This window comes from Limnothrix redekei LRLZ20PSL1 (genome assembly GCF_043235035.1).
Lineage (GTDB): Bacteria > Cyanobacteriota > Cyanobacteriia > CACIAM-69d > CACIAM-69d > CACIAM-69d.
Map to the genome: position 1 here is coordinate 27,747 of NZ_JAZAQF010000069.1, position 57,671 is coordinate 85,417.

The following is a 57,671-nucleotide window of genomic DNA, read 5'->3' on the forward strand; positions in this document are numbered from 1 at the left end:
CACCGCTGCTGGTGGCCAGGGTTTTGCCGTCGGGACTCCAACTCACGCTCAAAACCCCGCCGCTATGCCCTTGCAGGGTGGCGATCTCCTGACCGCTGGCCACGTTCCACAGTTTCACGGTCTGGTCACCGCTGCCGGTGGCCAGGGTTTTGCCGTCGGGACTCCAACTCACGCTCAAAACCCCGCCGCTATGCCCTTGCAGCGTGGCCAGGGTCTGACCGCTGGCCACGCTCCACAGTTTCACTGTATCGTCACCGCTGCTGGTGGCCAGGGTTTTGCCGTCGGGACTCCAACTCACGCCATTAACCGCGTCGCTATGCCCTTGGAGGGTGGCGATTTCCTGACGGCTGTCCACGTTCCATAATTTCACGGTCTTGTCAAAGCTGCCGGTGGCGAGGGTTTTGCCGTCGGGACTCCAACTCACGCTCAAAACCCAGCCGCTATGCCCTTGCAGGGTGGCGATCTCCTGACCGCTGGCCACGTTCCACAGTTTCACTGTATCGTCACCGCTGCTGGTGGCCAGGGTTTTGCCGTCGGGACTCCAACTCACGCTCAAAACCCCGCCGCTATGCCCTTGCAGGGTGGCGATCTCCTGACCGCTGGCCACGTTCCACAGTTTCACGGTCTGGTCATCGCTGCCGGTGGCCAGGGTTTTGCCGTCGGGACTCCAACTCACGCTCAAAACCCAGCCGCTATGCCCTTGCAGGGTGGCGATCTCCTGACCGCTGGCCACGTTCCACAGTTTCACGGTCTGGTCATCGCTGCCGGTGGCCAGGGTTTTGCCGTCGGGACTCCAACTCACGCTATTAACCGTGTTGCTATGCCCTTGCAGGGTGGCGATCTCCTGACCGCTGGCCACGTTCCACAGTTTCACGGTCTGGTCATCGCTGCCGGTGGCCAGGGTTTTGCCGTCGGGACTCCAACTCACGCTATTAACCGTGTTGCTATGCCCTTGCAGTTGATTTTTTTCTTGAATTTGGGCTAGGGCGTTGGAAACGGCATCGACCGGCCCAGTGGCGGCCAATTCACCAAAACTGCCCTTGCTGCCTTCCAGTTTTTTCAGTTTTTTCAGCGTGCGAGTTGCCTGCACCAAGCCATCCAACTGGCGAGTTTCAAACTGGTTCATCGCCGATCGGCTGTTTTGCTCAATCTGACTAATCGCATTCGCCCGCTCAATTTGCTGCACCCCAAACCAAGCCGCCCCAGCCGCCGCCGCAATCAACACCCCCGAGCCAATCCCCGCCCAGCGCAACTGCCGTTGGGCCTGCGCTGTCGTACTCGCCAACAAAAAATCCTCATCCTCCGTTGCCAACCGCTTGCCCCGCCGAAACTGCAACGCCGATCGCAACGCCTTGCCCCGCAACAGATATTTTTGGTCTTCGCCCGATTTGAGCCAAGCCTGAAGCTGCTCCTCATAGGGCCGCAACTCCGCCAACCGCGCCGCCACCCAAGCCGAGTCAAACACCGCCCCATAAATCCGGTTGTAGACCCGCAGCCGCCCCCCCTGTGATCGCACCAGCCCCACCAACCGCAACTCCAACTGCTCCTCGCTGGAGTCCAGTTCAAGGCCATCCGCACTCGCCAACACCCGCTGATAGCACCCCAACCGCCGCCCTAGGTTGGCTTGGTTCGCCTCCAGCAGTCGATCGCGCCGCGCCTTGAAGTGCTCTTGGGGGTCATCAAACTGCCACCGCTCCACAATCTCGCGCTGCACCAACGTCGCCACCGGCCCGCCCTTGTCGCGCACCAAGGCACAAAGCCGCTGCGTCAAAAACGGCTGCCCACCCGTCCAATCCAAAATTTCCGTGAGGGTTTGCTCCCGTTCCGCCGCCGTTCCCGGCAACCGATCGCCCAACGGCCCCAACGCCGCCGCCAACGCCAACCCCGACAGCTCGATCGCCTCACCAATATTGAAAGGGGTTTGGGTGTGATCGCGAATCAACTGGGACGGAGCCGCCACCCCCACCAAACAAAACGTCAATCGCTGAAATGCCGGTTGCTCCGATCGCTGGTTATAAAAACTGCGAATCCGCGCAAAAAACGGATCGATCGAAAAATTCAACCGCAACGTGCTGTCAATTTCATCAATGAAAATGGCGATCGGCTGGGAAATTTGCCCTAACACCACCTGCGCCACAAAATTGCCAAACTGCTGCACAGGCGACAAATCATCCTGCGCTGCCAACCAAGCTTTGCGCTGAAAGTCGAGGTCTAAGGCTTCCGTTAATTCAGCCATCAAACCGTTATAAAACTGTGATTCGGAAATGCCATCAGAAATCACATTGGTCAGATCGATCGAAGCACAGGCCCAACCGCGATCCAGTAATTTTGCTTGAGTTCGTACCCGCAAACTCGACTTGCCCATTTGCCGGGAATTAAACACATAACAAAATTTCCCGCTCTCCAAGGTGGCTAACAGTTCCGAGTCTGCCGATCGCTCCACATACACAGGCGAATCTGCCGCGATCGTCCCCCCAACCTGATAGCCATAATCAAACGCCTGGAGATCACTCATCGGGCGATCGCCCCCTGCAAGCGGCGCAAAATCTGCACGACCTTCCCCAAGTGATCATCCGGCGGCAACAGAGAAAATAGCCCCGAAACACCATAGCAAGATTGCAAGCGATCGAGCTTCAAAATCGGAATTCGCTGCCGTTGGTCAACAAACCAAAAATCACCGGACTTTCACCTGCCAACAGATAAGCCAAGGCTTGTGGCAAGACTTTTTGCAGCGAAAAATTGCTGCTTTTCGATTCAATCACCAATAACCATAGGGATTGATGCAACACCAAAATATCGAGCCGGCCGCGATAGATCCGATCGCCCTCTTGAGCCACCAACTCCACCGATCGCTCATCCTCGATCGCAAACTCCGGCTCATAAAATCCCGCCAAATCCAACAACGGCGACACCACCGCCATTTTCACCAAATTCTCAGACACCGACCCGCGATCGACCAAGGCCTCGTAATAGCGAACCACCCGGGCGATCGCCACGCGATCTAACTCACTCAACTCCGGCAATTCGCCCTGCCATTCCCCAAAGAAATTCGGATCGGGCGATCGTTGCAAGCCAAAGTCCGCCGCCAACGCTGCCAAGGTGGTTTCGTCCGCAATTTGTACCACTGCCATCGTTGCTAGCTCCCTTGTCAGCGAACTGGATGCGCCGCAAAAAAGTCCCGATACATCGCACAACGCCAAGCAATCCCCTGGCCAACAAATTGCCCCAAACCCAACCGCTCCAGCGATCGCATGGTGTTTAGGTCAAGGCTCACCGCTTCATCACTGGCCACCATTTGGGCGATCGCCGCTCCTAGCTGGGCTTGTTTGGCGAGGTCATACAGTTTGTTCAGGTCGCTGCGATAAATGCCTGCGAGCGTCGGTGCTTGGGCCACCAAGTTGGCAATGGCATCGGGCGCTTGCCCCTGAAGTTCCCGCCAAGCCAATTCTAAAAGATGGGGATAGCCACCGGTCACTCCCACTAAATCGGCCACTTGCGACGATGTTAGCGCTAGTTCTAATTGCTCTGCCCATTGGCTAGCTTGCTCTAGCGTAAAGTTGGGCAGCCGGGCCTCATGCCCCACATTAAACGGCGATTGGTGAATTTCTAGCTCAATATAAACTTCTGTGGAATAGGACAAAATAAACCTGACTTTTTTCCACTGGCTCAGGGTTTTTGCCTTGTCAAACCATCCGCGAATTAACCCAAAAAAGTCTTTGGCCCAAGATTGAGTAAACAATAAATCAACATTATCTAAAGCCACAACCAACGGGCGATCGCTGGGTTTTAAAAAAGCATTAAGCCACAACTCGCTACAGTTATTTTTGGGTGTGCTATCCAAATCCCAAGCCTCAGCCACAATGGTGGGGTCAAGCTGGAGCGATCGCGCCGTTTCGCGACAAAACCACTGTAACCAGGTGGTGAGATCTGCCCGATCGCGATCATCGGCCGTTTGCATGTCCAAAAACACCGGGCGATCGCCCCGCTGTCGAGCCTGTTCCAACAGCCAACACAACAAGCGCGTTTTGCCCAACTGTCGCGGCCCACGCACCCGCACCAGTGCTCCCGGTTGCTGAAGTGCATGATCGCACTGACTCTCCAAGGGTGGCCGCTGAATATAAATCGCCTCTGGCTCAGGGCTGCTCTCATCGGGCGATCGAATCTCCTCGGGATCTAGCCCTAACGCATGACAGCACCACCGAAATTTTTGGAGCGATATATTTCCCTCGTTCTCGATGAATCGCCGCCAAGACGTTTGGCTAAAATTTTCTAAATCAGGGTCAATCTCCGGGTGCTCGACTTCTGGTGTGTTGAGTTTGATCACCAATGCGGGCCATTTAGTGCTGTTTCTAGCCCAGCCGCGATCTGCGATCGCCGCCTGGATTCGCTGGAACCCCTCCTCACTTGCCCGAATCCCCATCGCCCCTCGCCCCAGTGAACTGCTCTGAACAGTTTAGAAAGATTTTGAACAGGTCTGAACAAATCTGACCCAATTTGCCGCCTTGCGTCAAAACCCATCACCCCAAAATTCACTCGCTACTGAAGAGACTTGAACAAGTCACCTCAGCGATTCTGAACTCATCAACCCACCAGGAGTTCAGCTCATGAATCGCCCAAGCCAACTGCTCCCCGCCGCCCCCCAAACCACCCAAACCGCACAGGTGGAGCTAGCCCCGATCGCCCTGGATCTGCAACCCCTCGTGACCGGCAGCAACTGGCTCGGGAGCTTGCTGGCCCTGCTGGTGTTGGCCCATGGCATCACCACCAGCACCGAGCGATCGCTCCGGTTAGTGATGCCCGTTGTGCAGTGCCTGGTTAAATGGCTGATCACCCAACGCCAGAAACCACGCCGATAGACTGCGATCGACTGGGGGCAAGGGGTTGAAACGCCTTGTCTCCTCGATCGGCTGTGACTTGCTACGATCGAGCCATTTCCTACCAGACTCACCATGCTCGCCACCGATCCGCTGTATATCAGCCCCGCTGATTACCTTGCCGCCGAAGAAATCAGCCCGATCCGTCACGAATACCGCGATGGTGAAGTCTTTGCCATGACTGGTGGCACACGCAACCATCACTTGATTGCACTGAACTGTGCCACGGTGCTCAAGATGTATCTTCGGGGTTCTGGCTGTCGTGTTTTTGTGGAAGGAATGAAGCTGCGAATTGAGGCAAGTAACGCTTTCTACTATCCCGATGTTGTGGTGACTTGCGACGATCGAGATCGCCCTAATAACGAGCAATATATTAGCTATCCGCGCCTGATTATCGAAGTGCTGTCGCCCAGCACGGCCCGGTTCGATCGCACTGAAAAATTCGCCGATTACCGAACCATTCCCAGCCTGACCGAATACGTGCTCGTTTCGACGGATTGCCAAGCGATCGAGCTGTTTCAAAAGAGTGATCGCGGCGAATGGCAACGAGCGAATCCGAGCGATCCGGTGCAATTGATGAGCGTTAATGCTTCGATCGCGATCGCGGATATCTATGAGGATACGGATCTTGCGGGCTAATTTCGCTGGCGGATTGCCAATGCAGTCCAGCGAGCGGCAATCTGCAAAAGATAACCCCTTACCGAAACGATGAAATGGTTGGTTGTTGGGGGGTTCACAAGGGGCCGTTGCCCCCTGTGAAAACGAGAGATCCGGACGAGAGGAACCGATCTAGACCAGCAGGAATCGACTGGCGATCGCGCTGGCTTCCGCCGTTGAGCGACCGCGCAGCACCCCAATCAGTTCATCACCGCCGCTGAGGCCCGCCGTGCCGTCATTGTCGATGAACAGACCCAGGGCCGTGGCATCCACGGTGGTGGTTCCCAGGACGTAGGTGGCTCCGCTGGCCAATTGCAGGCGATCGTCCGTGGGGCTGAAGTCCGTGATCAGGGCGTAGTCACCTAAGCCAGGGTTGCTGTTGTTGGTGTTGCTATAAAACGCGCCGCTGCTGTTGCCCAACACAAACAAATCGCTACCGGCTCCGCCGACGAGGGTGTCGATTTCGCCAGCGCCCCGGAGACTGTCGAGGCCCGCGCCCGTCAGGGTGTCGTTGCCCAGGTCGCCCGACAGGGAATCTCGGCCCAGGTCGCCAAACAGTTGGTCATCGCCCTGGCCACCAAACAAGATATCTGCATCTTGACCACCGCGCAGGAAATCGTTGCCTTGGTTGCCGTAGAGGGTGTCATTGCCCTGGTTGCCCGCGAGGCTGTCGTTGCCCTGGTTGCCGAAAACCTGGTTATCACCACCCCGTGCATCGAGTCGATCGGCGGCGTTGGTGCCGCGAAACGCCCGCGCCACGGGTAGGGCCTCATCAAACCGGATCAGACCCAATCGCACGGGGGTGACTTCCGTTTCAAAGGGCACGGTGCCGTTACCGGGCAGGGTGTCGGCCGCCAAGCCGAAGTCGTTGTCGTTGACGATCGCGAGGGTGTTGGCATCAACCCGCGCCAGGCCTTCGGGTTTGTCCACGTTCACATAGCCCGCTTCTGCGGCGTTCACGAGCAGCCGCTTGGCAACGGGTTCAATGCCGGCCGCTTTTAGTTCTGCGTAGGTTAGCTGCTCGATCGTTTTGCCGGGGGGCAGTTGACGCAAATTGGCGGGGGAGTTGATGTTGGTCGCGCCAGCCAGGTCGATCTGATAGATCAATTTGTTGGAGCTGGTGTCGGTCAGGTCGTCGCGTTCAATGACGGCAAATTGACCGCCCCCGATCGCCACGGCATCCCCAATTTTGTCGGTGCGTCCATCGCCACTGCGGGTGATGTCATCGAGGATGTAGAGATATTCAGCGGTCACTTCGCGGGTGCTGATGTCCAACTGCACAATCCGCAGGTTGCGCGATCCTCGGGAGGTGGTGTCGGCTGTGCTGTCGGGATTGTCGATCGCGCTTTGGATGAAGGCATAGAGTTTGTTGCCATCCAAGGCCACGGCTTCAAACCCTCGATTGGCCCGGCGCGACCCATAGACGGCGGGTAAGATTTCCGTGCCAAATGTGCCGGCTGGCTGTTGAGCGGCGGCGGCGGTTCCTTGGGGAATGAAGCGGTTTAGGAGTTTACCGGTGCGATCGAACTGATAGATGGCGGGGCGATATTCATCCACCATCCAGAACGACCCATCGGGGGCCACCACCACCCCTTCCGAGTCAATGCCTACGGGGTCGTTCGTGAGCCGGTTGCCAAACAAGTCCACGGGCACTTCATCCGTGTAGGCTGTGCCTGAGGCGGCCGCTTGCAAATTGGGCAGGCCGGTGATCGGGCGATTGTCGGCGGCCTTCAGTCCGATCGTCTCGGTGAGGGTGAAAGCGCGAGTGGCCGGATCCAAAGAAAAGCGAATTAACTGCGGCTGAAAATCGGGCAGCGCAAAGGGGCGCTCGTTGCCGGGCACGTCGCGCAACAGGTTGGTGGGTTCACCATTGGGGCCGCGATCGGTATGGGTCAGGAATTGCAACCGCCCGTTGGCATCTCTTCCCTCGAAGGCTAACCCGGAAAACCCGCCCAGAAAAATCTGTTGACCGGGAGTGGTTTGGGAAGGGTTGCGGGGGTTGGTCGTGGCTGTTGTGCCCAACAGCGGACGGTTATTCCAATCGAAGGTTGAAATTGTGGTGGCCATACAGCACAGGAAACAACAGTGGGCAGAAGCTCCCGAACGATCGAATCGTGCCTTGGAGCTTGGCCACTCTATCGGCCTGGGCTTAAGCAACCATTAACACTAGATTGCTGTTTGCTTAATCTCCGCAGTCCGGCTCAAGGCCGCTGATCCCAGGGCAACCGATCGCCCCTGCTCAAACCTGCACCAAGGCATCCCAACGGCGAAGCGTTTTTGCCGATTGCAGCAAGCGCCGAGGGAGCGATCGCCCGGTCAGGAAGTTCATGAACCAAGGAGACTGGTTCCAGCGATTGATCCGACGAGACAGGACAAACTCCTGATCAAACAGTCGTTGCAAATCGCGATCGTAAGCGGAGAGGGCTGCGCGATCGAACTGGCCAACCCGGATAGCCGTTGCGGCCACGGCCGCCGCCAGCCGCCCCGAGTCGATCGCCTTGGCTGTACCAAACCCCGTTAGCGGATTGCACAGGCCGGCCGCGTCACCCACCAGCAACACCCGATCGCCCGATCGGCGGATCTGGGCCGAGCCACCAAAGGTCATGGGCCAGGTTTCCGGCTCACTGATGGGTTCTGCGGTTGCCAAGCGTTCCCGCAACCAGGGTTTGGCGGCAATCACCTCCGACAGCAACCCGGACAGGCGGGCCGGATCGTTGCCAATTCGATCGGCCCTGGTGCCCAAGCCAACTTTGAACCGCCCATGGGCCAAGGGAGCGATGAACAAAAAGCCCGGCAAGAGGGGCTGAATATAGTGTGCTTCGATGTGGGGCTGCTCGAAGCCGGCCACGTTGCGGTAGTAGCGGTGGAGCGTCAGGGCCCGATCGGTGGGGTCTTCGGTTTGGTTCAGCAACAGGCTGGCCACGCGCGATCGGGCCCCATCGGCTCCAATGACGAGCTTGGTGTGCAGGGTTTCCGTTTGCTCACCGATTTTTACCACTGCCGCCAACCGATCGCCCGCCGGTTCCAGGGTCACCAATTCACAGCCCAGCCGCAGATCCGCAGTCGATCGATCCACAAACCCCAACAGCAGGGCATCCATGGCCTGGCGATCCATGGTGTAAATCGGGGCTTGGTCGGCCGGGTGGGGCAAGGGGGGTTGGTAGCGATCGCCCCGATCGCTGAAAATCCAAGCGCCGGCCGGACAGGGCAACAGGTCGGGGCTGGCGAGGAGGGCTGCTGCCAAATCAGGGCGATTGAGGCGATTGAGCGCTGCCAACAGATCCTGGCCAAAGGCGTTGCCGTCCACTTTGTCGCGGGGAAAAACGGCGCGATCGATCAGCACATGGTCAATTCCCCGCTGGCTGAGGGCGATTGAGCTGGCCACGCCTGCCGGCCCAGCTCCGACAACTAAAACATTGGTTTCCATAGCAGTGGATTGAAGGGCAAATCTTTTTTGAAGCTTGAATACTGTCTATTGATCTTCTTAGATTGCCCGATCGTCAACTTGCCAAAATTGGAGGCACTGGGGTCTAAAAACTCAAAAAAATGGGCGATCGGCTATTCCACGATTTCGCCCAAATATAGCCGCACGAAATCCCGCGCTGCTTCTGGATTTAGCTTTTTTAAGGCTGTGACGATCGCCACGATCGTGTCACCGCTAGGGTCGCGAACGTCATTGCACCAGCGATATACGGTGGTTCGCTCGATATCCAATTTGGCAGCGAGAGCGTACTGACTGACCTCGTGCGAGGTCAAAACTTGCTTTAAAACTTGTCCGGCTTTCCCCATAGGCTCAATCCTCTCAAAAGCCTATAGGTTTCGTAAATTGGCTACCATTTGGACTAGTACATTGATCGGTTGACGTATACAGATTGGACTATTAAACTTAAGGCAAGTCCAAGTAAGTGAGATTTGACAAAGCTGTTGTACATCCCACATTCAACGGGAGATAGAGACTGATGCCTCATTGATCTTGCTTTGCTTGTGCCAACGGCCAATTCATTTCAGGAGGAACGGCCATGACGACTGTAACTGACTTTGTGGAAACGCCGATCGCCCCGGAATCCTTGACTGAGGGGCAATTCGCGCTCGATTCCCTGCCCGCGCGATTGGATGGGCGCGAAACGGTGAAAGTGATGGTGATTGGGTCGCCGCGTGCGGTGGAAAACACGATTCGGGTGTTGTATCTGCGCGGCTTTGCGGAGTTGTACGAGTGGTCGCCGATGCAGCCAACCCAAAATCCCGGTGAGGTGATGAGTTTGTTGCGGCGGTTGTTGTCGCTGAGTTGAGCAGTCTAGAGTAAGGCTCGAATTTGACTGATCGCGTTGCTGAGGAGTTGAGCAGCGCGATCGATTTCATCATCGGTCGTGAATTTACCAAGGCCGATCCGAATTGCGCCTTCTAGGTGGTCGCTGGGCAACTGCATTGCCTGCAAAACATGGGAAGGCGCTTCAACGCCGCTGGTACAAGCAGAGCCTGTGGCAATAGCAAGCTGCTGACGAACTCGCGCAACAATTGCCCCGTTGGGAAGACCAGGTACGCAAATATGTAAATTTCCGGCAAGGCGATTTTTGAGATCACCGTTAACTGCCAAGCCGGGAATTTGCGCTTCTAGCAATGTTTGTAGGCGATCGCGCTGTTGAGCAATGCGCCATTCATCCTCTTGCACTTCGCTAGCTCGTAGTCGGCAGGTTTCACCAAAACCAACAATTCCTGGCACGTTGAATGTGCCTGGCCGAAGACCATTTTGCTGACCACCACCATAAAAAAGAGGCGCAATCCTATGTCCACGCTGGACAATCAAGGCTCCGATGCCTTTGGGTCCATAGCATTTATGTCCTGAGATCGCTAACATCGTGACTCCCCAGCCATCAAAATCGAGGGGGATTTTTCCAAGAGCCTGTGTAGCATCACAGAGGTAGGGAGTTTGATGGCTTTGGGCGATCGCCGCAATTTGAGCTACAGGATAGATTGTGCCAACTTCATTGTTGGCTGCCATGATGCAAAGTAAATCCAGTTGCTCTGCACAAAGTTTATCCAAGTCGTCAAGATTAAGGCGTGCCTGTTTGTCTACAGGGATCAAGATATGTTCGATTCTTTTTTGTCGAGCTAGGGCATAGCAGGTATCTAGAACTGCTTTGTGCTCAACGGTTAATGTTGCAACACGGGGCAGTTGATTTCTGGGAGAAAGTGCAGCAATTGTGCCTTGAATCGCAAGATTCAGGCTTTCGGTAGCGCCGGAAGTAAAGATGATTTGGCGTGGGTTGCTATTAATCAGTTGTCCAATCTGCTGACTAGCCAATTTGACCGCAGTTTCTGCATAATCTCCCCACAAATGATCATTACTGCTAGGGTTTCCATAGTGGTGAGTATGGAAAGGGGCGATCACATCCAAAACACGCGGATCGATCGGTGTTGTTGCGTGATAGTCAAAATATATTGGATCACTCACTTTTAAAGTATTAAGTTACATGTCTTGAAGGTAATTGATTTAAGAGTAGCATTAGTGAATCATTAGACCAGGAAGTTTTTCAAGTGGAAGAACATAAATGATATGATTGGAAAAGTTTAAGATTTTTATCCATGAATCAAAATCAGAAATTTCAAATTGTATTATTTTGCGCCTTACTTTTGAGTGTGGAATTTCAAAACATCCATTACTAGAATAGCCTCCTAGAGTCCAGCATATGATAAACTCAACTTGCATAACAGGGTGATCATGCTTGAAAAAGTTATCCAGACGATATTCAAACTCTGTAACTGCCATATCTAGAGTAGGAGACTCAAGAGATTTTCGGATTTTAATTAGGCTGTCAATACCTGAGTTGCTTGTGTGATCAAGTATCTTAAAATCACCTAAAATTCTCTGAATATAAGGTTCAGCTCTAGCAGCTAAAATAATCGTCTCTTGCTCATTGGTGGGAACCAAGCCAAGGTCAAAATTACCTATTTCAGTAGTTATAGAAATTCTTGGTTTTTGTTGTAATTTTTGTTTTCTACTTTCGATCTTTTGAATTGATTTCTCTCTTTGCTCATTGATTTTCTTCATAACCAGTTTTTTTAAGACTAACGATATAGGGTTCGAGCTATCAGAGATAAGTTGCAGAAAATCTTGTTTGAGATCTATGCTGTTGAATTTCTGGCAAAATGCATCTACTACCAGTTCAATAGATCCCGAAATTCCGTGATAATTGGACGCGATAGACAGACTTTGCAATAGTTCACCAAAAGCAACCTCTTCTGTTCTAGTGCCTTGGTTTCTTTGATAAATGTTTATTATTAGGCATAGGTTCGATGATTTCAAGTCATTCTCATATCTATAGATTGTGTATAGAGAGTTCTTTGTTTCGCAATAGGATAGTACAGACCTCTGCTTGGGAACAATACTTCTTTGATTTGCTCCGAGCTTAATAGTTATTTTTCTGTGCAAGAGACTAGATGGCAGTGCGCAAGAGCCTAGCCATGTACAGTTTCTAAGATCCATTTCAATTTTATCGAGATCAACAACATTTAAATCTTTGGGTCTAGATATAAAAATATATGGAGATCTTGATTTTTCTTGATCATGCGAATGATTAGAAATCAATTGAAGAATGAATGATGGAACAACATACTTAGAAGAGTCATTAATAAACACATCTTTACTAACTGATTCTAGTCCAAGATCTCTATCCAAACACAAAACAGTATCTGAATCAGATCCACCGATCACTCCGCCCTCTTCCATAAGCTTCAAAAGAGAAGTAATCAATTTTTGCGTAGCATACTCTACTTGTGAAGCTTTCTGATCATCAAAATATAAGACCAACCATTGAACATGGTTGTCTTGTATCAAAGGAATCTCGACTTGCTCTAACTCAAGTCCGCTTTTAACTTCATTGAGAAGAACAGATACTAGAAGCTTGCTAATCGACATGACAACTTAGAGCTATTGGGCAACTAATTTCCTTGAATAATTTGATCGCATTCTGCTTCAAGATATAGGTAAATTGCTTCTACTCCCGCTTTTCCAGTACTTTTTAGGTCTGAATTCAGCTTCAACACCTCAGCATTGAACTTTGGCTTTGTTAGGACTAGTTTCACTCGATCTCGCTTTGCCAGGGACTCTAGATCACTTGTAATTGAATCAAAAGATGGCGCTTTGGAACTTGCCATCCATCTGGCGCTAAAAAGCTTCGCTGCAAGTTTAGAAAAAGCTCTAATGCCAGTTTCTTCCAAAAGACGGTATTGAAAGCCACTGGTTCCAGGTTTGTCAGGGCTTTTCTTCGCATCAATAGCTGGCATTTTGTCTATGTCTGACCAGTACTCATGCATGGAGCTTTTAACAGCTTTCCAGTAGCTCAGAACAAAACTGATTGCAGATGCTTGCAGCTTGAGATCATCTTTGGGATTAAAGTCCTTCGTTACTGTAAAGTTTTTACTAAACATTAGATCAACGCATTCTTTCGCTGCCCCAAATAGAATGAGCTGCCAGTCATGACGCTTCTCTAGACCAATCCTGCCGCGAAAGACAGATTCTTCGTCTTCGCGCAGTGCATCAGCGACTTTGCTGGCAAAATCACCTTCACGATCTAAATAGACAAGTAGGGATTTTTTAACACCCTTTTGATTTCCATTGATATCAACAAACTCTTGTTTCTCTTCGTCCTCTTGCATGTCATCAATAGCCATGAAGGGAATTGGGCGAGATTTAACCGTTTCATCAACTTCTTGGTCGATCGCTAGCTTCCATAGACCACCTAGTCGGTGCTGACCGTCAATGATAGCTGCTAAGTCCGATGCTTGAATAGTTCCAAAATTCTTCGTACTATTACTCTGTGGTGTAAAGCTCCACTTTCCCCGAGCACAAAGCAGAACAGGTGGAATAAGACAACTAGGTCTATCAAGAATAAACCTTTTTATGTCTCGCATCCGTTTAGAGTCACCTGCACGCTGATAGCCTCCAGCCTTAGAGTTTAAAGACTCAGATGAATCTTCAGTAGGCTCTTCCGTACCCGAAACAACAGGAACAAAGGTTAATTGCTTGATTTCTAGAGGTTTGAGAGTCCCTAGATAGTAAACTCGGCCCGAAGGATCTTCAACTTTGAGAATATTTTTAAGTTCAACCATGGACATTTCTTCAATCTCCTGTCAGTTTCTTCAGGTTTTATAGGTGACATGCCAGGCAGGGAATCTCATTATTTTCCTCTAAGGCTTCTTCGAGCATATCTGCCAAGGCTTTATTACCTGGAAATGAAGATCCACCATTAGTTGTTGCAAGCTTAGATTTCAGGTGCTGATTTATAATTTCATCACGTCGATTTAAGAGATCTAATAACGTTTCGCCCTCTGTCCAAGAGTAATTCCTACCATCGCTATGCTCTTGCTCATAGCGGACAGCTTCAGCAAACAGGTCAGGATGCTCCTCAGCAAGCTTAACCCACTCGTACTTTCGCTGAAAGAAACAGAAAAAACATCCCGATCTGCTGCGCCAACGGTAATAGTCAGGAATACCGATACCGCTTTCTTCAAGCATCTGAAAAACATCAGCTTTTTTTAAGCCATGCTCTCTGAATGGAAAAACAGGGGTGATATTGGGCTTGGTTGAAACATAGCCCTCACGATTCTCATCAGCACGAATTGCAATATAGCTAACTGCCTCGTCTTCACCCACAAATTTCTCTAGGGGCAGAATTTTCATCTGCTTTGTACACCAGCGAGCCTTTGGCGAGGGCAACATTCCACCATAGATATCGAGCCAGTGATCAAACCCCCTTTCAGACTCCAACCTCTGGATCGTAATCCCTAGCCGTGCTTCGATCCGATCCAAGTACTCGTAGGTTTCAGGTAGTTCCTTATGGGTATCACAGAAAAAGTACTCAATCTCCAGCTCTGGGTGATGCTGGCTCATGAATACCGCTAGGGCTGTACTGTCTTTGCCCCCCGACAAACCGAGGATATGTCTAACTGGTTTCTGATTGCTCATGAGGAAGATTGTGACGCTTTTTTCGAGCTTTGGCAACCTGATCATTCTCCTCAGGGGATAGCACTCTCTCGCCTAAGCGAGCCAACAACGCCTGTTGTAGACGAGAATTGTCGGATAAGCCAGAATTTTGCAGAATTTCTGCAATCAAACGATCAAGTACCTCGCTTTCTCTACGGTCAACCCACACTACTTGGTTGACTTCTCGCCCATCCGTGCGCGTTATCGTTAGGCGAACCGCCTCAAAGCCTTCTCGCTGAGCTTCGGTGCTCGACTGAACCGCCTCCAGATTTTTGAATCGTCGCGCGAGATCACTAAGTTTTACCTCGAACTGCACAGCATCGTCATCCGTCCAAGAACGCGGCGGCTTATCAGCCACAACCATCGTCAAGGCCTCTAACCAAGCTCGATCATCAAGAGACTCATCAACCGCCGCTTTTAAGAATCGCTTCAGCGTCGGCTCCAAGCATCCCGGCAGCAGGTGACGCGATCGCACGCGGATATCCTCCCGCAAATACCTCGCCTCGCCTCGAACTCCCAAGGCCTCCAGTAGGCAGGTCTGGCAGCGCTCCAATAGTCGATCGTAAGCAACATTCAGCTCTCGAAGGCAAGCTACCAAGGCCCGCTTAAACTCTCGGGCCATGTCTTCATCTGCGGCAACGCCTGCCGCAATGGGCTGTAGTCCACAGGCCTTGGGTAGTGCCGTGAAGAGGACTTCATCAGGTTCTTGAGCCTGTTGCAGAACTTGCAAAACTTGCTGTGCTTCGGGGCTAATGTGCCTTGTTTGCAAAACATACTTGTTCAATTGCTTCACAAAGCTAAACAGAGGCTTAGCAATCGCTAGCAAGCTGAAGTTGCGCACGCCCGGCAACGGTTCTGCACGTTTTGAGCGCAAAGCCACTTCGAGTTCACGAAAGACAACAGATCGTAAGCCCAGTAACTCAAAGTATTTGACGGAGAATCGGGCAGGGTCTTTTACTAATAGTTCAAAGTGCTCTGGCCCCAGAACTGCAACAAAGCCATCATCTTTGTAAACAGCAAAATCTTCGGCCCGGTGCAGAAGTATAGCTGCTAAGACGACAGGGATCGCCCCCCGCTTCAAGCCATAGGGAGGCTGCTCTAGCTGGATATAGAGATCTGCTAGGGAGCGTCGTTCTGTAACCGCTGCACAGCAAAACTGCTCGATCGCTTTCCAAACAGTCACTAAGCCTGAATTTTCAAGGGGTGGAAAAAATCCCCATAAGCCTTGTTCCTGGCGATGGATGCCAGTAGAATCCAGCACCGAGTAATACATGGCTACTTCCGGCCCGTAGCCGGTTAGCCCCAAGCGTGGCGCACTCGCATGGCTCAACATTGCCTCGATAAGTAACCGTCGTGCCTTTGCGCCTTGAGTGGTTAACTCCCGCCGATTGATTAACTCGTTGTCCAGTTGCCAAGCTTGGTCATAGGTGCGATCGCACACATCCGAGACTGCCGCGCGGAAAGCCTGAATGTGTTGTACCTGCTTACGTTCACCCAAAATCCAACAGGCTAATTGCTCGCCTGCCCAGCCTAATGCCAGCAACATCGTGTCATCTAATAACCGCTCAGCTTCCTGCAAGCGATAACGAACCTCGTGACGGGCAACACTATCACTTGTTAGCTCCGGCGCTTTATTGACTTGCTGCAAAGCCTTTACTTCTCTAGCGCGTGTGCGCAGCAAATCAACTTTCGCAACTTCCACCACAATGAGTGGTTTCCCATCGGCTGTTTTGGCTGGTACATTCTGTGGCAGTGTTTCATCAATCCAATAGAGCACTAAGCCATCACTCGTAGAAAATGAGCATCCTAGTCGCTGCCAATTCGTTGTGGTATCGCCATAGCACTGCTCAAAATAACGTAGGTTTCCAGTGTCGTGTAAATGTCGTTGAGCAACAACGGGTTTCAAAGGACGTACTGTTGCTAGACTCTTGGCCAGTGGGAGGCGATCTTGCTCAACTTGTTTATAGATTGCACCTTCAACATCAAAATCTGATCCCTGCCAAATTCTCAGCTCATCTAACTGTCGGCGATAGGTAATGATGCCCTGTTCTTGTAGGCGATTAATGCGTTCTAGCCATATGGCTTGCTCGCTTGAGTCATCAGGTCGATCGCACAATGCCAGCGCGACCAGTTCTGGGCGGGCGCGTAGTGTCCCGGTCGTAGTAGCTAGGTTTAAGACCCCGATGGTTTTTAACAATTTCAGCAAATCTGGATCTCGATCACGGGCATCCTGAATTAGGCTTTGAACTTCCACCCAGCGTTGTAAGTTAACCCGTGAAGCTAAACCAGACACAGACTCCACAAAATAATCGTAAAGTCGGTCTAGGGTGAATGTTGGAAGGGAGTAGTTGAAAACAACTGTTTGTCGCAAAAATTCGCAGAATCCGTGCGGTTCGTCGCCAGTCAAAAATGTGAATAAAGATCGATCATTTTGGGCATATCTTGTACATAACAATGGTAGAACAATCGCCGTAATTGGGTGTAAAGGATAAGCCTCAGCAATCATGGATTCACTGAGGTCATACTCTCCTAAAGCAGTTTTTAAAGTTGACTGCCAAGTACTCGCCTGTTCACGAACAGCACATAAAATTGGATCTGCTTTTGATCGATCAATTGCTTGACCAATTAATCGCGTCATTTGGTTTGGTGATTCAGTGAAGGAAATATCTTCAAAGCGCCCTTGAACTTTTGCCCATTCACTTTGCTCAATTGTTGCAAGTCGATCACTGTAACCTGCAAAAGATTGGTGTAATAGACCTAATAAAAAAATCCTGGAACTCTTGTTCTTTGACGATTTAGGCTTGGCTTTAAACTCGGCAATCTGCTGAAGAAGATATAAATCCCTGGTTCCTTGATGTTGAGCTGTAAATTCTAAATTTTTTCCTAGTTCATCTATTACTAAAAATAAATCTTTTTGACTTTCTTCTAAGACTCGACGTAATAGATCAAGAACTTGCTTATCTGAAATTTCAACCTTCTGTTGAATTGATCGGCTAGTGTCTATTTCCACAGCCCAATCAGTCAACTCAAGCGCAACAGATGGCCGATTACTATTTGCCCAACAGAGATCTGCTCCTTGAGAAAGTGCACGGATAATCGTATGACTGAGTGGCTCACGCCGACCTGTAGCAATCCCTAGCCACAAGCCATCAAGTGGCAAGTTTTGTTCTAGATTTTTCAATTCATTAGTATTCGTCCCCAGACATTGGCGAGCAATTGCCAGAGCTATTTCACGTTCAGGACTATTCTGGGGGCGACTTAAAGCTGCTAGGTACTGTGCAAATGCTGACTTTCCAGTACCATAGTTACCTGTCAATGTCCAAGCTCGGCTATCAGAGCTTTGCCCCCAAGCCATTACGATTCTTTGTAGAGTACTCTCAGCTCGTTCAGTTAAAACATAACCTTCTAAAGTCTCTAGGTGATCAAAATCTCGCTCTAAATTAATAGACCTTGAATAACGACGATGTAAATGAAAGTAGTGACCCAAAACTTTGGAATTCATGCTTCACTCCGAGATTAATAAATGGTAATTCAAGCGCACAGTTAGCCAAGAATTTCAATATTTAGGGTGCTCCCTAAATTATTGGTTTTGTTTAAACTCGCCGAATGGAATCAAGCAAAGCTTGTTTGATAGTAGCTCTCTAGAATTTCTGAAGCCAGTTGCTCTGGGCTGCCATCAAAAACAAACTGTAGTTTACCAGCCGTATCAGTCAGATGTAAGGATTCTTTCTTCTTAATTACCTGCTCAATGGCTTCGCAAACCGACGACTCATCTAATTTGAATATTACACCGGGGCTACATGGATCATAAAGTAATTTTGAGACAGGAATTGTGCGTACATTCTTTGAAATACTCACTGCATAAATCAAGCTAGCATAAATTATAATCTCAGCAGGTAAATTATGTTTTTTCCCAACTCGAAAATGATAATTTCCATCAGATCTTTGATGAATTAAGCCCAATTCTGAAAAGGGACAATCCAAAGAATCCTCCGCTGTATTTTTTAAAGAGCTAAGACGTGCGTACATGCGCAGCAAGCAAGAAATATCCTTTTGCAAGGAAGAGTCTGCTGCACGTCCAGAAAGACGACCCACATAATCCTTAAGTTCGCTAAATAAATCATCTGGCTTGAATTCCAAGCGATGGAAGCAGTTAAATGTGAAATGCCATGCTGTCGCTAAGCAGTTTGGTTGGAGTAACTGCCAGTGCAGTAGCCACAAGGATGCGGGATCTTCTAGGTAAGGATCCCACCCTCCACTTCTCAGGAGATTTTGCCCAAACTCAGTAGGTAAATCGTTATCGAGTAACTTGAATGCTTCACACCAATAGCGGATTGATCTCACCATATTCTTTCCCACGCCTAGGCGCACAGTTGCATCTTCACGCAAAAAGACGGATGAGTCTTGGCTGGCTCGGTCAAATCCTTTTTTCAACCAACCAAAGCGTGGATGAAAGGTTTCATGCCGTGCAAAGACTGGTGTTGCTTCAGAAACAATCTCAAAAGCTAAGTGCGTTTGCCGTACCATCGATTTGTCCTTGAGTGCCAGAGCAACACATTATGACACTGCCTGCCACACCACTCATACATTCTTAAGGCTCCCTATGGGAGCTTCCCGTAAGACTTACGCACCTAGCTGTTACTCTCTACATCGTTTGTCCGAAGTAGCCATGTTTATGTCTAATACTGCTGCCAGTCCGACAATTGCTCGCCATCGAGCTGCAATCACCCGAGCTGATCTCTCGAAGCCCGTCCGCTTAGCGCTTGAAGCTGGATTGCTCACACCAGTCACTAGTTTTTTTGACTACGGGTGTGGACGTGGAGGCGATCTGAGGCGGCTACGCGATCGTGGGTTCAAGCACTGTGCTGGCTACGACCCTCATTACCGACCAGATACCTCCCAAACATCCGCCTCAGTGGTGAACCTAGGTTATGTTATTAACGTCATTGAATGTCCTGAAGAGCGCCGCCAAGTACTCGTATCTGCCTGGAATCTGACAGAGCAGGTCTTAATCGTAGCGGCTCAAGTAGCAATTTTGGAAGGCAACGGCTACACAATTTATGGTGACGGCATTGTTACTAGCCACAATACATTTCAGAAATATTATGAGCAGGAAGAACTGAAGAGTTATATCGATCAAGTACTTGGAGTTGACTCAATTCCAGTTGCCCTGGGTATCTACTTTGTTTTTCGTGATGAAGCTCATGCTCAAAGTTTTAGAGCGAAGCGTTGGCGATCTCGTATTACGACTCCACGAATTTGCACAGCGATTCGCCAGTTTGATGAACACCAGAATCTATTGACACCATTCATGTCTTTCATCAGTGATCGCGGCCGCTTGCCGAGTCCTGGAGAGTTGGGATGTTATGCAGGAGATATGGCTATAGAAGTTAGCTTGTTAGAGATATTTGGCAGCTTTAAATCCGCATTTCGAGTTGTATTAAAAGCTACGAACTCTACGGAATGGGACGCTATAACTGATCGCCGTCGCCAAGATGCTCTACTCTACCTTGCCTTAACTAAGTTTACTGGCCGTCCACGGTTTAGTGAACTTTCTCTTGACTTACAACAAGACTTTAAAGTTTTCTTTGGCTCATATCAACAAGCTTGTATTGCAGCCGATCTACTACTAATCAATTTAGGTGATCTTGATCGTCTGTGGAAAGTAGCTCAAGCAAGCTTAATTGGTAAAAAGCTCCCAAAAGCTCTTTATGTCCATTTATCTGCTCTTGATCAACTTGATCCACAACTTCGCCTTTATGAAGGATGTGCTTCCCGCACTGTAGGGCGACTAGATGAAGCAAACTTAATTAAATTTTCTTTTGACAAGCCTAAAATTTCCTACCTACATTATCCCAAATTTGAAGCTGATCCTCATCCAGCTCTTAAAACTTCTATGACAATTGACTTACGCAACTTACAGGTTATTTATCGAGACTACGACAATCGCGATAATCCTCCGATTTTGCATCGAAAGGAAACGTTTCTGGCTACTGATCACCCTCAGTATGAAAAATTCGCGAAATTAACGCGCCAAGAGGAAATCTGGGGATTATTAGATAGCCCACAATCTATTGGAACATTGCAGGGTTGGGAGCGTCGCTTGCAAGATTGTGGAGCGATGGTATCAGGACATCGACTCATTGAACGTAAAAATCTTGACCCATATCGCCTCAAGATACTGCGGGCTGATCGCCGTCGCCGTCAACTAGCTGCTAAATCAACATCAGGTTCAGCTCCTCGTTCGGCCCCCTGATTGACAACTCAATCTAGCCACTTGATTGCAGGCAATGCCCCCAGCCGATCGCCCTGAGAGCAGCGTGGCCGGGCGATCGATGGCCAAGCCAGACAGTCGCCCTAAACTAGGAAGAGTTCGCCCATTCCCCAGCCCGTTCCCATGGCCAATCTTGCGGATTCTCGATTAGGACGGTGGGCCCAGCGCGTGCAAGCGGCCGCCCTCATTGGTGGTCAAACCCTGGTTCACCTCAGCCGTGGCAAAATTCACCGCCGCAACACGATCGAACAAATGCACCTGGTGGGGCCCGACTCGTTGGGCATTGTGCTGCTGGCCGGCGTGTCGATCGGGGCGGTGTTTACGATCCAAGTGGCTCGCGAATTTATCAAATATGGAGCCACCTCCGCGATCGGGGGTGTGATGGCAGTGGCCATGGCGCGGGAACTGTCGCCGGTCTTTGCCGCCGTGATTTTGGCCGGGCGGGTGGGGTCGGCCTTTGCGGCGGAAATTGGCACGATGCGTGTGACGGAGCAAATCGATGCGCTTTATGTGTTGCGCACCGACCCGATCGACTATTTAGTCGTGCCTCGGGTTTTGGCCTGTTGCACCATGCTGCCCCTGCTCACGGAATTGGGGTTGCTGGCGGCCATGCTGGCGGGACTGACCATTTCGGAACTGGGCTTTGGCATCACCCGCTACGAGTTTCTTGATTCCGTGAAAACCTTTTTAGAAGTGCGGGATCTGTTTTGCGCTGCCATCAAAGGCGCTTGCTTTGGGGGGCTAATCGCCGCGATCGGCTGTGGTTGGGGTCTCACCACCAGCGGCGGGGCCAAGGGCGTGGGCCAAGCCACCACCTCCGCCGTGGTCACCTCTTTGCTGGCGATTTTGATTGCCAATTTCTTTTTGTCCTGGCTGATGTTCCGCAGCGCTCCCACGCTCTAGGCGTAATTGATCGGCGCGGTCGATCGGTGCAGTTGAATGGCCACCAGGTGCTGAGTCAAAAATCCCAATTTTCCTGGAATTTCAGGCGCGGTATTTGGCTTCTTCGATCGGGTCAGCTCGTTCCGAGAAATCTGTCACAATAGAGGGGATTTTGGCGCAAAACAGCCGCCGTTTTTACCCCCCCCATTCCGTTCTCGATCATGGCTTTTAAGATTCAAAAAACCGATGCCGAATGGCAATCGCAACTGACTCCGGAACAGTTTCGAGTGACGCGCAAACATGGTACGGAACGCGCGTTCACGGGAGAACATTGGGATAACAAAGCTCCCGGAACCTACAACTGCGTTTGCTGTGGAACGCCCCTTTTTATTTCAGATACCAAGTACGATTCGGGAACTGGTTGGCCCAGTTTTTGGCAGCCGATCACCCCGGAAAATATTGAAACTCAGGTCGATCGCACCCTGTGGATGACCCGCACCGAGGTGCATTGCGCCAACTGTGGGGCCCACTTGGGCCATGTGTTTGAAGATGGCCCGCCGCCCACCGGCCTGCGCTATTGCATGAACTCCGCTTCCTTGAAATTTGAGCCAACTTAGAGCCAAATCAAGGGCCAAATTGAGCTTGAATGGCGATCGGTTGTCATCCGTTGTGGTTGAGTGATCGCTGAGGTTTCGATCAAACCTTTTGATCGGGTTTTTGGGTCTCGTTTCTCGATCGCATTTTGAGCTAAGAAAAAATCCCCCGCAATCGATCGACTGTGGGGGATTTTGCTTGAAGATGAAAGCTTTGCTGAATTCAGGCCATGAAGTTTAACACTGATTCTGAACTTTGGGGGTGATTTCCAGGTCAATTTCCTGTGATCACCCCCCTTGAATTGCAGCGCTTCAGGGCAGGTTGCAATCTAGGCGATCGCGGCCATTTTCACATCGCTTTCGTTCAGCAGGTCTTGCAATTCCTGGGCATCAACGGTCTCTTTTTCCACCAGCATTTGGGCCAGGCGATCGAGCACGGAGCGGTTTTCTTGCAGCACTTGCTTAGCGCGGCGGTAGGCTTGATCCACCAGGTTGCGGACTTCCTCATCGATCGCGGCGGCCGTCTCTTCCGAGAAGTCGCGCTCGGAGGCAATGTCGCGACCCAGGAACATATTGCCTTGTTGGCGACCCAGGGCCACCGGGCCCAGGCGATCGCTCATGCCAAAGCGGGTCACCATTTGGCGTGCCACACGGGTCACCTGTTGCAAGTCGTTGGAAGCGCCCGTGGTCACTTCCTCTTCGCCGAAGATGATTTCTTCCGCCAGGCGACCGCCCAGGGCCACCGCCATTTGGTTTTCCAGATAGGAACGGGAATAGAGACCCGAATCCATTCGATCTTCGCTAGGCGCAAACCAGGTCAAACCGCCGGCCTGACCGCGCGGGATGATGCTGATTTTTTGCACGGGGTCGTAGTCGGGCATCAGCGCACCCACCAGGGCGTGGCCGGCTTCGTGGTAGGCCACCAGGGTCTTGCGCTTTTCGCTCATCACGCGATCTTTCTTTTCGGGGCCGGCCAAAATCCGGTCGATCGCGTCGTTGATTTCGTCCATCGAAATTTCCGTCAAGTTGCGACGGGCGGCCAAAATTGCCGCTTCGTTCAGCAAGTTCGACAGATCTGCACCGGTAAAGCCGGGGGTACGACGCGCAATCCGCTCCAGATCCATATCCTTCGAGAGGGACTTGCCGCGCGCGTGGACACCCAGAATTTCCAGGCGGCCGTTGAAGTCGGGGCGATCGACCACCACTTGGCGATCGAACCGGCCGGGACGCATCAGCGCCGCATCCAACACGTCGGGGCGGTTGGTGGCCGCAATCACAATAATCCCCGTGTTGCCCTCAAAGCCGTCCATTTCGGTCAGCAATTGGTTCAGGGTTTGTTCGCGCTCGTCGTTGCCGCCGCCGAGACCTGCGCCCCGCTGACGACCCACTGCGTCGATTTCATCGATGAACACAATGCAAGGGGCGTTTTGTTTGGCCTGCTCAAACAGGTCGCGCACGCGGGACGCACCCACACCCACGAACATTTCCACAAATTCCGAACCGGAGATGCTGAAGAAGGGCACACCCGCTTCGCCAGCCACCGCCCGCGCCAGCAGGGTTTTACCGGTTCCCGGAGGGCCCACCAGCAGCACGCCCTTGGGAATCTTTGCACCCACGGCGGTGAAGCGATCGGCATTTTTCAGGAAGTCCACCACTTCCGTCAGCTCCAACTTGGCTTGCTCAATGCCGGCCACGTCGTTGAAGGTGATTTGAGTTTGGGGTTCCATTTGCACCCGGGCCCGCGATTTGCCAAAGTTCATGGCCGGGTTACCCGCGCCGCCTTGGGCCCGCCGCAACAGGAAGAACAAACCCACCAACAGCAGAATCGGCAGGAACAGGCTGCTCAGGGCCCGGAACCAGAAGCCTTCGTCGCTGGGCGGTTGCACGGAAATATCAACGTTGTTGCTGGTCAGAATGTTGATGATTTCCGGGTCGTTGGGCAGGTTCACCAACACGGTGCTGCCGTCTTCGGTGGTGGCCAAGGCCCGAGAGCGATCGGCGCTAATTCGCACCCGATCGACCTTTTTAGATTGCACTTCCTGCACGAATTGGCTGTAGCGCCAGGTTTCGCGGGTTTGGGGCTGTCGATCGAAGAACGCTGTACCCAGGGCGATGATTACGATCGCCAACAGGGCATAGAGTCCGGCATTTCTCCACCGTTTATTCACTGGTGCATCCTCCTAAAAGGCGTTCTGCCAGGGCGTTTGTTATGCCAGGGCTGTACTTGCCGTAGCTCAAAAATTAACTGGTTGTTAACTAATGTTAACGCAATGGCTTCCAGTCCGTCGCCATGGCTGCTATTAACGATTATGCGGATTTCCGACTCAGGATGGGTGTGGACGAAATCGCTCGGTGGGTGTAGCGGCCCGATCGCCCCGCAGACTCAGGGTTATGCGGTCGTCGCCGCCAGCCGGTCTAGCCGGTCTAGCCGTCAGCAAGTTGAAGCACTTGGGGAGAAATTAGGAGAATGCAGGCATTTGGCGGCCCGAGGGCCACGCAATTTCCGATGCCGCTGGAGCCGGGCGATCGGGTGTGGGTGATTGCCCCCAGCGGGCCGGTTTTGGATCCGGCGGCGATCGCCCGGGGAGTGGAAATTTGGCAAGACCGGGGCTTTCGGGTGCAGTTTGCCGCCGGTTGGGATGCGCAAACGGGCTTTTTGGCGGGCACTGATGCCCAACGTCGATCGCAACTGGCGGCGGCCTTGGCGGATCCCGGTTGCCGAGCGATCGTCTGTGCGCGGGGGGGCTATGGTTCGGCCCGACTGCTGGAGGATTGGGATTGGCCGCTGTTTGCCGGACGGGGGGCGGGGTTAATGGTGGATCCAGCGCGATCGCCCCTGTGGTTGATTGGGTTTTCAGACATTACGGCTCTGCTGTGGAGTTTGGCCCGGCAAGGGGTGGCGGGTGTGCATGGGCCCCTGCTCACCACCTTGGGCCAGGAACCGGCCTGGACGGTCGATCGCCTGTTTAATCTGTTGGCCGGTCAGTCCCTGGAACCGCTTCAGGGTCAGGGTTGGGGCGGCGGAGCTGTGGTGGGTCGCCTGTTTCCGGGGAACCTGACGGTGATTGCTAATTTGCTCAATACGCCCTTGCAGCCCGCTTTGGAAGGGGCGATTTTGGCGATCGAGGACGTGACGGAATATCCCTACCGGATCGATCGGCTGTTGACCCAGTGGCGCTTGAGCGGTCTGTTGCGGGCGATCGGGGGCATTGCGATCGGCCATTTCACCGCCTGCGATCCGCCGCCCAACCGGCCCAGTTGCTCCATGGCGGAAGTGTTGCGCGATCGGCTGGGAGATTTGGGCCTGCCGATCGTTTCCGGGTTGCCCTTTGGCCATGAATCCCCGAATGCGGCCTTGCCCGTGGGCACGCTGGCCCGGTTGGATGGGGAGGCGGGCACGTTGGAACTCTTGAGCTAGGCAATTGTGCCCAGCATGTCAGTCAAGGGGCCAAGGGGGTGGGCAAAGTTCACCTTGAACCCACTGCTCAACGAATCGGATCTCCATCTTGGATCTCCATCTTGGATCCCCCATCTTGGATCCCCATTGAGGAGCAGGGCCCGGTTGAGTTTTGGGGGCTAGTTTTGGGGGCTAGCGATCGTCGCCCCGCAAGGCCAAGGGCGATCGGGGTAACTCAAAGGTTTTCAGCAGCAATTGCCCCGTCGCTTCCCCATCGATCGGGCGGGAAAACCAATAGCCCTGACCATAGGAACAGTCCATCGATTGCAACTGTCGCAACTGCTCGATCGTCTCAATCCCTTCCGCTACCGTATCCATCCCCAGGGATTCCGCAAGGGCAATAATTGCCCGGACAATGGCCCAATTGCTTTCCTGGTCTGGACTGCGGGTGACAAAGGAGCGATCGATCTTGATTGTGTCGATCGGGAAGCGTTGCAAATAGCTGAGGGATGAATAGCCCGTGCCAAAGTCATCAATACTCAGTTGAATGCCCCGATCGCGCAGTTTCCGCAACAGGGCCTCCGCCGTCTTGGCATCCGCCATCACCACACTTTCGGTAATTTCCAACTTCAGGTGCTGCGGAGGCAGTCCCGTTTCCGCCACAATGCCCTCAATGGACTGGGCCAAATTGGGCTGGGTAAACTGCCGCGCCGACAGGTTCACACTCACACTTAGCCCGGCCCACCCATGGGCCGATCGCAGGCTGGGAATGGCCTGTAACCAAACCATCATTTGCTGGCAAGCTTCCCGCAAAATCCATTCGCCCAGGGGAATAATCGTGCCGGTTTCTTCCGCCATGGGGATAAATTCCGCCGGACTCACCAACCCCCGATCGGGATGATGCCAACGCACTAGGGCTTCCAGGCTGGTAACCCGGCCCGTAGCCAGATCCACGATCGGTTGATAGGTCAGGAAAAATTCTTGCCGCTCCATGGCTCGGCGCAAATCGCGCTCCAGGTGCAGTTGCGCAATCACCCGCTCGCGGAAGGAGCGATCGAACGCCGCGTAGCAATTGCGGCCCAACTCCTTCGCCCGATACATGGCCAAATCCGCATCCCGCAGCACATCCCCCGGCCGGGCATATTCCGGCGTGCCGAAAGCAATGCCAATGCTGGTGGTGATGGTGAATTCGTGGCCATCCACATCAAAGGGAGCCTTCAGGGCCAACTGCACCCGCTCGGCGGCGCGGGTGGCAATTTCCGGCTGATCCAAATCCGTCAGCAAAATGGCAAATTCATCGCCCCCCAGCCGCGCCACCGTATCCTGGGGCCGCACACAGGTGCGCAACCGGTTCGCCAGTTCCACCAAGAGCCGATCGCCACAGAGGTGACCCAAACTATCGTTCACCACCTTGAAGCGATCGAGATCTAAAAACAGCACCGCAAAATGGTGATTGCGCTGGCGACGGGCGATCGCCATGGTTTGGCCCAACCGATCGATAAACAGGGCCCGATTGGGCAGCCCCGTCAGCGCATCATGGAGCGCGTCATGCAGCAACCGCGACTCCACCAACTTACGCTCATGGATATCCGCCAAGGATCCCGCCATCCGCAACACATGGCCCCGCCCATCCCGAATCGCCAACCCCCGACAGAGCACCCAACGCACGGAACCATCCGCATGGCGAATGCGATGCTCACTTTCAAAGTGGTCACTGCGGCCCTGCAAATGGGCATCTAGCTCTGCTCGCAATTGGGCTTGATCATCCACATAAACGCGATCGAGCCATTCCTGGGGCTGGTCACCCACCTCCGAATCGCGGTAACCCAACAACGCCTTCCAGCGGGGCGAAAAATAAACCCGATTGGTCAAAAAATCCCAATCCCACAGCCCGTCATTGGCCCCCCGCACAGCCAAGGCATACCGCGCCTCACTTTCCCGCAAAGCCGACACCAATTGAGATTGACCCAAGGCCACCCCCGCCTGCACCGCAATTTGTTGCAACAAGTCCTGCTCAAAGGGTTGCCACTGGCGCGGTCCCTGGCAGTGGTGAGCCAACAGCAGTCCCCACAATCGGTTTTGAGAGCGATCTGGCTCAATCACCGGCTGCAAAATTGGTACGACCAAATTAGCCTGCACGCCGAACTGGCGCAGCAGTTGGCGATGGCAAACCGAAATCCGAGCGGTTTCCACATCGTCAATGGCCGAGGTGCGCCCTTCAAGATATTTCTGGTGATAGTGGGTCGTGAAGCAGGGGTCGGAAACGGTTTTGCCCAACAGAGAATAGGGGCCATTGCCAGTGGCCTCCACCACAAAGGAGCCTTGCCGCTGTGCATCGAATTGGTAAACCAGGACTCGATCACACTGCAACATCCGCTGCACTTCCGTGACCATGGTTTGCAGGATCGTATCCACCCGCGATGACTGGTGAATTTTGAGGGCGATTTCTGCGAACAGTTTTGATCGCCAGTATTGACGCTGTAGCTCGACTTCCGCCTCCATTCGATCGGTCACATCCTACCCAGTCTTCATTGAGTTAAACGTTTGATTAAACTGCTCAAATTGGTTCTGTTTTGAGCATTAGCGGGCGATCGCCTGACAAAATCATGACAGTAGCCACCACCCAACCTTGATGAGTGTTCGATGGTGATCCTAACGAAAGGGTGTTGTTGAAACCTCAGCTCAGTGTCTTCGGGCGCAGGATAGCGAATGATTTTTGAGCCATGGTAATGATGGATCAAAGGCTGTCTAGGGTTTGTGACGGCTAGCTGGGAGCCAGTCTCCTCTCCAGAGTTGAGAGGGAGAGTCCGGGCCCGGCTAACGCAACCGATGTCTTAGGGGGCACTGGGGCTGGGTGAGGGTAATGGTGGTTTGAGAGTAACGATTTTGATGCGATCGTAATCGACAAACCTAATTCAGGAAAAGGCGGCCGCGCGATCGTCCCTTTCGTTAACCCATTGATTCACGCCACGCTCCTCCAAACGTTCCCGCAAAGAGCCTCCAGCCCATCCCAAGTCGCTTCCCCCATACCGAAAGCGACCACTTGATCATTTGATCGGGTCAGTCGATTACAATCAGGTCACACCTAAGCCACTTTTCAACATGAAAGTATCTTAGGGTGTCGTCCTGTTTGCTAAAGCCTAGTCTAAAACCCTGTGAATCTTTTAATGATCATGGTTAATAGGCTGAAATAGATCTTCTGTTTATTCAGTCTCCAATCAGGATTGTCTTTTTGGTAGCGGAGCGTTACGCTCCTAATTCAAGGGGCATGGTTGATCAATTGGGATTATGACTTTGGATGGCTCATGAGTAGAGGGATCCTAAGTAAGATCAACAAAAAATCTTGACTACTTCAGAAAAAAATACTGAGATCAACAAAAATCTCGAAATAGTCTATCCGATTTTGATGTCCCAGATTAATCTTTTATGGTAACGCAATTATGATATTTTTTTGTTTTTATTGAGTTTTTATTGAATTCTTATTGAACTTTTTTCAGATCTTTACTTGAAATTTATGATATTTATGCCAGTATTCTATCAAGACTTGATTAATTTTGCAATCAGATTTCGTGAATCACAATTGCTTTAAGGTTGATTGAACATTGACCAAAGATCAATTAAACGTCTATTCCAGATTAACTAGAAATCGATTCAACATGCATTGAATTGAATATGGATCAAGCCTTGATTTGGTATTCGATCAAACTTTGATCCGAAATTACCTCAATTCAGAGGTTCCCTCGGTTTGAATCGGGTCTTGGATATTGATGAGGCTCAGGCGGTGGGCCTGTTGCTGCTTCGGAGGGGCAGTCCAATTTTGAGGCAAACTAACTATCTTGGGGACAAAAGTTAATCAGTCCCGAGAATGGTAGTTCCAGCCTGCTGCTAACGGTCAAACTTTAGCCATGTCGAATCAGTTGATTTCCCCCTTTTCGTTGGCAACGTTAGATAATCAGCCCTTTCAAGTGGTTGCCACATCCGATCGCTCGCGGGCGGTGCTCTGTTTGCATGGCTTGGGGGGTGGGCCCTATGAAATGCGGCCGTTAGCACCATTGTTGTTGAATTTGGGATGGACGGTGGAGGCGATCGCCTATCCGGGCCATGACCAACCAGGCCCGAAAATGCCCAATTCTCGCTGGGAAGATTGGTATCAGACGGCGGAGACCGCGTTCGATCGCCTGGCTCAGTCCCATGCTCAGGTGGTGGTGATCGGATTTTCTACGGGCTGTCCCTTGGCGTTGTGGTTAGCTCTCCAGCGATCGATTGGGGGGTTGGTGCTGCTGAGTCCGTTTATGGAAATTGTTCGCCCTGCGGCCTGGTTGCCCTCGGCGGAACAGTTGTTGCCTTGGGTTTATCCGCTGTTGAAGGAAGTGCCCCGATCGGCCTTGGCCATTGCGGATCCAGAAGGACGGGCAGCGGCCGATCGGGTAGCGCCCTATCGCTCCTTCCACCTGGGCGCTGTGCAGAGTGCGTTGGCACTGATTCAACAAGTGCGGCCCCGGTTAGGGGAAATTACGGTTCCGACGCTGATTGTGCAACCGAAGCGCGATCGGGTGGTGAATCCTCAAGGCGCGCTGTATCTTTTCCAATCCCTGGGTTCCTCGTCCAAGCGTCTCTGCTGGCTGGAAAAATCAGACCATATCCTGACACTGGACTATGATCGCGATCAGGCATTTCAGGAAATCGCCACCTTCTTTGAGCAGCTTCCTGCCTAATTGCTCATGCTTCAAGGGCGATCGAGTTTGGAATTTGCTGAGCTTGTGCTGCATGGGGCTGAATTTGTGCCGTATCTTATGGCCCCGTTTGGAGCAGTTGTGAGCGAGGCTGTGGCGGCCCGTTGGCTCCCCGTTGAAAGCTGAAAGTTGAAAACGCAAATCTGTCCCCTGACTGGGGCTAGGTTATTAAGGCATGGCTCGCCCTTGACTGTGCCAAAGCGAGCTACCTGAGTCGCTTTTTTGGGATTTTGCGAGATTTTATAATATTGCTTTTGATGATGTGATTAATTGATTTTTCTGATATCAAGTCCAAGACGAAATTCCATGATTGCAATCGAAAAAACTCGATCTCAGGATTTTGTTCAAAATTTTGGCCATCGGAGAACGAGCACTGAATCAAGCCTGAAGCGAGTGACAATTCAAGAATTTCTGAAATAAAATCCAAATTCAAGGCAAAACTCAAAGCAAATGAGATAATCAAGGGTTAACAAAATAATTGTTAACTGGAATACCAAATATTGAAATAATTGCAAAAATCTTGAGCCGTAAGAACGGTCAGCGCCAGTATTTTTGATTGGGCAATTTAAGGGATGTGTTGTTTTTCGTCATGTTCTGTCATAATAATTTTAAAAGATTCTTAACAAAGACCGCTGAATCCAAGTAATCAACCCCAGGTGGTCTGCGAATCGGGCAGGAAACTGAAAAATGCCATGGGTGATGCGTGGTTGATGGCAGTCTCCCGGTGCAAGATCCCAACGACTGATCGCTGGCTGAAATGATGTTTGGATCGATAACTAGGTTTTCGAGTATGCCAAGTGCCGACTGGGGCGAACAGTTGCTGAGTGTTGTGGCTACTCAGGTCATCCGCCACCTGTTCACTGCGAGCGATCGGGTGGAGGTGCGGGTGGAATGTACACCTCAGATCAAGCTGCTGCAAGGCCAGGTTGATCGCTTCCAGATGTCCGGCTCGGGTCTGGTGATTCGCCATGCCTTCCGCACAGAGGCCATGGAATTCGAGACTGATGCGGTGTCGATCGACTTTGCGGGCCTGTTGCAGGGGCGATTATTGCTGCGTCAACCCACCCAGGCGATCGCGAAGGTGGTGTTGCTAGAGGAAGATATTAACCGGGCTTTCACGGCTCCCTTGGTGGTTCAACATTTGGAAAATTTGCCGCTCCAGGATTGGCAGGACTTGCCCGGGGGCGGGCTGGCCAAGGCTGAAAGCGTTTCGTTTCAATCGATTCAGGTGCGCTTGTTGGCCAGCAATCGAATTGCCCTCAGCGCCCAGGCTTGTTTTGGGGCCGATCAACTGGTGCCGATCGCCCTGCAAGCGACCTTGGGCATTGAGCGCCGTCGTCGGTTGCGGTTTTTGAATTGCCAATTTGATCCCGATGGCCTGCCCGATCGCGCGGCTCTGAGCGAAGAAGCGATCGCCCTGGCGGCCTCGGCCAGTGAGCGACTAGGCAAAGTTTTGGATCAGTTGGTGGATCTCGAGCGCTTCAATCTAGATGGGGTGACCCTGCGCATTAACACGATCGAAACCCGCGGCCAACAATTGGTATTTAGCGGTTGGGCCCAGGTGAACCATGTGCCGGAAACGACAACTCCGGGGTTGGTGGCCTAGGGGTTTTAGCCTAGAGAGTTGGCCTAAGGGGCTTGGGAGTTCACCGGATAATCCGAATAATCCTCTGCATAATCGTCCCTGTAGTCTTCACAGTCTTCGCAGTTTTCGCAGTTTTCTGAATAATCTTGCCGGTAGTCGCCATAGTTCGGGTAATCTGGAGCCGCGCCAAGGCGAGAGATGGGGGGCGCGGCGATTCCTTCAACGAGGTTGAATCGATGATTCAGCAAGCTGGCCACTCCGGAACCGCTGACCGGCGGCGAAAACCAATAGCCCTGGCCATATTGGCAACCCAAGGCGCGTAGCTCACGGGCTTGGGCGGAAGTTTCGATGCCCTCGGCTACCACGTTCATGTTCAGGCTCTCTGCCAGGGCCAAAATGGTGCGGGCGATCGCCACGTTGCGCCCATCGGACTCGATCGGGGCCACAAAAGCGCGATCAATCTTCAGCGTATCGATCGGCAGTTGATGCAAACGACTCAGGGATGAATAGCCCGTGCCAAAGTCATCAATGCTGAGTCGAAAGCCCAATTCCCGAAACTCGGCCAAGGTGGCGGCGATCGTATCTTCGCGATCGAGCATCATACTTTCGGTAATCTCAAACCCAATCCAACTGGGATCAATTTCCTCTCGGACACAGATCGATCGCATGTGCTGGGCCAGGTTGGGTTGGGCCAACTGTTGCACCGACAGGTTCACTGCCACGGTAATTGGTCGCCCGGCCCGCAAGCCCGAATTCCAGTAGCGCAGGTGGCGACAGGTCATTTCCAGCACCCATTCCCCAATTTGGCTGATCACCCCGCTTTCTTCCGCGATCGGCACAAACTCCGCTGGAGAAATCAGGCCCCGTTGCGGGTGATGCCACCGGATCAGCGCCTCAAAGGCCTTCACTTCCCCGGTTGCCAAGCAAATGATCGGTTGATAGTAGGGTTCCAGTTCCCCCCGCTCGATCGCCCGCCAAAGTTGATTTTCCAGTTGCAGGCGTGCCACCGCCCGATCGCGCATACTGGGATCAAACACCACCGAGTGGCTCTGGCGTAAGGTCTTTGCCCGATACATCGCAATATCCGCATCGCGCAGCAGTTCCTCCGCGTGGCGATAGGCCGGCTTGCCCGGCCCCGTGCGGCTAAACACCACCCCCACACTGGCGCTGGCAAAGATCTCCATCTCATCGATCGTGAACGGATCACTGAGCGCCGCATGAACCCGCTGGGTCACGGCCTCCGCCGTTTCCAACTGCCGTACCTGCTCCGCCAACACCACAAACTCATCCCCGCCCAACCGGGCCACCATCCCCTGCTGAGGCAAGGCCGAAACCAGCCGCCGAGCAATCATTTGCAACAGGCGATCGCCCGTGCCGTGGCCATGGCTGCTGTTCACCAGCTTGAAGCGATCCACATCCAGCAACAACAGTGCAAAGTCCAATTGCTCTCGATCGAGCAATGACTGCACCCGCTCCGCCAAAGCCCGCCGATTGGGCAGCGCCGTCAATGGGTCATAGAGCGCGTGATATCGCAACCAGCTTTCCGCCTGCTCATGGGCTGTGATGTCGTGACAGTTCACCACCACCCCCCGGACCGACGGATCATCTAACAAATTGGTTGTGACCGCCTCCAGCAAATTCCAGTCCCCATTGCGGTGGCGCACACGGTAACGAACGGGGGGCTGACTCAACCCCGGTTCCGCCAGGGAGCGCAACAGGGTTTGCAACACCACTTGCACATCATCCTCATGAACGAAGGTGCTGAGGTGATGGTTAACTGCCTCCTGGGGGGAATATCCTAAAATTCGCTCGGCCGAAGGGCTAACGTAGCAAAACGTCCCTTGCTGATCAAGGATGACGATGATGTCACTGGCATTGGCCAGCAAAGACTCAAACCGATGGTTATTTCCTGGAGACACGGAACCATAGGAAGGTTGAAGGGAGTCAGCCACGCGAGAGCGCCCTCAGAATTTGCCACTTCAGTCGTTGTACCAAGAGCAGATGGGGATTAGAGATTAATCGCATTAATAGCAATCCACCCAGTGAATCCTCTGGATAATTTAGAGGTTACCGGTCGCCTATGGGTCACCGGTCGTTGCTGGTGTCGTGACCATCCGGTTGCACTCATTTCCCCACAACCGCCCCCTAGGCCCGGGTAAACCACCACAGACAATTCCCGGGGCAATCACCCAAGGTATGCATTGTTAACAGCGAATGAATAAGAGTTCCATGAATTGGAGGCCAGGGGATGGAACTGACGCTGATTGAGCGGGAGCGATAACAGCTCCACGGCAGCACCCGATTCTGGAAACTCAGGCTAGCAGGTATGCGGGTTGTCAAGCTCACTAAGTGAATTATTCATCAGCATTTCTTAGCCAGCCCATGACAATCGGCATACCTGCTCAGCCGCTGAGATACCAAACATTGCACGAACATCAAAAGACTGACACCCTGACAGTCAAACTCTAACGCAGATTCGCGCTGATTGGAAGCAGCCTCCGAGGGCTTCCGATAAGTGACCAGGGGGCAGCAGGAGCGCGATCGAGTGCCGGTAATGCGGATAGTTGGGACGATTTAGAGTGCTTTGGATCACCACGGGGTCACGATGAGGTCACTCAAAAATGGTACTGGGATCATTGCTAAATGCCCACTAGACCAGAGCAAAATAGCCCTGGGATCAGCCTGTAATGAATTTGTGATCAGCTAACGATCGGGTATGGGATCACTGCACGATGCTGACCTGGGCCCGATGAAGCAATCGGCCCTGATGACGAAAACCGGGCATGGTTACTTTTACGCGATCGCCCGGTTGAGCATGACCCCAGGCCAATTGATGCCATTGGGGGTCGTAGACCACTTCTTCCCCGATCGGGGCAATTTGTTCAACGGCCCAATGCTCCAGTAACTGATCCAGCGGCCGCAACAGGGGCAAGAGGTTGGTGGCGGGGATGTGGGGATTGTGCTGGGCGGCGGCAACGGCCTTGTACCAATTCAGTAGCCAAGGCTCCAGGATTTGCAAGCTCGATCGCTGGAACTCCGCCAACAGTTGCTCTCGTTCGCTTTCCAGGCGGGTTTTCAGTCGGTGATATTCCTGCTGAAGCTGCACCAACTCGGCCGCATGAACATCAGGAGCCAACCGCTGGGCCGGGGATTGGTCGGAGGCGGGCTTGCTGTTGTCGGCATTGTTCGCCATGCCCAATAGGTCGATCGGGGTGACATTTAAGGCCTTGGCAATCCGCCCGATCGCATCGAGGCGCAAGCGATCTAAATTGCCTTGCCGCAACAGTCGCACCTGATACATAGAAACTTGTGCGGCATCTGCCAAGGCTCGCCAACTGCGCACCTTGGCTGTCACCATCCAACGTTTCAGCAACCGCTCCCGATCGCTCATTAACTTCTCGTACCTTTGCTTGAGTCCTTTACTTGGGCCCCGATGGGCCGCCAATTGCTCCAAACAAGGGCCCTGTCCCTTTCGCTCTCCCCTTGCTCTGGCCCAAGCCAATGGGTTAACTGCAAGCTCAGGAGCGGGTTTCACCCATATCCTACCAGACTGAGCGAAAGCACCCTCGCAAGCCGTTGAACCACCCAACGCAAAGCGCCATCCTTTACGCTGCAACTTGCAACATCGCAACTTGCAACATTGCAGCTTTTAATATTTCAGCGTTCAAAATATCTCAACTTGATATTTCAACTTGCAATATTTCAGTTTTCAACCGGCTAGCGGCCTGAGCCGGAGATCCTCGATCGCTGGCTGCCCATCCTCAGCCCGTCCTCGTGCCAAGGCCGGGGATAAGCGGCTGCTCATCCTAAACCGATTCAATCTGATTCAATCTGACTCAGGCCGATTCAAACGGATTCAGCCAACGCAGCAATTCTTGGCTGAGACGATTCAGATCGCGATAAAAAATTTCCTGCTTGGCCCATTGCCCGATCGCGTCGAGGGGGCTGAACGCGCCGCCGGTTTGCCACTGAATATCCTGGCCCAAAGGGGTGAGGTGATTTCCCGGTAGCTCCTGCAAAGCTAACCAACCGGGAAAGCGTCGTTGCAAAATGGGAGCTAACCGGCTCGACTGATCCAGATCATCGGTGGCAAAACGAATGAGCAAATTTCGGCGAATCCCGTATTGGGCGGCGATCAGTTGCTCCGTTTCCGTGGGCGAGGGGGTGAATTCCGCATTCAGTCGCTTATCAAACACATCAGCCGGAACAGCCCCAGGCACAGCGCGGTTAATCGACTCCAGAACGGGGCCGAAGCGATCGAACAGGGGAATCGCCCGTTGCGCCGAATAGTTATTGAAGGCCATCAGCGCATTGCCGGCCCGCTCCACCTCAAAGATGCTGCCGATTAATAGATGCAGCTTGCAGCCCATGCTGTGGCCCAGACCATAGACCGGGATCGATCGCCGTCGCAGTTGACCATGCCGATAAAGCCAATCGATGGCGCGATCGAACCGAATCAGCGCATCCTCCGCGATCGCCTCATGGTCAAACCCAGAATTGACAAAGGGCGTGGCGATCGTTCCGTAGCCGCGATTGGCCAGCCGCTCCAGCAACCAGCGGTAGGTGAACTGGGGAGCCGCGCCCACAAAGGCCCCGCCCAAGAAATGAATCACCCCTAGCGGATTCGCCGGGATCAGCACCCAAGCTCCGTTTAATTCACGCCACTGTGCTGCCTGTCCCGCCATCGATCGCCCACGTTCGTTCTGTTGATCAAACCCTTGGCATTGTAGCGCTTTGCTTATGGAGCGGGGTTTCGGCGGGATTTTCTGCCCCCGATCGCCAGAAGATCCCGCCAGGGCCGTAGGCTGGTTAGACACTACAACTCCGGGAATATTTCACCCCGTCTAACCGGTAACTGGCGATCGCGGTGGGGCAAGGGGCTTAAGCCCCTTGTCTGGTCGGTTGATCGGGCTAGGGAACCGGCGAGTGAGTGGTGAAGGTTCCCGATCGCAACCCCCAGGGGCAAACCATGGCCAGAATTAACGACAACTACCTGAAGCTAAAAGCCGGTTATCTGTTTCCCGAAATCGCCCGCCGGGTTAATGCCTTCGCCGCCGAGCATCCCGATGCGCCGATTATTCGCTTGGGCATTGGCGACGTGACCGAGCCGCTGCCGGAAGCCTGCCGCACCGCCATGATCAACGCGGTGAACGACATGGGCGATCGGGGCAGCTTCAAGGGCTACGGCCCCGAGCAGGGCTACGCATGGTTGCGCGAGGCGATCGCCCAGCACGACTTCCAAGCCCGTGGTTGCGATATTGATGCCTCGGAAATCTTCATTTCCGACGGTTCCAAGTGCGACTGCGGCAACATTCTGGACATCTTCGGCAACGACAACACGATCGCCGTCACCGATCCGGTCTATCCCGTCTATGTGGACACCAACGTGATGGCGGGTCACACGGGCGACGCAAACGATCGGGGCGAATACGGCGGCTTGGTTTACCTGCCGATTTCCGCTGAAAACGACTTCACCGCCCAAATCCCCAGCGAAAAAGTCGATCTGATTTATCTCTGCTTCCCCAACAACCCCACCGGATCCGTCGCCACCCGCGAGCATCTGCAAGCCTGGGTGGATTACGCCCGCAGCCACGGCTCGATCATCTTCTTCGATGCCGCCTACGAAGCCTTCATCACCGATCCGGCGATTCCCCACTCGATTTTTGAGATTGAAGGGGCCCGCGACTGCGCGATCGAGTTCCGTTCCTTCTCCAAAAATGCCGGCTTCACCGGAACCCGTTGCGCCTTGACCGTTGTGCCCAAAACCCTGAAGGGCCAAACCGCCGACGGCACGGGCGTGGATCTCTGGAGCCTGTGGAACCGTCGCCAATCCACCAAGTTCAACGGTGTGTCCTACATTGTCCAGCGCGGGGCCGAGGCGGTCTACTCACCCGAGGGGCAAGCCCAAACCAAGGCCCTGGTGAGCTTCTATCTGGAAAATGCCCAAATCATCCGCGAGAAGCTGACCGAGGCAGGTTTGGCGGTCTATGGCGGCATCAACGCGCCCTACGTGTGGGTGCAAACGCCGAACGGTCTGTCGAGCTGGGATTTCTTTGATAAGTTGCTGCACACCTGCAATGTGGTGGGCACGCCGGGTTCGGGCTTCGGCGCGGCGGGCGAAGGCTATTTCCGCATTTCGGCATTCAACAGCCGGGCGAATGTGGAAGAAGCAACCCGCCGGATCGTGGAAACCTTCAAGGCATAACCGCTAAACCTGATCAGGGGCGCGGGGGCAAATCAGTCTCCCGCGTACCCTGCAAGGGATTACGAATTAAGCCGCGTGAGACGTGGCGGGGGTGATGGGCAACGGTGAACCGTCGGGCAGTAGAACGGGTTGTTCAAGAGCTACTTGAAGCGATCGCGCCAAGGCTTGAAGTTCATCCAGGCTATTGGCTTTGGGTTGAATCACCGCAGTGGTATCGATCTGAAGGTTGCCCATGCCATCGTCAAAAACCGGGCAGATTTGATAGTAATTGTCGTGGAAGACAACGCGATAGCTGTTGGTGGCGGTTGGTGGTGTTGCGCTTATTTTTTGACCGATTTGGTACAGGAATTCCGGGGCAAAATCTGCACCATTGGGCCAGGCGATCGTGTGGGTTTCTGGGTCGATCGTCACTTGCTGAAAAACAGCTAGGGATTTGAGGGGTTCAAAAATTTCCCCGTGGAGTTCAGCGTCTAGGTCAACCCGTACCATTTCTTGGTTATTGAAAATCAGCTCTAATTCATAACCTTGCAAGTAGCTGACTTTTGTAATTACTAGAGATTGAGATGCTATCAACATGGCTAGAGTACTTAATGCTAGAGAAATCTTTAGGACTCGATAAACAAAAGTGGCTTGCGATCGCGGGCCCGCTGCCAATTGTCTCGAAGTTCCGCATCATGCTGATCTGCCCACTCCAGTACCATCCGCAGAGCTTGTTTATTCATTTTCCCTTGGACTAAACCGCTGTCTAGCTCAATTAAAACCTCTTGGTCTTGATAGCGGGCGTGGAAGTGGGGTGGTTGATGGTCGTTGTAGTTGATATACATAATAATGCCTTGAAAACGGGCAATCGTAGGCATAGTTTTTTAGATCGAGATAAGACGGGATAAACCCAATTTAGTTGTGTAGGTTGGGTTGAGTCTTACGAAACTCAACATGATCAATCCAGCACTGACTATTATTGGGTTGCTATCCCACGAGTTCTCCGCCGCATTCACAGCGGGAGTTGCCGTTGTCGTGAACTCCGAAGGGGCGAGTGCAGCGATAACAGGTCAAGCACTTGCATTGGGTGCAAACGCTGAGGTTTTCAAGGCGATAGGTTTCAGAGCATTCCAAGCAACGTTCTCGTTGTCTGAGCATTAAATCCCATCCCTCTGCTCCGCCACCGTTATCCCTGCTGGCTTGCAGGTAGGCTGCCAAGTCCGCATTGTTATTGGTACTTTCTGTTCCGCCAATGCTTCCTGACCAGCAGAGAACCCGAAACAACTCAAGACCTTGGGGCAGCAGGTTGGGGTCTTGTCCTGCTTCTCTCCAGGCCTGTGCTTTTGCTTCGAGTTGTAGTTGCATCGATTGATGATTCGTCATGACAGCTTTCTCATAGATTAGGACGCGATCGCAAAGCCAGTGTGGGGACGAACTTTGGGGTGGCGGAATCCAAGCACGATCGCCTGTTGAACAATGCCGCGATCGAGTAAATCTCGGGCCACACCAGATTCGGTTTCATCGTTTTGAATCCAAATCAAACCGTCAATGATTTCGATATGGATCGGGGTGCTGTGAAAGTAGCGATCGCCCTCCCATCCGCTGTCGATGAGGGCGTAGTTGTCGCGGGTTTCATCCACAAGGATGCGCGATCGATAGGGGCTATTGGCGCTGTTGCGATAGTCGGCGTGTTCTTGCAAGATGGCTTGAATAATGGTGCGGTAGTTTAGTGGGGTATCCATTGCAAAATCACCTCAGAGTCAGGATCGAAAACCAATAACTGAAGAGCTTGGCTATCTAGCAAAATCTGACCAATTTCAATTGTAAACAATCCCAAGTAAGCAGCTTGGGGCAAGGCTAAATAGAGTCGTCGATCAATTTTCTGAGCTTCTATGATTCGTTGATACAGTGTGTATTGCCCAAGGGCTTTTTCAAGGTCATCAATATCGGAAACACCTGTGAAGCTCTTGATTTCTACAATAATTTTATCTAATCCTCGCTGGGCCGCGATCGCCCGTTCAGCTCCCAGGTCGGCGGCGAGTCGCTTTTTGCCAACTTTCAGCAGAAAGGGATCATCGGTCACAAGCCAGCCATCTTTTTCAAGGGCGGTGCGAACAGCGAAGTGATACAGGTCTCGACGGGGCACGGATTCTCTGGGGGATGATCGTCTCTTTACCTCATCGATCTCAATTAGTCATCTTGTAGGGTGGTCAGTTTGACTGCTAACGTGCTAGCTGCCAGAAATGGGGGCGAAGACTTTGACTTCGGTTTCTAGGCGATCGCGGAGGGTTTGTTTCAGGGTTTCGAGATCGTAGTGAATTTGTAGGTTCAGCCAAAATCGTTCGGAGAGACCAAAGTAGCGGGACAGACGCAGGGCAACTTCAGGCGAAATTGATCGCTTCCCACGGGCGATCGCCCCAATGATTCGTACCGAAATCCCAGTTTCAGCAGCCAGTTTGGTGTAGGAAATTTTCAGCGGCCGCAAAAATTCCTCTAGCAAAACTTCACCAGGATGAATGAGGTTTTGTTGATCGATTGTCATTATGCTCCGTGCGATTGCGAATCAATTTCAGCGAGTTGTTCGGTTGCCCATTTGCGTAAGAGATCGTCGGGGTCATTGGCAGCGCGATCGCGTAACAAATCAATCACCAGCGGATTCTCGGGCGCAATTTCTACCAATCCCTCAAGGGCTGTTTGACGCGGGTTGCTTTCAAATTCGCGATATTCGCTATCTGAGCGCTGAAACGGATCTTGGGTGGTAACTTCGCACAGCAAATTGACCGTATCGGTGTCGTCTTTCCAGCCCCGAGCCAACTCCTGCACCGCTGCTTGCCGCACAGGCCAGTCCTCATCGGATCGCGCGCGGTCTTTGAGCCAGGGCAAGGTGTCGGGGTCGTCTTTCCAGCCCCGAGCCAACTCCTGCACCGCTGCTTGCCGCACAGGCCAGTCCTCATCGGATCGCGCGCGGTCTTTGAGCCAGGGCAAGATGTTGGGGTCGTCTTTCCAGCCCCGAGCCAACTCCTGCACCGCTGCTTGCCGCACAGCCCAGTGCTCATCGGATCGCGCGCGGTCTTTGAGCCAGGGCAAGATGTCGGTGTCGTCTTTCCAGCCCCGCGCCAACTCCTGCACCGCTGCTTGCTGCACACGCCAATGCCCATCGGATCGCGCGCGGTCTTTGAGCCAGGGCAAGGTGTCGGGGTCGTCTTTCCAGCCCCGAGCCAACTCCTGTACCGCTGCTTGCCGCACATACCAGTCCTCATCGGATCGCGCGCGGTCTTTGAGCCAGGGCAAGGTGTCGGGGTCGTCTTTCCAGCCCCGAGCCAACTCCTGCACCGCTGCATACCGCACAACCGGGTGCTCATCGGATCGCGCGCGGTCTTTGAGCCAGGGCAAGGTGTCGGGGTCGTCTTGCCAATGTTGAGCAACGCAGCGCAAGGCTCGCTCTCGTACCTTCTCAATGCGCTGATTGAACTCCAAATCTTCCAGGGAACGAATCTCACGCAGTGCTCCCCAGGCAGTCAGCGATCGCAACCGTTGCAACAGATCCCGATCCAACTCAGCGATCGCCGATCGCTCCGGTAACTCCGCCAAACAATCCGCCGCCAAAAAGAGATTAGTGAAGTAAGCTTCTTCACTAGTCGCGTGATCCAGTTGAACTAATGAGGCGATCGCCTGTTTCGCAAACCCAATGGGCAACTGACTCGCCAACAAAATCAACACTTCTCGCCAGGCATCATCATTCCAGTGCTGCCCAAAGATGGTGTGAATCAAATCATCCGTTGAAATGGCGTTTTGGCTGCCCGAATCCCGTTGATTAAACCGCTCCCAAATCTCTGTCGCACAGAAATATTCCAAAAAGGTGCGATGCACAAAAGCGTAATAGCCCGTCCCCGCTGAACAGAGCGTGAAATTTCGCACCCGCAAGGCATCAATCAACGCTTCGGCCCAACCCTCGGGATTGGGCAGCGACAAGGTGCGTAAATAATCCGCCACGATCGCTTGCAAATCCGCTTGAGCAATTAAATTACCCTTCAAGCCGCCATCGGTATTCTGCAAAAAGAACGCCACCTGCCGCACAATTTTTTGCTTTTGATTCAGGGTGAGCTGAATATCCTGACAGCGATCGGGTAGCTTTTTGTGCTCCACATCCCAGTCCCGCAGCAACAGATCAGTGGCTTGGCGATAGAACTCCAGTCGCTCATCCGGGAGCCGCGATTTGCGATTCAAAATACACATCATCGTCAGCATCAACGGATTGCCCGCCAACTCCCGAATCGTGCGCCCTCGGGCGATCGCAGCGCTCATCCGGTCTCGACAGCGATCGCGATCGGCTTGTTGGCCGTCTCCAAAGGTTTCCTGATGCCAGCGATCGCAAAAATCCTTGATTTGCTGATCATCGAATTCTTCAAGTAACCAATGCCGAAACCCGTGATTCGTGAGCGATCGCGCATAGTTTTGGTAGCCATAAACCCGCGATGTCACAATGATTTTGGCCGCAGGATAGTCATGCGCCAATCGACAAATTTCCCGAATCACTTCCTCCCGCTTGGCCGGTTCAAACACCTCATCCAACCCATCAAAGAGCAGCAGCACCCGCCCAGCGCTCAACCAGTCATGCAACTGGGATTTATTCAACCGATCCAAGACATTGCCTGCATGGAAATAGTCCAAAACATCCAAGGGCACTTGGCGCGATAATTTCCGTAACTCCACAAACAAGGGCAACGGCCGCAACAGCAACTGATCCGAAGGCTGGGTGTGATTGGTTTTAAATAGCTCGTTTTCATAGGTCGCCCAATCCAGCGCCAAATATTTGAGCAACGTGGATTTTCCTGACCCCGGATCGCCCAAAATCACAAATAAGTTAATGTCCGAATTCTTGACCAATTCCACCACAGATTGCGGCGCTTGGTTGCGATAGAGATCCCGCAATTTCTCCTGCTGGTTTTCGTCGGGTTCTTCCTTCAGCAAGCCATATTGCCGCAGCAATTCCTTGGGCGCTTTGTCCAGTTGCGGCAAATATTCTCCACATTCCCGCGCCCGTTGCGGCAAAAACACTTGCCACAGCTTCACCGAATAGGCTCCTCCATCGGTGGCCAACTGATCGAGCGGCAAAACCTCATGGTCGGTTTGGAGCGATCGCGCATAGGCCAACAGGTCAAAATCCACGATCGGCCCCAGCGAGCCGCGAACCAAATCACGGGTTTCCGCCACCCGCTCGAACTGGGCGATCGCCCGCAACTCCGCATCCGCCCCAATCAAATCATGGGTGTATTTCTGATAGCGTTTGGCGATTTTTTGCCAATTGAATTCTGGGGGCAAGGGCTTGAGCCTCAGGGCTAACCAGCGATCGGCCCAAACCACCGGATCGACTTGCCCCCCATCCGTGAACACGCTCCCCAACGCCCCCGCTACCGCCGGATCAGCAATCAACCGTTTTAACGATTCGGTATAAGCCTGAACCCGCTCCAACTCATCATCAAAGCAATCTTCAAGCTCTCGCTGCACCAAGTCCAAAAAGCCCTTAATCGCTTTGCCCGTCGCCGTCTCCAGCGAGTCGGGCCCAAAGCGATCGACTAGTCCTTGCAACCGCCCCTTAAAAAAATCCTTGACGTAATCTTTGAGCGTGTCCTTGGCCAGGTCTTTCATCACCGCGCCAAAGACAAACCCCACCGTCTGCGTCACGCCCCAGATTACTAACCAGTCCACCATCGGAGTCTCACAAAGGATGATTGGCTACATCAATTATGCGCGATCGCCCTGCGAGGAAACAGATGCGCGCCGCAGCCGATCGACCGTCAGGCCAAAAGGTTGGGGGATGGGTGGGTTTTGCAAGATTTTTGGACAGGGCAACATCAGCCCGATCGTTCCCAGCGGAACTTGCGATCGGCCTCGGCGATCGGCACATCGTTAATGCTGGCTTCCCGGCGCTGCATCAAGCCGTTGGGTGCAAATTCCCATTGCTCGTTGCCATAGGCGCGATACCACTGCCCCGAGTCCGTGTGGTATTCATACTCGAACTTCACGGAGATTCGGTTATCGGTGAAGCTCCAAAGTTCCTTCTTGAGGCGATAGTCCAGCTCATGACTCCACTTGCGGGTCAGGAACTCGCGGATTTTGTCCCGTCCCGCCAAGAATTCCGATCGATTGCGCCAAACCGAATCTTCCGTGTAAGCCAGCGATACGCGCTCCGGGTCGCGGGTGTTCCAAGCATCTTCGGCGGCTTGCACCTTGGCGATCGCGGTTTCGTAGGTAAACGGCGGCAGGGGCGGACGACTTTCCATGGCTGGAACCCTTATGCGGTCACTTCGTAACGACAGTGGGAGCAGGTGGCGGCTCAAAAAATTCCCAAAAAAAATGCAGAGATCCGGCAGACGAATCTGCCAGGTCTCCGCAGCGGTGACACATCTCTCCACTACTCTTGCCTATATTGTTGCCTTGAAAGGGGAAAAAGTTCCAGCTTTTCTAAAAAAAATTTTTGCCCTGTCGAATTACTCTGTCGAATTGCTCTGCCCGATCGCGCTGTGCATCACGCTTGATAGCTGCTGAAGACGATTGAAGTTGGTATGATTTGCTTCATTGAGCAATCAGGCGATTTTGATTGCTGATGCGAGAAAATGCTGTTTTAGCTTGAATTTTCCGTATTTTAGCGATTCTTTGCTGCTTCAAGGGATATGTATCTCTTGTTACTTGTGCCAGGAAAACACATTGATTGTTGCCGGATTTTTAACCGTCACATTTCCGGAATCAGAATTGAAAAATCACGCTAAGGCTCCATTTCTCAGTGGAGGTTTCAGCACAATTCTTCATGGGGTTGTTGCTAACTGGGTGGGGCAAGATGGAAATGGGGATGAGAATTGGCCAGAATTTGATCAAGATTGGCTCTAGTTGATTTCCGGCCCTACGCTACGATTTGGGATCCCGGAATGGATTGCGACAGATGGGGGGGAGCAACCATCAGGGAGCGATCGGGTGGCTTCGTTTGCAGGTGGGGTCATTATTTGGGCAACTTTTTTGGGCAACTTTAAGCGGATCGAATCCCGGATTGCTTGCAGTCTTGATTGCTTGCGGTGAAGTTTGCGGTGAAGTTTGTGGACAAGGGAAACTCTGGATTGCTATGGACAACTCAACTCGTCGATCGGATGCGTTAGGGACTAATGGGGCGGGAACGGCTCCCCTGTCGTTGCTGGAAGCCCAAAAGGTTTTGGCGGTGTTTAACTGTTTGGAAGAAGCGCCCAGTCTCTCGGAGAGTCAGCAGGCGATTATTCGATCGGCTTTGCGGACGGTGGTTCGCGAGGCGGACTGCGTGATTTTTGGAGTTTGTGCGGATTCGATTGCCCAAGGGTTGGCGGCTGTGCGGGCCTATGGGGCTGGTTTGGATCGTGAAGTGCCACCGGAGCCGGAACAGCGGGGGGTGGCCCATCCGGAACAGCCGATTTATATCAAGTGCAACACCAACTCCCTGTTGTTTTATGCGGAACCCTACCAGGGTGAAAATCGAGGGGTTTTGGTGTCCTGTCAGTCCTCCGTGGATGAGGAACTGAATGCGATGTATGGCCATTTACCCTTGGATTTGTTTGCTTAGGGCAATGAGACAGCTCGGGAGACGGTGGTTGAACGATCGCGCCCGGGAGCTTGGCCGGTGGCAATGGATCCGGCAATTCCCGAGAATGGTGCGGGGCGGTGGCGTTTGGGGGCTGCTGTTGGTGTTGCTGGCGATCGGGGGGATGTTGGCGCTGAAAATGCCGACCGCTTCGGGATCCGCAGCCCTGCAACCGCTTTCCCAGTGGTCGGCCCAGTTATCCGAGGGGGATGCTATGGAGCTTTTGACGGATCCGTTTTTGCAGTTGCCGGGGCCGGACTCGGTGCATGTGGTTTGGTTCACGGAATGGCCGGGCGATCGCCATTGGGTGGATTGGGGCGATCGGCTCGATCGGCAGGCCTTGGCCCAAACCCGCCGCTTGACTCGTACCCGTGAAGATGGCCAATCGCGACTGCCGGAGCGGGTGGCGGCCCAACGGCCCGAGGGGGTGAAGGTTTGGGAACGGCCCATTTGGCGACATGAGGCGATCGTTTCGGGGTTGCTGCCGGGCCAGTCGGTTCCCTATCGGGTGACGAGTCAAGGGGGCGATCACGCCGTCAGTAGCGGAGTGTTTCGCCTGTCGCCCCGGCCGCTGCCGGGTCAACCGCTGCAACTGCTGTTGACTTCGGATCATCAACTGAAACCGATGGTGGCGGCCAACTTGCAACAGGTGGTGGCCACGGTGGGCCGGGTGGATGGGGTGTTGTTTGCGGGGGACTTGGTGAATGTGCCCGATCGCGCTTCGGAATGGTTTGACGATGTGGGTGGTGGGGCGTTTTTTCCCTGTTTGCAAGGACGAGCCAATCGATCGCTCCAAGGTCACACCTACCAAGGCGGGGCTATTTTGCAGGAGGCTCCCCTGTTCGCGGCCCTAGGCAACCATGAGGTGATGGGTCGGGTGGGACGGGCCCGAGATCTCAACCGGGAATTTTATGACACTGTGCCTCGCTGGGTCGCGAAGCAGTGGGCCGCGCAACAGGGGACTGCGCAACAGGGGGCGGGCGATCGGGTCTTAGATCCCGCTTCCGGCGAGGTTCCAGGGGCAACGCCAGGGGAAACACCAGGGGCAGCAATCAGCCCGGCCGCCTTGGCGGATCAATCGTTCAACACGCGCACCTATGAGGAAATTTGGACCTTGCCGACTAACGATCGGGGCGAGGGCAATTACTACGCCGTCAGCTTTGGAGATCTGCGGTTGGTGGTGTTGAACGTGACCCAAGCTTGGCGATCGCCCATTTTGACGGCGAAGTTTGGTGGCCGCTTCCACGAAGGCCAGCCCCAAAGTCCGATCGATTGGGGTTGGGGCCAGCATATTTTTGAGTCGATCGCCCCGGGGAGTCCGCAATTTCAATGGCTCCAGGCGGAATTAGCCAGCGAGCCGTTTCGCCAAGCCAAATATCGTGTGGTTATGTTTCACCACCCGCCCCACACCTTGGGGGATAACAGTGTGCCGCCCTTCACGGATCCAATCCAGACGATCGAGCGGGATGACCTGGGCCAGGTGATGGCGGTGAAATATGCCTATCCGCGCGACCAAGATGTCATTGCCCAATATTTGTCCCCCCTGCTGGAATCGGCGGAGGTGGACTTGGTGTTGTATGGCCACTCGCACCTGTGGAATCGGTTCCGCCGCGGCCGCACCCACTACCTGGAAACGTCTAACGTGGGCAATAGCTATGGGGCGGCCTGGGGCGATCGGGGTCGATCGGGCATTCCGCTGGAGGGTAGCGGGTTTGAGCGATCGGACTATGTGGCGATCGGGGATCCCAATGGATTGCCCCCAATTGTGCCCTCGATTGCTCCTTTGATTGATCCCTTGGATCAAACCCCTCAGCCCTACTTGGCCAGCAACGAAATCACCGCCTTCAGCATTTTGGACACGGCCGCCGGAACTGTCACCAGCTATGTGTTTGACCCAAGAAAGCCGGAGCAACCCGCTCAACCGTTCGATCGGTTCACGCTTGGGGCCCCGGCTAACGAGGGAGGAAGTTGAGGAGCGAGTGGCTGCTCACGGGATCAACCTGGCTGGCTTAGTCTAACTGGCTCAGTCTGGCTGGCTTAGTCTAACTGGCTCAGTCTGGCTGGCTTAGTCTAACTGGCTCAGTCTGGCTGGCTTAGTCTAACTGGCTCAGTCTGGCTGGCTTAGTCTAACTGGCTCAGTCTGGCTGGCTCAGTCTGGTTAGCGAGTACCAAACACCCGCTGCACACAGGTACGCGCAATTTGCATCATTTCCGGCGGCAGCTCATTGCTGTTCGATTGCTGCATCCGTTGGTAAAGATTCATGGTTTGCTGCAAGGTATAGCGCGATTGGAATTCCGCCAAGGAGCATTGGCAATATTGCGTAGCCTGCTGTTGGTTAAACTGGCCCGATTGTTGAGCCGATCGGGTGCAGCTTTGCAAAAAGGCGCGCGAAAATTCTGGCGGGTAAGCATTGCGCTGGGTCAGGCTCCCGATCGACGGGCGATCGGTCTCGATCGGTTCTGCGGCTTGGGCACTCAAACCGGACGCAAGGCCCAGAGCCACAAAGCTTCCTACGATGGTCAACGATTGCAGCGCCTGGGTCGGAAAGTTACGTTTCATAGTGTCGTGGTTGTTTGAAATCAGCAGCCCACAGCCCACACCGCTAGCCCATCTCGCAAGACGGTACTAACGGGCCTGAGCAAAGCTACCCTCAGTCGATTTCAACCTTTGCATAGGTCAAGCCGAACGATCGGGAAAGTTGCGGGATCGTGATTGATCGCTCAAGCTCTCCAAACCAGTTCGGCTCATGATGGGAACGGCGATCGCCCCCATATGTTGATTGGTCCATGCACTGATTGAATTAAAAGACTCATCCCCGCACCCTTGGGTTGCAAGCCTTGAATGATTCAAGCCTTGAATGATTGCGAAGGCTCATCCGGAGCGCAGGTTGCAGTTGACACAACAAGCCCGCACAGCCAACCCACACTCCGAACCTGCTTTTCAATCCCGATCGGGGATGATGGTCTGTTTAATTCCTAGCTCAGTTCCTTAACGCTGGCCACCAGCTCAGACACTTTTTCTTTTGCACTGCCAAACAGCATCATCGTCTTGTCTTCATAGAAGAGCGCATTATCCAAACCGGCAAATCCGGGGTTCATGCTGCGTTTAATCACGATCGTGTGTTTGGCGCGATCGACCTCCAGAATCGGCATTCCGTAGATCGGGCTTTGGGGATTGTCCCGGGCATCCGGGTTCACCACATCATTGGCCCCAATCACCAGCGCCACATCCACCCGTTCAAAGTCCGGGTTAATGTCGTCCAGGTCGCACAGTTGGGAATAGGGCACGTTGGCTTCCGCCAGCAACACGTTCATGTGGCCCGGCATCCGACCCGCCACTGGGTGAATGGCATAGCGCACATCAACACCCAACCGTTCGAGCTGATCGGCCAATTCCCGCACGGCGTGCTGGGCTTGGGCCACCGCCATGCCATAGCCGGGCACAATCGCCACCGATCGGGCATAGCCCAACATCATGGCGCATTCTTCCGGGTCGATCGAGCGCACCGTGTGGGAACCCGCATCGCCGCTACCGCCGCCGCCCGTGGCCGTGCTGACGCTGCCAAAGGCCCCAAAGAGCACATTGGTTAGCGATCGGTTCATGGCCTTGCACATGATTTGGGTCAAGATCAGCCCCGAAGCGCCTACCAGCGCCCCGGCAATCACCAGCATTTCATTGCCCAACACAAAACCCGCCGCACTGGCCGCCAGCCCGGACAGGGAGTTCAGCAGCGAAATCACGACCGGCGTATCAGCACCCCCGATCGGCAACACCACCAACACCCCCTGCACCAGGGAAATGCCCGTCAGCAGCCACAAAACCGTCAAATCGCCCGGGTGAATCAGCAAATAAGCACCGCTGGCCAAAAAGCCCACCAGCAAGCCGAAATTCACCGGTTGTTGCAGGGGGAAAGTGATGGGTGCGCCGGTCACCAGTCCTTGCAGCTTGGCAAAGGCCATGAAACTGCCCGTGAGGGTCACGCCCCCAATCAGCAGCCCGGCAATGACGGTCACGGCTGTGTCGGTGGGAACCGGTGCGCCCGTGTTCACAATCCGCCAATATTCCGCCGCTGCCACCAGGGCCGAGGCCGCGCCGCCCAACCCGTTCAACAAGCCCACCATCTGGGGCATGTCGGTCATGGCAACGCGCTTGGCGGCAATCAGACCAACCACCGATCCCGCCACCAGGGTGGCCAAGAGTGCGCCGTAGTTCACGGCGGAGCGATCGAGCAGGGTCACCCCGATCGCCATGGCCATGCCCACGGCCGCCAGCCAGTTGCCCCGGCGAGCGGTGGCGGGCGATCCCAACATTTTGATCCCCACAATGAACAGGGCCGCCGCGGCCAAGTTGCTTAGCCGGGCGATCGTTGTCCACCATTCAGCGGGCAAAACACCCGATACAAGTCCATCGATCATTCCTTATGTCCTCGCCCTTTGGTCTCAGGATGCTTCAAAATTCCAGCCTTTCATTGAGCCAAGCGTTGAACGAAGCGTTGAGTTAAGTCTTGAATTGAACCCCGGAATTCAACCCTTGCTGATCCCCTGCATCAAACCCTCAATTGCATCCTGACTTTGTATCGACTGACTTCGATTGACCTCTGCTCCCATCGCTTGCCCATTTTGAAGATGAAACATAGCCATTGGGCGATGGAACGGTTGGGCAATCGAGTCAGGCGATCGGTTTAGGAAAGGGTCATTGCTGGGGAGCTTGGAGATTGCTTCTCAGGTTGTCTTCAAGCCTTTTCAAGTTCAAGCCTTTTTCAGGCCTTTTCAAGTGGCTGCTTCAAGTGGCTGTCAGGCTATTTCTTAAACATTTGCAGCATTCGATCGGTTACCCAAAAGCCACCAACCACGTTCACCATGGCCAGCACAATGGCCACCAAGCCCAGAATGGTGGGGCCGCTGAGCTGTGCTGCGCCGCCGGCCAAAATTGCCCCCACCACGGCAATTCCAGAAATGGCATTCGCACCGGACATCAAAGGGGTATGGAGCGTGGGAGGCACTTTGTTGATGATTTCAAACCCCACAAAGGAGGCCAAAACAAACACCACCAAACCCGTTACCAAGGTTTCACTCATGAGGCCAACACCATTGATTCAGCCGAAGGGGTTTCTGAGAGGGTGGCGACCAAACTTCGCACCCGATCGTTGCGAATTTCACCGCCGTGAGTAATGCAAACCGCATCCAAAATGTCATCAGCAAAGTTGAACACCGGTTGCCCATCTTTGATCAACCAGTCCAACAGGGACGAACAGTTTTTGGCGTATTGCATACTGGCGTGGGTGGTGACCGTGCCGGCCAAATGCATCGGGGCCAAAATTTGCACCCCATTCACCACATGGTCATGGCCCGGTTGACTGCATTCACAGTTACCACCCTGTTCTGCGGCCAAGTCCACAATCACGGAACCGGGCTTCATTTGGGCCACGGCATCGGCGGTGATCATGATGGGAGCGCGGCGGCCGGGAATTTTGGCGGTGGTGATCACCACGTCAGCCCCGATCGCCCGTTCAGCCACGGTGGCTTGAATCCGAGCTTGCAAATTATCGGAAACCGCTTTGGCATAACCGTTTTGCCCGCTGGTTTCTTCCTCGATCATCATTTCCACAAACCGGGCCCCGAGGCTTTGCACCTCGTCGCGGGTTTCCGGGCGGATGTCAAAGGCTTCCACCACGGCCCCCAATCGGCGGGCGGTGGCGATCGCCTGCAACCCGGCCACACCCACACCCAACACCAGCACCTTGGCCGGCGGAATGGTTCCCGCCGCTGTGGTCAACATGGGGAAATATTTGGGCAGGGCCGCCGCCGCCAACAGCACAGCCTTGTAGCCGGCTGCGTTGGCCTGAGACGAAAGGGCATCCGCCACCTGAGCACGGGTGCTGCGGGGCACGAATTCTAGGGAAATCGCTGTGATGCCCCGTTCTGCCAGGGTTTTGATGGACTGAGGGCGATCGAGCGGCTCCAAAAAGCCCATCAACATCGATCCCGACTTCAGCCAACCCAGTTCCTCATCGGTGGGGGGCAAAACCTTCGTTACCAAATCCGACGTTTGCCACAGTTGAGCGCGATCGCTCGTCACTGTTGCGCCCGCCGCTTCATAGGCCGAATCCGTAAATCCTGCGCGTTCTCCCGCGCCGGTTTCCACGGCAATCGCTAGCCCTTTTTTGACCCAACGAGCTACCACGTCGGGAACCAGGGCCACGCGCCGTTCATCCAGCGCCACTTCTTTCACAACCGCAACTTTCATACGCGTTCGCTTCCGCGCAACTGCTTGCATCCTAGGCCGATCCCCCGGTTGCGATCGGAATTTTCAACTTGTCTTATCGATCGCGCGATCGAGTGATGACATTTATAACAACTTGGCTAAAGGAACTTGTTGCAATTTCACAGGCTTTCTGGAGAGCGCTCATCGCCTTTAAAGACAAGCTTTTTTCTTTCTTTGAAGGAAAACAATCATGGTCAAAACCACTTCATCAGAGGAAAGGATTTTGCACTGACTTTATTCCAGCAATTCTTAAGAACATCTTTAGGGAATCACTAGGCAAAAATAGGGATCAAATGCCCAAGGTGTTTGATTGTGCTGGAACTTGATTTTGAAAAGCTCAAAATGGAGATGGAACCTCTTTTTAATCTCACAGAAAACTTGATGAAGTTTTTGAATTTCTTCATGAAGTTCTGCAACTGATTTGTAACGAGCTATGGGAAGTGATTCCGCAATCAGGGGGATGATGGGTTTCCGACTGCCCCCCAATGGCCTCTAATTCACCCCGATTCACCCCGATTCACTCTGCACTGACGCGACTGAAAGGGAAATCCCCCCGATCACCCCGGGATTTGCCTTTGCGCGGTGGGAACGACCCGATCGGCTGTAAATTAAGGGGAGTCAGCGTTTAGCGCCGCCTTGCCATGACCTCCAAACCCAACCCCACAACCAGCAAAACCACCCCCAAACCTCCCGCCAAGAAAATGCCCTCACCCCTGGATTGCCTGGGGGGTTCCGGAATTTCGGCGGCGATCGCGGTGGGAGCCGGCGCACTGACCTATAAAATTGCCCAAACCTTTGCCGCCCACCCCATCACCAGCACCAACCGCCTCACCCTCAGCATTGGCGGTGCGGTGCGTACCTTGGTGGTCGGGGTGGGAACCCTGGGAACCTGTGTCTTTAGCTTTGTGGCCCTGGGGTTGTTGGCGCTGATGGTGCAGCTTTGGGTGCAGGGGAACCGGGGCGATCGGCCCACCGATGCTTAGGAGCACCTGCTTAGGCGCACAAGCAGTAGAAATCAGTCAAGCAATAGAAATCGGTCGAGAATCCGTCAGAAATCGGTAGGGCGTAATGGGTGCGGAACTCCAGCAATTGAGCATCCCCATGAAAACGGGGGTGTGGATTTTGGGCGATCAACTGTGGCACGAGCAGGCGGCGTTGGTGGCCTGTGCGGGCGATCGGGCACGGGTTCCGGTAATCGCGATCGAGTCCCTGGCCCACGTGCGCCAACGGCCCTACCATGCCCAAAAGTTGGTGCTGGTTTGGTCGGCCATGCGCCACTTTGTGCGGGAGTTGCAGGATATGGGCTGGCCAGCCACCTGGGCCGAGGCAGAAGATTTCGCCACGCCTCTGCGTGCCTGGGTGATCAAACACCAAATTGATCGGCTGTTGGTGATGGCTCCGGTCGATCGGCCCTTTCAGCAAAGCCTGAATCAGCTCGATTTACCCTGCAAACTGGAGCAAATTCCCAATAATCAATTCCTCTGGAGCGAGACAGAGCTAGCGAACTGGTTTGGCAGCCGAAAACGTTTCCTGATGGAAGATTTCTATCGGGAAGGGCGCAAACGGTTCCAAATCTTGATGGAGGGTTCCAAACCCGTCGGCGGCCAGTGGAATTTCGACAAGGACAACCGCCAACCACCCAAGGGGCCGCTACATCCGCCCGCGCCGCCGGAGTTCGCGCCCAATGAAATTGTGCTGACGGTGATTGAAAAGGTGCGATCGCTTGATTTGCCCACCTATGGATCGATCGACTCGTTCCGCTGGGCCACCACCCGATCGCGTGCCCTCGACGTACTCGACCACTTCATCGCCCACCGGCTCCGCACTTTTGGCCCCTACCAAGACGCGATGGTGACGGGCCAGGACACCCTGTGGCACGCCCTGCTCTCGCCCTATCTCAACCTCGGCTTGCTGCACCCCCGTGAGGTAATCTTTGCCGCCGAAAAGGCCTGGCACGATCGGGGCCTGCCGATCGCCAGCGTCGAAGGCTTCATTCGCCAAGTGCTGGGCTGGCGGGAATATATGCGCGGCATTTACCTGCAAGTGCTGAAGGCTGACGAGGAACCGCCCTACCCCGATCGCAACTGGTTTAACCACCAACATGCCCTGCCCCAGTGGTTTTGGGACGGCAACACCGATCTGAACTGCCTGCGCCAGGTGCTGCAACAGGTCGATCGCACCGGCTATGCCCACCACATTCAACGGCTCATGGTGCTGTCGAATTTCGCCCTGATTGCTGGTCTGAATCCCCAGGAAGTTGAAAACTGGTTCCACGCGGTTTTTATTGATGCCTACGATTGGGTGATGCAAACCAATGTGATTGGCATGGGGCTATTTGCCGATGGTGGGGTGCTGGCTTCCAAGCCCTACGCCGCCTCAGCGAACTACATCAATCGGATGAGCGACTATTGCAAAGGTTGCCGCTATAACCCACGCGATCGCACCGGCCCGAAAGCTTGTCCGTTTAACTTTTTCTATTGGGATTTCCTGGCACGGCACGAGAGCAAACTGCGATCGCAGGGGCGCATGAGCCTGATTTTGAAACATCTGGAAAAAATCCCCGCCGAAGAAATGGCTGCAATCCGCGCCCTCTCCGTGGCCTGGCATCGCCAACAGCAATTATTGAATGAGTAGAATATCGATGCTCTCGATCTCCAGAGCCGGAAACTTGAGTTGAATAAAAGGTTAACCAGTCAACAATGACCGAACCAATATCAACCTTACCTAACAGCCCTCCCGATCGCGATCGCATCCTCGCTACCCTTCGGCAACTCGCTCCCAATCTTCACCAAAAATATGGTGTAACCCGGCTTGGTATTTTTGGTTCGGTTGCTCGTAACGAGGCTACTCCCAATAGCGATATCGATATCGTTTTGGAATTGACTGTGCCTGACCTATTCACGATGGTGGATATCAAAGCGGATTTAGGGCAGATTTTTCAACGCTCGATCAACCTCATTCGCTATCGCCCGCGCATGAATCCCTATCTGAAACGCCGGATCGATCGCGACGCAATTTATATCTGAGGCTTAGGATATCAAGGCTCCAAGATCTTGACCAAAATTCGGAGCAAGCTCTCCAAATCATCAGGCACACGATAAAGAATTAGGCTTTGCTCCACTTGCTTCTGCGATCGATTCAAGCGGCCAAATTGCCAAACATCACCCGTAGACACCGCACCCAACAAATAATCTTGATCACTATCCGTCCATTGATCCAGCGCAATTAACTCCACCGCCAACTGCGTAAACCCACGCGCTAAATCAGCATTCTTCGCCTCAATCACCAGCAGCTTTTGCGCCGCATAAAGATAATAATCAAGAGAGCCTTTCAGTTGCTCATTAACCATTAAGGGATATTCAATTCGCAGTTGCGCCCGCGTGTAATGCACCACATCCAACAACAATGGTGCAATTAACAATTCCCGCCGAGCCGCTTCACTGCTGAGGCTAATGTAAGGCAAGCTCTCTTGAATGCGCGTTTTCAGATCCTCCAGGCGATCGAGCGGTGCATTGCTGTGGGGCAAAACCAGGCGCGATCGCTGCAATGTATAACCAAACTCCGCCAAAATATCGTCCGGCTCATAGGCCATCTCAAAATATTGCCGAAAGCTATAGGATTGCCCCGGACGCAGAATGCTTGGTCTAGTCATTGCAATTCATCTCCAACCACAGCACTAAAAATGAAAAAGCATTGCTCCTTCATGCAAACAAGCTGTTACCTGGGGCGAAACGCCTAAATTACGCATTCGCTCCAATGAACGGTAATTGTCATGTTGGCCGGAAGCAAAGTCCAGTGAAAATGACAACTCAGTGACACGACCGTTAGGGTTAATCAAAAATTGGCGAGCGTTAGACATCTCACCAGACAAAAAAGATATATCACCCCAACCTCGATAAATTGTTGGGTCAGACATGTGCTCCAAACTATCAGCAGTTGCGCCAAGATAGCGTCGAACCGCTTCTTTCATAGATGCTGTTTGAGCCGCTGAACCCACATAAGCTCGGGGATTTTGGGGACAAGCTCGCCGCAATTGTTCCCAATTAACTGTTTGCGCTGACATGGGAGTTGCAACCAAGGCTAATCCAGCTAGAACGATCGCCGATTGACGAAGGATGAATGATCTCAGCATAAACCACCGACTTAAAGACAATTCCCAGTGTATTCCAAGGTTGATACAGCCTTTACCTCGCTCAGTAAGCACAGTGGTAGCACCTAGCAAATCAGTCTTACCCTTCATTGCATCTGTGATACAGCGTGCCAATCGTTTGAAATCAAGGCTGTATACACTCTCAAAATCGCTATAGTAGATAGCATTCAATAGCCATTAACAGAAATCGTGCGAGGCGATCGCTGGTGAGCAAGAAAAGTTGGGAATACGACCCAGAAACCGAAAATGTTCATGGGGCTGCTACTCCTGCCGATTGTCGAAAAATGGCCCAGCGAAATAAATGGAAACTCAAAGATATTGTGAAGGCTGCTGGAGGCATGGCCTTGGGTGTAGATTGCGTTTTTGAAGGGCCACAAACCAGTTTTATGGATGAAACTTGGCAGGAGGAAAAAGGCGATGACTGAACTAATTCCAAATCGGCGGATTTTGTATGTAGCTGCGGCCGATGCACCTGGCTGGGAAGAACGGCGATTGATGCCTCGGGGCAGCTTAACGGATTTGTTGGCGCAGGAGCTGGACTACGGCGCTAACCGATTGCCGAAGCCGGGCGATCGCCTACGGGACTACAGCAACTTGACCGATCCGGGTAATGGCGTAACCCATGGTCGGGACGGCGATTGGGTTGTGATTGAAGTGGAACAGTTTATAAGCAATAGCGGGCGCGAAGTGATTACTTGCTATTGTGCATTCGAGCCGATCGCCGCCAATTGGCAAGCCCTAAACCGCCAAGGGAGTGAAACAGCAGAGCGATCGTTGGCTAAGACCCACATTTAGCTGTATCTAGATTTAAACAGAATTCAAACAGATAAAAAATCGGGCTAGTGGGACACACTAACCCGATCGCCTGGCTGCTCAAGTAGAGCAAGCAACTCTTAGGAAGGAAACTTAGCGGTAATCGCGATTTTGGATGTCGCGCAGACGAGCCTCGGGGCGCTTGAAGCGATCCATTTGTGCCTCAAAGAATTTGCGGTTTGCCATCAGGTGTTCTGGGTTTTCGTCATCCAATGGGTAGAGCAACGCTGCCCGCAGCGCTTGGATCACGGCGGAGGTGACGCAATACATCGATCGCTGGAAAGTAATCCCGAGCTGAATCAACATATCGTCCTCGCCCCGGCAATGTTGGTGATAGTAATCCAACAGGTATTGCGGCAGGAAATGCAACATATCCTGCATCAACTGTGTGGGCGGAATCCCGGCGGTTCCGACGGGGAATACGTCAGCGTACAGAATGCCGTAATGGAAGTCCGCTTGCTCGCTGGGTACTTGACCCGCCTGGGCGTTGTAAGACTTGGTTCCCCGGAACGGAGCCGTGCGATAAAACACCGCTTCCACGTAGGGCAATGCAGCATCATAGAGCCACATGAAGCCCTTATCTTTGGGCACCAAATCAAACCATTCGCCGCGAATATTCACCCGGTGATAGATGGGGCGACCGGAGATCGCAAAGATGCCATTAATCAGGAAGTTCAT

General features: G+C 53.3%; 52 protein-coding genes (1 of these 52 only partly in view). 20 read left to right on the top strand and 32 right to left on the bottom strand.

Features of this window, described 5'->3' with window-relative positions:
* From VPK24_RS11355 to VPK24_RS11365, 3 genes are all read right to left on the bottom strand, one after another.
* Positions 1–2,515: WD40 domain-containing protein (locus VPK24_RS11355; protein WP_393013337.1), on the bottom strand; the 2,515-nt coding region annotated here is incomplete at its 3' end.
* Positions 2,516–2,633: 118 nt separating this feature from the next.
* The gene (locus VPK24_RS11360; RefSeq protein WP_393013340.1) at positions 2,634–3,131 is read right to left on the bottom strand and encodes a type I restriction enzyme HsdR N-terminal domain-containing protein; all 498 of its coding nucleotides are present in this window, start codon (positions 3,129–3,131) and stop codon (positions 2,634–2,636) included.
* A gap of 17 nt (positions 3,132–3,148) precedes the next feature.
* Positions 3,149–4,420, bottom strand: a complete 1,272-nt coding sequence (locus tag VPK24_RS11365) for an AAA-like domain-containing protein (RefSeq protein WP_393013342.1) — start codon at positions 4,418–4,420, stop codon at positions 3,149–3,151.
* Positions 4,421–4,604: 184 nt separating this feature from the next.
* Here VPK24_RS11365 and VPK24_RS11370 point away from each other — a divergent pair, with 184 nt between their 5' ends.
* Both VPK24_RS11370 and VPK24_RS11375 read left to right on the top strand, forming a co-directional pair.
* A complete protein-coding gene (locus tag VPK24_RS11370) occupies positions 4,605–4,856 on the top strand; it encodes a hypothetical protein (RefSeq protein ID WP_393013345.1) in 252 nt (83 codons plus the stop codon).
* Between the two features lie 93 nt (positions 4,857–4,949).
* Positions 4,950–5,513: a Uma2 family endonuclease gene (locus tag VPK24_RS11375; RefSeq protein ID WP_393013348.1), complete on the top strand. Its 564-nt coding sequence runs from the start codon at positions 4,950–4,952 to the stop codon at positions 5,511–5,513.
* A 150-nt stretch (positions 5,514–5,663) separates the two neighbouring features.
* Here VPK24_RS11375 and VPK24_RS11380 read toward each other — a convergent pair whose 3' ends face one another.
* The 3 genes from VPK24_RS11380 to VPK24_RS11390 form a co-directional block, all read right to left on the bottom strand.
* The gene (locus tag VPK24_RS11380; protein WP_393013351.1) at positions 5,664–7,598 is read right to left on the bottom strand and encodes an esterase-like activity of phytase family protein; all 1,935 of its coding nucleotides are present in this window, start codon (positions 7,596–7,598) and stop codon (positions 5,664–5,666) included.
* 172 nt (positions 7,599–7,770) lie between these two features.
* Entirely contained in the window at positions 7,771–8,958 is a 1,188-nt protein-coding gene (locus VPK24_RS11385; protein ID WP_393013354.1) for an NAD(P)/FAD-dependent oxidoreductase, read from the bottom strand.
* A gap of 131 nt (positions 8,959–9,089) precedes the next feature.
* On the bottom strand, positions 9,090–9,320 hold the full coding sequence (locus VPK24_RS11390) for a helix-turn-helix domain-containing protein (RefSeq protein WP_099534439.1): 231 nt from the start codon (positions 9,318–9,320) through the stop codon (positions 9,090–9,092).
* A 230-nt stretch (positions 9,321–9,550) separates the two neighbouring features.
* Here VPK24_RS11390 and VPK24_RS11395 point away from each other — a divergent pair, with 230 nt between their 5' ends.
* Positions 9,551–9,820, top strand: coding sequence for a hypothetical protein (locus VPK24_RS11395; protein ID WP_190353697.1), 270 nt, complete (start codon positions 9,551–9,553; stop codon positions 9,818–9,820).
* Between the two features lie 5 nt (positions 9,821–9,825).
* Here VPK24_RS11395 and VPK24_RS11400 read toward each other — a convergent pair whose 3' ends face one another.
* The 6 genes from VPK24_RS11400 to VPK24_RS11425 all read right to left on the bottom strand — a co-directional run bounded on the left by VPK24_RS11400 (position 9,826) and on the right by VPK24_RS11425 (position 19,041).
* The gene (locus VPK24_RS11400; protein WP_393013358.1) at positions 9,826–10,983 is read right to left on the bottom strand and encodes a cysteine desulfurase family protein; all 1,158 of its coding nucleotides are present in this window, start codon (positions 10,981–10,983) and stop codon (positions 9,826–9,828) included.
* Between the two features lie 51 nt (positions 10,984–11,034).
* The gene (locus tag VPK24_RS11405) at positions 11,035–12,447 is read right to left on the bottom strand and encodes a hypothetical protein (RefSeq protein ID WP_393013361.1); all 1,413 of its coding nucleotides are present in this window, start codon (positions 12,445–12,447) and stop codon (positions 11,035–11,037) included.
* A 23-nt stretch (positions 12,448–12,470) separates the two neighbouring features.
* Complete coding sequence (locus tag VPK24_RS11410; protein ID WP_393013364.1) at positions 12,471–13,646, bottom strand: DGQHR domain-containing protein; 1,176 nt, start codon at positions 13,644–13,646, stop codon at positions 12,471–12,473.
* A 31-nt stretch (positions 13,647–13,677) separates the two neighbouring features.
* On the bottom strand, positions 13,678–14,496 hold the full coding sequence (locus VPK24_RS11415) for a phosphoadenosine phosphosulfate reductase family protein (protein WP_393013367.1): 819 nt from the start codon (positions 14,494–14,496) through the stop codon (positions 13,678–13,680).
* The gene (locus tag VPK24_RS11420) at positions 14,474–18,016 is read right to left on the bottom strand and encodes a hypothetical protein (RefSeq protein ID WP_393013370.1); all 3,543 of its coding nucleotides are present in this window, start codon (positions 18,014–18,016) and stop codon (positions 14,474–14,476) included. Before VPK24_RS11420 ends, VPK24_RS11415 begins: the two co-directional genes overlap by 23 nt.
* Positions 18,017–18,126: 110 nt before the next feature.
* The gene (locus VPK24_RS11425; RefSeq protein WP_393013373.1) at positions 18,127–19,041 is read right to left on the bottom strand and encodes a DUF4007 family protein; all 915 of its coding nucleotides are present in this window, start codon (positions 19,039–19,041) and stop codon (positions 18,127–18,129) included.
* Positions 19,042–19,189: 148 nt separating this feature from the next.
* On the opposite strand from VPK24_RS11425, the gene VPK24_RS11430 reads away from it, so the two are divergent.
* From VPK24_RS11430 to msrB, 3 genes are all read left to right on the top strand, one after another.
* On the top strand, positions 19,190–20,770 hold the full coding sequence (locus VPK24_RS11430; RefSeq protein ID WP_393013376.1) for a DNA phosphorothioation-associated putative methyltransferase: 1,581 nt from the start codon (positions 19,190–19,192) through the stop codon (positions 20,768–20,770).
* A 141-nt stretch (positions 20,771–20,911) separates the two neighbouring features.
* A complete protein-coding gene (locus VPK24_RS11435) occupies positions 20,912–21,691 on the top strand; it encodes an MlaE family lipid ABC transporter permease subunit (protein WP_190354853.1) in 780 nt (259 codons plus the stop codon).
* Between the two features lie 200 nt (positions 21,692–21,891).
* Positions 21,892–22,287, top strand: a complete 396-nt coding sequence (gene msrB, locus VPK24_RS11440) for a peptide-methionine (R)-S-oxide reductase MsrB (protein WP_393013380.1) — start codon at positions 21,892–21,894, stop codon at positions 22,285–22,287.
* 305 nt (positions 22,288–22,592) lie between these two features.
* Here the strand turns inward: msrB and ftsH3 are convergent, their stop codons facing one another.
* Positions 22,593–24,431, bottom strand: coding sequence for an ATP-dependent zinc metalloprotease FtsH3 (gene ftsH3, locus VPK24_RS11445; protein ID WP_099534429.1), 1,839 nt, complete (start codon positions 24,429–24,431; stop codon positions 22,593–22,595).
* Between the two features lie 338 nt (positions 24,432–24,769).
* Between ftsH3 and VPK24_RS11450 the strand changes: the two genes are divergently transcribed.
* Positions 24,770–25,681, top strand: a complete 912-nt coding sequence (locus VPK24_RS11450) for a S66 peptidase family protein (protein WP_393013383.1) — start codon at positions 24,770–24,772, stop codon at positions 25,679–25,681.
* A 171-nt stretch (positions 25,682–25,852) separates the two neighbouring features.
* Here the strand turns inward: VPK24_RS11450 and VPK24_RS11455 are convergent, their stop codons facing one another.
* Positions 25,853–28,174, bottom strand: coding sequence for a putative bifunctional diguanylate cyclase/phosphodiesterase (locus VPK24_RS11455; RefSeq protein WP_393013386.1), 2,322 nt, complete (start codon positions 28,172–28,174; stop codon positions 25,853–25,855).
* A gap of 1,391 nt (positions 28,175–29,565) precedes the next feature.
* Between VPK24_RS11455 and VPK24_RS11460 the strand changes: the two genes are divergently transcribed.
* Together VPK24_RS11460 and VPK24_RS11465 are read left to right on the top strand one after the other, a co-directional pair.
* Positions 29,566–30,375 carry an alpha/beta hydrolase gene (locus VPK24_RS11460; RefSeq protein WP_393013389.1) on the top strand — a complete coding sequence of 270 codons (810 nt, stop codon included), beginning with the start codon at positions 29,566–29,568 and terminating at the stop codon, positions 30,373–30,375.
* Between the two features lie 808 nt (positions 30,376–31,183).
* Positions 31,184–31,999, top strand: coding sequence for an LmeA family phospholipid-binding protein (locus VPK24_RS11465; RefSeq protein WP_393013392.1), 816 nt, complete (start codon positions 31,184–31,186; stop codon positions 31,997–31,999).
* A 23-nt stretch (positions 32,000–32,022) separates the two neighbouring features.
* Here VPK24_RS11465 and VPK24_RS11470 read toward each other — a convergent pair whose 3' ends face one another.
* The 3 genes from VPK24_RS11470 to VPK24_RS11480 form a co-directional block, all read right to left on the bottom strand.
* Positions 32,023–33,930: a putative bifunctional diguanylate cyclase/phosphodiesterase gene (locus VPK24_RS11470; protein ID WP_393013394.1), complete on the bottom strand. Its 1,908-nt coding sequence runs from the start codon at positions 33,928–33,930 to the stop codon at positions 32,023–32,025.
* A gap of 770 nt (positions 33,931–34,700) precedes the next feature.
* Positions 34,701–35,369: a nucleotide exchange factor GrpE gene (gene grpE / locus VPK24_RS11475; protein WP_393013397.1), complete on the bottom strand. Its 669-nt coding sequence runs from the start codon at positions 35,367–35,369 to the stop codon at positions 34,701–34,703.
* A 445-nt stretch (positions 35,370–35,814) separates the two neighbouring features.
* On the bottom strand, positions 35,815–36,663 hold the full coding sequence (locus tag VPK24_RS11480; RefSeq protein WP_099534423.1) for a DUF1350 family protein: 849 nt from the start codon (positions 36,661–36,663) through the stop codon (positions 35,815–35,817).
* A gap of 284 nt (positions 36,664–36,947) precedes the next feature.
* Here VPK24_RS11480 and VPK24_RS11485 point away from each other — a divergent pair, with 284 nt between their 5' ends.
* A complete protein-coding gene (locus VPK24_RS11485; protein WP_393013679.1) occupies positions 36,948–38,183 on the top strand; it encodes an LL-diaminopimelate aminotransferase in 1,236 nt (411 codons plus the stop codon).
* A gap of 66 nt (positions 38,184–38,249) precedes the next feature.
* Here VPK24_RS11485 and VPK24_RS11490 read toward each other — a convergent pair whose 3' ends face one another.
* The 8 genes from VPK24_RS11490 to VPK24_RS11525 form a co-directional block, all read right to left on the bottom strand.
* Positions 38,250–38,759: a DUF2442 domain-containing protein gene (locus VPK24_RS11490; RefSeq protein ID WP_393013400.1), complete on the bottom strand. Its 510-nt coding sequence runs from the start codon at positions 38,757–38,759 to the stop codon at positions 38,250–38,252.
* A 29-nt stretch (positions 38,760–38,788) separates the two neighbouring features.
* Positions 38,789–39,040, bottom strand: a complete 252-nt coding sequence (locus VPK24_RS11495; protein WP_393013403.1) for a DUF4160 domain-containing protein — start codon at positions 39,038–39,040, stop codon at positions 38,789–38,791.
* A 109-nt stretch (positions 39,041–39,149) separates the two neighbouring features.
* Positions 39,150–39,545, bottom strand: a complete 396-nt coding sequence (locus VPK24_RS11500; RefSeq protein ID WP_393013406.1) for a hypothetical protein — start codon at positions 39,543–39,545, stop codon at positions 39,150–39,152.
* Positions 39,546–39,562: 17 nt separating this feature from the next.
* Entirely contained in the window at positions 39,563–39,904 is a 342-nt protein-coding gene (locus VPK24_RS11505) for a XisI protein (protein WP_099534446.1), read from the bottom strand.
* The gene (locus VPK24_RS11510) at positions 39,889–40,308 is read right to left on the bottom strand and encodes an element excision factor XisH family protein (RefSeq protein WP_393013409.1); all 420 of its coding nucleotides are present in this window, start codon (positions 40,306–40,308) and stop codon (positions 39,889–39,891) included. The genes VPK24_RS11505 and VPK24_RS11510 overlap by 16 nt, the downstream gene beginning before the upstream one ends.
* Positions 40,309–40,392: 84 nt before the next feature.
* The gene (locus tag VPK24_RS11515; protein WP_393013412.1) at positions 40,393–40,704 is read right to left on the bottom strand and encodes a HigA family addiction module antitoxin; all 312 of its coding nucleotides are present in this window, start codon (positions 40,702–40,704) and stop codon (positions 40,393–40,395) included.
* Positions 40,704–43,874, bottom strand: a complete 3,171-nt coding sequence (locus VPK24_RS11520; RefSeq protein WP_393013415.1) for an NACHT domain-containing protein — start codon at positions 43,872–43,874, stop codon at positions 40,704–40,706. The genes VPK24_RS11515 and VPK24_RS11520 overlap by 1 nt, the downstream gene beginning before the upstream one ends.
* A gap of 143 nt (positions 43,875–44,017) precedes the next feature.
* Positions 44,018–44,446 (bottom strand): nuclear transport factor 2 family protein, encoded by a 429-nt coding sequence (locus VPK24_RS11525; protein WP_393013418.1) that lies wholly within the window; start codon positions 44,444–44,446, stop codon positions 44,018–44,020.
* Between VPK24_RS11525 and VPK24_RS11530 the strand changes: the two genes are divergently transcribed.
* From VPK24_RS11530 to VPK24_RS11545, 4 genes are all read left to right on the top strand, one after another.
* Positions 44,445–44,711, top strand: coding sequence for a hypothetical protein (locus VPK24_RS11530; RefSeq protein WP_393013421.1), 267 nt, complete (start codon positions 44,445–44,447; stop codon positions 44,709–44,711). The genes VPK24_RS11525 and VPK24_RS11530 overlap by 2 nt on opposite strands.
* A 30-nt stretch (positions 44,712–44,741) precedes the next feature.
* Positions 44,742–45,050, top strand: a complete 309-nt coding sequence (locus VPK24_RS11535; RefSeq protein WP_393013424.1) for a hypothetical protein — start codon at positions 44,742–44,744, stop codon at positions 45,048–45,050.
* Positions 45,051–45,279: 229 nt separating this feature from the next.
* Positions 45,280–45,747 carry a DUF1824 family protein gene (locus VPK24_RS11540; protein WP_393013426.1) on the top strand — a complete coding sequence of 156 codons (468 nt, stop codon included), beginning with the start codon at positions 45,280–45,282 and terminating at the stop codon, positions 45,745–45,747.
* A gap of 232 nt (positions 45,748–45,979) precedes the next feature.
* A complete protein-coding gene (locus VPK24_RS11545; RefSeq protein ID WP_393013681.1) occupies positions 45,980–47,737 on the top strand; it encodes a metallophosphoesterase family protein in 1,758 nt (585 codons plus the stop codon).
* Positions 47,738–47,923: 186 nt separating this feature from the next.
* Here VPK24_RS11545 and VPK24_RS11550 read toward each other — a convergent pair whose 3' ends face one another.
* The 4 genes from VPK24_RS11550 to VPK24_RS11565 all read right to left on the bottom strand — a co-directional run bounded on the left by VPK24_RS11550 (position 47,924) and on the right by VPK24_RS11565 (position 52,012).
* Entirely contained in the window at positions 47,924–48,325 is a 402-nt protein-coding gene (locus tag VPK24_RS11550) for a hypothetical protein (protein WP_190530044.1), read from the bottom strand.
* Between the two features lie 416 nt (positions 48,326–48,741).
* Positions 48,742–50,181 (bottom strand): NAD(P)(+) transhydrogenase (Re/Si-specific) subunit beta, encoded by a 1,440-nt coding sequence (locus tag VPK24_RS11555; RefSeq protein ID WP_393013429.1) that lies wholly within the window; start codon positions 50,179–50,181, stop codon positions 48,742–48,744.
* Positions 50,182–50,564: 383 nt separating this feature from the next.
* On the bottom strand, positions 50,565–50,843 hold the full coding sequence (locus VPK24_RS11560; protein WP_099535096.1) for an NAD(P) transhydrogenase subunit alpha: 279 nt from the start codon (positions 50,841–50,843) through the stop codon (positions 50,565–50,567).
* Positions 50,840–52,012: a Re/Si-specific NAD(P)(+) transhydrogenase subunit alpha gene (locus VPK24_RS11565; RefSeq protein ID WP_393013432.1), complete on the bottom strand. Its 1,173-nt coding sequence runs from the start codon at positions 52,010–52,012 to the stop codon at positions 50,840–50,842. The genes VPK24_RS11560 and VPK24_RS11565 overlap by 4 nt, the downstream gene beginning before the upstream one ends.
* Positions 52,013–52,080: 68 nt before the next feature.
* On the opposite strand from VPK24_RS11565, the gene VPK24_RS11570 reads away from it, so the two are divergent.
* The 4 genes from VPK24_RS11570 (at position 52,081) to VPK24_RS11585 (ending at position 55,056) form a co-directional block, all read left to right on the top strand.
* Positions 52,081–52,356, top strand: coding sequence for a hypothetical protein (locus tag VPK24_RS11570; protein ID WP_393013435.1), 276 nt, complete (start codon positions 52,081–52,083; stop codon positions 52,354–52,356).
* A gap of 315 nt (positions 52,357–52,671) precedes the next feature.
* Positions 52,672–53,013, top strand: a complete 342-nt coding sequence (locus VPK24_RS11575) for a DUF3082 domain-containing protein (protein ID WP_190530042.1) — start codon at positions 52,672–52,674, stop codon at positions 53,011–53,013.
* A gap of 118 nt (positions 53,014–53,131) precedes the next feature.
* Positions 53,132–54,664: a cryptochrome/photolyase family protein gene (locus VPK24_RS11580; RefSeq protein WP_393013683.1), complete on the top strand. Its 1,533-nt coding sequence runs from the start codon at positions 53,132–53,134 to the stop codon at positions 54,662–54,664.
* A gap of 65 nt (positions 54,665–54,729) precedes the next feature.
* On the top strand, positions 54,730–55,056 hold the full coding sequence (locus VPK24_RS11585) for a nucleotidyltransferase family protein (protein WP_393013438.1): 327 nt from the start codon (positions 54,730–54,732) through the stop codon (positions 55,054–55,056).
* An 11-nt stretch (positions 55,057–55,067) separates the two neighbouring features.
* Here the strand turns inward: VPK24_RS11585 and VPK24_RS11590 are convergent, their stop codons facing one another.
* Positions 55,068–55,682: a hypothetical protein gene (locus tag VPK24_RS11590; RefSeq protein WP_190535539.1), complete on the bottom strand. Its 615-nt coding sequence runs from the start codon at positions 55,680–55,682 to the stop codon at positions 55,068–55,070.
* 24 nt (positions 55,683–55,706) lie between these two features.
* Positions 55,707–56,351 (bottom strand): hypothetical protein, encoded by a 645-nt coding sequence (locus VPK24_RS11595; RefSeq protein WP_393013441.1) that lies wholly within the window; start codon positions 56,349–56,351, stop codon positions 55,707–55,709.
* Between the two features lie 35 nt (positions 56,352–56,386).
* Between VPK24_RS11595 and VPK24_RS11600 the strand changes: the two genes are divergently transcribed.
* Together VPK24_RS11600 and VPK24_RS11605 are read left to right on the top strand one after the other, a co-directional pair.
* Positions 56,387–56,605, top strand: a complete 219-nt coding sequence (locus VPK24_RS11600) for a hypothetical protein (RefSeq protein ID WP_393013444.1) — start codon at positions 56,387–56,389, stop codon at positions 56,603–56,605.
* Positions 56,598–56,975 (top strand): hypothetical protein, encoded by a 378-nt coding sequence (locus tag VPK24_RS11605; RefSeq protein WP_393013447.1) that lies wholly within the window; start codon positions 56,598–56,600, stop codon positions 56,973–56,975. Before VPK24_RS11600 ends, VPK24_RS11605 begins: the two co-directional genes overlap by 8 nt.
* 111 nt (positions 56,976–57,086) lie before the next feature.
* Here the strand turns inward: VPK24_RS11605 and VPK24_RS11610 are convergent, their stop codons facing one another.
* Positions 57,087–57,671, bottom strand: the 3' end of a protein-coding gene (locus VPK24_RS11610) for a CO2 hydration protein (RefSeq protein WP_393013449.1). 726 nt of this gene lie beyond the right edge of the window; 585 of the gene's 1,311 nt are visible here — the last part of the coding sequence; its start codon lies beyond the right edge, outside the window — the gene reads right to left on this strand; it ends in the stop codon at positions 57,087–57,089.

What these genes read in the sequence shown, in the direction of transcription:
- VPK24_RS11360 (WP_393013340.1), bottom strand. Translation starts at nt 3,131, where the DNA reads ATGGCAGTGGTACAAATTGCGGACGAAACCACCTTGGCAGCGTTGGCG.
- VPK24_RS11365 (WP_393013342.1), bottom strand. Translation starts at nt 4,420, where the DNA reads ATGGGGATTCGGGCAAGTGAGGAGGGGTTCCAGCGAATCCAGGCGGCG.
- VPK24_RS11370 (WP_393013345.1), top strand. Translation starts at nt 4,605, where the DNA reads ATGAATCGCCCAAGCCAACTGCTCCCCGCCGCCCCCCAAACCACCCAA.
- VPK24_RS11375 (WP_393013348.1), top strand. Translation starts at nt 4,950, where the DNA reads ATGCTCGCCACCGATCCGCTGTATATCAGCCCCGCTGATTACCTTGCC.
- VPK24_RS11380 (WP_393013351.1), bottom strand. Translation starts at nt 7,598, where the DNA reads ATGGCCACCACAATTTCAACCTTCGATTGGAATAACCGTCCGCTGTTG.
- VPK24_RS11385 (WP_393013354.1), bottom strand. Translation starts at nt 8,958, where the DNA reads ATGGAAACCAATGTTTTAGTTGTCGGAGCTGGGCCGGCAGGCGTGGCC.
- VPK24_RS11390 (WP_099534439.1), bottom strand. Translation starts at nt 9,320, where the DNA reads ATGGGGAAAGCCGGACAAGTTTTAAAGCAAGTTTTGACCTCGCACGAG.
- VPK24_RS11395 (WP_190353697.1), top strand. Translation starts at nt 9,551, where the DNA reads ATGACGACTGTAACTGACTTTGTGGAAACGCCGATCGCCCCGGAATCC.
- VPK24_RS11405 (WP_393013361.1), bottom strand. Translation starts at nt 12,447, where the DNA reads ATGTCGATTAGCAAGCTTCTAGTATCTGTTCTTCTCAATGAAGTTAAA.
- VPK24_RS11410 (WP_393013364.1), bottom strand. Translation starts at nt 13,646, where the DNA reads ATGTCCATGGTTGAACTTAAAAATATTCTCAAAGTTGAAGATCCTTCG.
- VPK24_RS11415 (WP_393013367.1), bottom strand. Translation starts at nt 14,496, where the DNA reads ATGAGCAATCAGAAACCAGTTAGACATATCCTCGGTTTGTCGGGGGGC.
- VPK24_RS11420 (WP_393013370.1), bottom strand. Translation starts at nt 18,016, where the DNA reads ATGAATTCCAAAGTTTTGGGTCACTACTTTCATTTACATCGTCGTTAT.
- VPK24_RS11425 (WP_393013373.1), bottom strand. Translation starts at nt 19,041, where the DNA reads ATGGTACGGCAAACGCACTTAGCTTTTGAGATTGTTTCTGAAGCAACA.
- VPK24_RS11430 (WP_393013376.1), top strand. Translation starts at nt 19,190, where the DNA reads ATGTCTAATACTGCTGCCAGTCCGACAATTGCTCGCCATCGAGCTGCA.
- VPK24_RS11435 (WP_190354853.1), top strand. Translation starts at nt 20,912, where the DNA reads ATGGCCAATCTTGCGGATTCTCGATTAGGACGGTGGGCCCAGCGCGTG.
- msrB (WP_393013380.1), top strand. Translation starts at nt 21,892, where the DNA reads ATGGCTTTTAAGATTCAAAAAACCGATGCCGAATGGCAATCGCAACTG.
- VPK24_RS11450 (WP_393013383.1), top strand. Translation starts at nt 24,770, where the DNA reads ATGCCGCTGGAGCCGGGCGATCGGGTGTGGGTGATTGCCCCCAGCGGG.
- VPK24_RS11460 (WP_393013389.1), top strand. Translation starts at nt 29,566, where the DNA reads ATGTCGAATCAGTTGATTTCCCCCTTTTCGTTGGCAACGTTAGATAAT.
- VPK24_RS11465 (WP_393013392.1), top strand. Translation starts at nt 31,184, where the DNA reads ATGCCAAGTGCCGACTGGGGCGAACAGTTGCTGAGTGTTGTGGCTACT.
- grpE (WP_393013397.1), bottom strand. Translation starts at nt 35,369, where the DNA reads ATGAGCGATCGGGAGCGGTTGCTGAAACGTTGGATGGTGACAGCCAAG.
- VPK24_RS11480 (WP_099534423.1), bottom strand. Translation starts at nt 36,663, where the DNA reads ATGGCGGGACAGGCAGCACAGTGGCGTGAATTAAACGGAGCTTGGGTG.
- VPK24_RS11485 (WP_393013679.1), top strand. Translation starts at nt 36,948, where the DNA reads ATGGCCAGAATTAACGACAACTACCTGAAGCTAAAAGCCGGTTATCTG.
- VPK24_RS11490 (WP_393013400.1), bottom strand. Translation starts at nt 38,759, where the DNA reads ATGTTGATAGCATCTCAATCTCTAGTAATTACAAAAGTCAGCTACTTG.
- VPK24_RS11495 (WP_393013403.1), bottom strand. Translation starts at nt 39,040, where the DNA reads ATGCCTACGATTGCCCGTTTTCAAGGCATTATTATGTATATCAACTAC.
- VPK24_RS11500 (WP_393013406.1), bottom strand. Translation starts at nt 39,545, where the DNA reads ATGACGAATCATCAATCGATGCAACTACAACTCGAAGCAAAAGCACAG.
- VPK24_RS11505 (WP_099534446.1), bottom strand. Translation starts at nt 39,904, where the DNA reads ATGGATACCCCACTAAACTACCGCACCATTATTCAAGCCATCTTGCAA.
- VPK24_RS11515 (WP_393013412.1), bottom strand. Translation starts at nt 40,704, where the DNA reads ATGACAATCGATCAACAAAACCTCATTCATCCTGGTGAAGTTTTGCTA.
- VPK24_RS11520 (WP_393013415.1), bottom strand. Translation starts at nt 43,874, where the DNA reads ATGGTGGACTGGTTAGTAATCTGGGGCGTGACGCAGACGGTGGGGTTT.
- VPK24_RS11530 (WP_393013421.1), top strand. Translation starts at nt 44,445, where the DNA reads ATGGCTGGAACCCTTATGCGGTCACTTCGTAACGACAGTGGGAGCAGG.
- VPK24_RS11525 (WP_393013418.1), bottom strand. Translation starts at nt 44,446, where the DNA reads ATGGAAAGTCGTCCGCCCCTGCCGCCGTTTACCTACGAAACCGCGATC.
- VPK24_RS11540 (WP_393013426.1), top strand. Translation starts at nt 45,280, where the DNA reads ATGGACAACTCAACTCGTCGATCGGATGCGTTAGGGACTAATGGGGCG.
- VPK24_RS11545 (WP_393013681.1), top strand. Translation starts at nt 45,980, where the DNA reads ATGGAGCTTTTGACGGATCCGTTTTTGCAGTTGCCGGGGCCGGACTCG.
- VPK24_RS11550 (WP_190530044.1), bottom strand. Translation starts at nt 48,325, where the DNA reads ATGAAACGTAACTTTCCGACCCAGGCGCTGCAATCGTTGACCATCGTA.
- VPK24_RS11555 (WP_393013429.1), bottom strand. Translation starts at nt 50,181, where the DNA reads ATGATCGATGGACTTGTATCGGGTGTTTTGCCCGCTGAATGGTGGACA.
- VPK24_RS11560 (WP_099535096.1), bottom strand. Translation starts at nt 50,843, where the DNA reads ATGAGTGAAACCTTGGTAACGGGTTTGGTGGTGTTTGTTTTGGCCTCC.
- VPK24_RS11565 (WP_393013432.1), bottom strand. Translation starts at nt 52,012, where the DNA reads ATGAAAGTTGCGGTTGTGAAAGAAGTGGCGCTGGATGAACGGCGCGTG.
- VPK24_RS11575 (WP_190530042.1), top strand. Translation starts at nt 52,672, where the DNA reads ATGACCTCCAAACCCAACCCCACAACCAGCAAAACCACCCCCAAACCT.
- VPK24_RS11580 (WP_393013683.1), top strand. Translation starts at nt 53,132, where the DNA reads ATGAAAACGGGGGTGTGGATTTTGGGCGATCAACTGTGGCACGAGCAG.
- VPK24_RS11585 (WP_393013438.1), top strand. Translation starts at nt 54,730, where the DNA reads ATGACCGAACCAATATCAACCTTACCTAACAGCCCTCCCGATCGCGAT.
- VPK24_RS11590 (WP_190535539.1), bottom strand. Translation starts at nt 55,682, where the DNA reads ATGACTAGACCAAGCATTCTGCGTCCGGGGCAATCCTATAGCTTTCGG.
- VPK24_RS11605 (WP_393013447.1), top strand. Translation starts at nt 56,598, where the DNA reads ATGACTGAACTAATTCCAAATCGGCGGATTTTGTATGTAGCTGCGGCC.